The 57,671-nt window shown below is 31.4% G+C and carries 51 protein-coding genes (2 of these 51 running past the window's edge); 32 read left to right on the top strand and 19 right to left on the bottom strand.

Annotation, left to right across the window (positions count from 1 at the left end):
- On the bottom strand, positions 1–670 hold the 5' portion of the coding sequence (locus V9L04_RS11340) for a two-component regulator propeller domain-containing protein (RefSeq protein ID WP_338789914.1). It extends 2,852 nt beyond the left edge of the window; 670 of the gene's 3,522 nt are visible here — the first part of the coding sequence; the start codon lies at positions 668–670; its stop codon lies off the left edge, out of view.
- A 243-nt stretch (positions 671–913) separates the two neighbouring features.
- Between V9L04_RS11340 and V9L04_RS11345 the strand changes: the two genes are divergently transcribed.
- Positions 914–3,364 (top strand): TonB-dependent receptor, encoded by a 2,451-nt coding sequence (locus V9L04_RS11345; protein WP_338789915.1) that lies wholly within the window; start codon positions 914–916, stop codon positions 3,362–3,364.
- An 85-nt stretch (positions 3,365–3,449) separates the two neighbouring features.
- Here the strand turns inward: V9L04_RS11345 and coaBC are convergent, their stop codons facing one another.
- On the bottom strand, positions 3,450–4,835 hold the full coding sequence (coaBC, locus tag V9L04_RS11350) for a bifunctional phosphopantothenoylcysteine decarboxylase/phosphopantothenate--cysteine ligase CoaBC (RefSeq protein ID WP_338789916.1): 1,386 nt from the start codon (positions 4,833–4,835) through the stop codon (positions 3,450–3,452).
- Between the two features lie 139 nt (positions 4,836–4,974).
- Entirely contained in the window at positions 4,975–5,376 is a 402-nt protein-coding gene (locus V9L04_RS11355) for a hypothetical protein (protein ID WP_338789917.1), read from the bottom strand.
- Between the two features lie 152 nt (positions 5,377–5,528).
- Here V9L04_RS11355 and V9L04_RS11360 point away from each other — a divergent pair, with 152 nt between their 5' ends.
- The 11 genes from V9L04_RS11360 (at position 5,529) to V9L04_RS11410 (ending at position 12,703) form a co-directional block, all read left to right on the top strand.
- On the top strand, positions 5,529–5,855 hold the full coding sequence (locus tag V9L04_RS11360; protein ID WP_338789918.1) for a hypothetical protein: 327 nt from the start codon (positions 5,529–5,531) through the stop codon (positions 5,853–5,855).
- Positions 5,856–6,010: 155 nt separating this feature from the next.
- Positions 6,011–6,532, top strand: a complete 522-nt coding sequence (locus tag V9L04_RS11365) for an EF-hand domain-containing protein (RefSeq protein WP_338789919.1) — start codon at positions 6,011–6,013, stop codon at positions 6,530–6,532.
- An 84-nt stretch (positions 6,533–6,616) separates the two neighbouring features.
- Complete coding sequence (locus V9L04_RS11370; RefSeq protein ID WP_338789920.1) at positions 6,617–7,417, top strand: alpha/beta hydrolase; 801 nt, start codon at positions 6,617–6,619, stop codon at positions 7,415–7,417.
- Between the two features lie 62 nt (positions 7,418–7,479).
- Positions 7,480–8,802, top strand: coding sequence for a glycosyltransferase N-terminal domain-containing protein (locus tag V9L04_RS11375; RefSeq protein WP_338789921.1), 1,323 nt, complete (start codon positions 7,480–7,482; stop codon positions 8,800–8,802).
- Between the two features lie 127 nt (positions 8,803–8,929).
- Complete coding sequence (locus tag V9L04_RS11380; protein ID WP_338789922.1) at positions 8,930–9,214, top strand: DUF4834 family protein; 285 nt, start codon at positions 8,930–8,932, stop codon at positions 9,212–9,214.
- Between the two features lie 28 nt (positions 9,215–9,242).
- Positions 9,243–9,536 carry a hypothetical protein gene (locus V9L04_RS11385; RefSeq protein ID WP_338789923.1) on the top strand — a complete coding sequence of 98 codons (294 nt, stop codon included), beginning with the start codon at positions 9,243–9,245 and terminating at the stop codon, positions 9,534–9,536.
- On the top strand, positions 9,533–9,697 hold the full coding sequence (locus V9L04_RS11390; RefSeq protein ID WP_338789924.1) for a hypothetical protein: 165 nt from the start codon (positions 9,533–9,535) through the stop codon (positions 9,695–9,697). Before V9L04_RS11385 ends, V9L04_RS11390 begins: the two co-directional genes overlap by 4 nt.
- Before the next feature lie 12 nt (positions 9,698–9,709).
- A complete protein-coding gene (locus tag V9L04_RS11395; protein WP_338789925.1) occupies positions 9,710–9,994 on the top strand; it encodes a PIN domain-containing protein in 285 nt (94 codons plus the stop codon).
- 25 nt (positions 9,995–10,019) lie between these two features.
- Positions 10,020–11,402 (top strand): DUF4419 domain-containing protein, encoded by a 1,383-nt coding sequence (locus V9L04_RS11400; RefSeq protein WP_338789927.1) that lies wholly within the window; start codon positions 10,020–10,022, stop codon positions 11,400–11,402.
- A gap of 79 nt (positions 11,403–11,481) precedes the next feature.
- On the top strand, positions 11,482–12,144 hold the full coding sequence (locus V9L04_RS11405) for a fatty acid desaturase (protein ID WP_338789928.1): 663 nt from the start codon (positions 11,482–11,484) through the stop codon (positions 12,142–12,144).
- Positions 12,145–12,271: 127 nt separating this feature from the next.
- Positions 12,272–12,703, top strand: coding sequence for a hypothetical protein (locus V9L04_RS11410; protein ID WP_338789929.1), 432 nt, complete (start codon positions 12,272–12,274; stop codon positions 12,701–12,703).
- 20 nt (positions 12,704–12,723) lie between these two features.
- On the opposite strand, the gene V9L04_RS11415 is transcribed toward V9L04_RS11410, so the two are convergent.
- Positions 12,724–13,884 (bottom strand): DNA topoisomerase IB, encoded by a 1,161-nt coding sequence (locus tag V9L04_RS11415; protein ID WP_338789930.1) that lies wholly within the window; start codon positions 13,882–13,884, stop codon positions 12,724–12,726.
- A gap of 329 nt (positions 13,885–14,213) precedes the next feature.
- Here V9L04_RS11415 and V9L04_RS11420 point away from each other — a divergent pair, with 329 nt between their 5' ends.
- From V9L04_RS11420 to V9L04_RS11430, 3 genes are all read left to right on the top strand, one after another.
- Positions 14,214–15,800: a S8/S53 family peptidase gene (locus tag V9L04_RS11420; protein WP_338789931.1), complete on the top strand. Its 1,587-nt coding sequence runs from the start codon at positions 14,214–14,216 to the stop codon at positions 15,798–15,800.
- A gap of 256 nt (positions 15,801–16,056) precedes the next feature.
- The gene (locus tag V9L04_RS11425; protein WP_338789932.1) at positions 16,057–17,070 is read left to right on the top strand and encodes a type IV toxin-antitoxin system AbiEi family antitoxin; all 1,014 of its coding nucleotides are present in this window, start codon (positions 16,057–16,059) and stop codon (positions 17,068–17,070) included.
- The gene (locus V9L04_RS11430) at positions 17,051–17,917 is read left to right on the top strand and encodes a hypothetical protein (protein WP_338789934.1); all 867 of its coding nucleotides are present in this window, start codon (positions 17,051–17,053) and stop codon (positions 17,915–17,917) included. Before V9L04_RS11425 ends, V9L04_RS11430 begins: the two co-directional genes overlap by 20 nt.
- A gap of 35 nt (positions 17,918–17,952) precedes the next feature.
- Here V9L04_RS11430 and V9L04_RS11435 read toward each other — a convergent pair whose 3' ends face one another.
- The 4 genes from V9L04_RS11435 to V9L04_RS11450 form a co-directional block, all read right to left on the bottom strand.
- Positions 17,953–20,079 carry a penicillin-binding protein gene (locus V9L04_RS11435; protein WP_338789936.1) on the bottom strand — a complete coding sequence of 709 codons (2,127 nt, stop codon included), beginning with the start codon at positions 20,077–20,079 and terminating at the stop codon, positions 17,953–17,955.
- Between the two features lie 124 nt (positions 20,080–20,203).
- Positions 20,204–20,575: an FtsL-like putative cell division protein gene (locus tag V9L04_RS11440; protein ID WP_338789937.1), complete on the bottom strand. Its 372-nt coding sequence runs from the start codon at positions 20,573–20,575 to the stop codon at positions 20,204–20,206.
- A gap of 135 nt (positions 20,576–20,710) precedes the next feature.
- Positions 20,711–21,223 (bottom strand): hypothetical protein, encoded by a 513-nt coding sequence (locus V9L04_RS11445; protein ID WP_338789938.1) that lies wholly within the window; start codon positions 21,221–21,223, stop codon positions 20,711–20,713.
- 68 nt (positions 21,224–21,291) lie between these two features.
- Positions 21,292–23,994: a M1 family metallopeptidase gene (locus tag V9L04_RS11450; RefSeq protein ID WP_338789939.1), complete on the bottom strand. Its 2,703-nt coding sequence runs from the start codon at positions 23,992–23,994 to the stop codon at positions 21,292–21,294.
- 500 nt (positions 23,995–24,494) lie between these two features.
- On the opposite strand from V9L04_RS11450, the gene V9L04_RS11455 reads away from it, so the two are divergent.
- Positions 24,495–24,815 (top strand): hypothetical protein, encoded by a 321-nt coding sequence (locus V9L04_RS11455; protein ID WP_338789940.1) that lies wholly within the window; start codon positions 24,495–24,497, stop codon positions 24,813–24,815.
- 57 nt (positions 24,816–24,872) lie between these two features.
- Here V9L04_RS11455 and V9L04_RS11460 read toward each other — a convergent pair whose 3' ends face one another.
- Positions 24,873–25,556 carry a DNA alkylation repair protein gene (locus tag V9L04_RS11460; RefSeq protein ID WP_338789941.1) on the bottom strand — a complete coding sequence of 228 codons (684 nt, stop codon included), beginning with the start codon at positions 25,554–25,556 and terminating at the stop codon, positions 24,873–24,875.
- A 297-nt stretch (positions 25,557–25,853) separates the two neighbouring features.
- Here V9L04_RS11460 and V9L04_RS11465 point away from each other — a divergent pair, with 297 nt between their 5' ends.
- Positions 25,854–26,153 carry a hypothetical protein gene (locus tag V9L04_RS11465; protein ID WP_338789942.1) on the top strand — a complete coding sequence of 100 codons (300 nt, stop codon included), beginning with the start codon at positions 25,854–25,856 and terminating at the stop codon, positions 26,151–26,153.
- A 56-nt stretch (positions 26,154–26,209) separates the two neighbouring features.
- On the opposite strand, the gene nspC is transcribed toward V9L04_RS11465, so the two are convergent.
- From nspC to recN, 3 genes are all read right to left on the bottom strand, one after another.
- Complete coding sequence (gene nspC, locus V9L04_RS11470) at positions 26,210–27,379, bottom strand: carboxynorspermidine decarboxylase (RefSeq protein ID WP_338789943.1); 1,170 nt, start codon at positions 27,377–27,379, stop codon at positions 26,210–26,212.
- Between the two features lie 96 nt (positions 27,380–27,475).
- Entirely contained in the window at positions 27,476–27,991 is a 516-nt protein-coding gene (locus V9L04_RS11475; RefSeq protein WP_338789944.1) for a hypothetical protein, read from the bottom strand.
- A 43-nt stretch (positions 27,992–28,034) separates the two neighbouring features.
- The gene (recN, locus tag V9L04_RS11480) at positions 28,035–29,690 is read right to left on the bottom strand and encodes a DNA repair protein RecN (RefSeq protein WP_338789946.1); all 1,656 of its coding nucleotides are present in this window, start codon (positions 29,688–29,690) and stop codon (positions 28,035–28,037) included.
- Positions 29,691–29,910: 220 nt separating this feature from the next.
- On the opposite strand from recN, the gene V9L04_RS11485 reads away from it, so the two are divergent.
- The gene (locus tag V9L04_RS11485) at positions 29,911–31,623 is read left to right on the top strand and encodes an iron ABC transporter permease (protein ID WP_338789948.1); all 1,713 of its coding nucleotides are present in this window, start codon (positions 29,911–29,913) and stop codon (positions 31,621–31,623) included.
- Positions 31,624–31,952: 329 nt separating this feature from the next.
- On the top strand, positions 31,953–32,963 hold the full coding sequence (locus V9L04_RS11490; RefSeq protein ID WP_338789949.1) for an IS110 family transposase: 1,011 nt from the start codon (positions 31,953–31,955) through the stop codon (positions 32,961–32,963).
- Positions 32,964–33,099: 136 nt separating this feature from the next.
- Here the strand turns inward: V9L04_RS11490 and V9L04_RS11495 are convergent, their stop codons facing one another.
- A complete protein-coding gene (locus tag V9L04_RS11495) occupies positions 33,100–36,855 on the bottom strand; it encodes a proprotein convertase P-domain-containing protein (RefSeq protein ID WP_338789950.1) in 3,756 nt (1,251 codons plus the stop codon).
- Positions 36,856–37,285: 430 nt separating this feature from the next.
- Here V9L04_RS11495 and murQ point away from each other — a divergent pair, with 430 nt between their 5' ends.
- Positions 37,286–38,083, top strand: a complete 798-nt coding sequence (gene murQ / locus V9L04_RS11500) for an N-acetylmuramic acid 6-phosphate etherase (protein ID WP_338789951.1) — start codon at positions 37,286–37,288, stop codon at positions 38,081–38,083.
- On the opposite strand, the gene V9L04_RS11505 is transcribed toward murQ, so the two are convergent.
- Together V9L04_RS11505 and fsa are read right to left on the bottom strand one after the other, a co-directional pair.
- A complete protein-coding gene (locus V9L04_RS11505) occupies positions 38,080–38,853 on the bottom strand; it encodes a shikimate dehydrogenase (RefSeq protein ID WP_338789952.1) in 774 nt (257 codons plus the stop codon). The genes murQ and V9L04_RS11505 overlap by 4 nt on opposite strands.
- A 93-nt stretch (positions 38,854–38,946) precedes the next feature.
- Positions 38,947–39,603: a fructose-6-phosphate aldolase gene (gene fsa / locus V9L04_RS11510; RefSeq protein ID WP_338789953.1), complete on the bottom strand. Its 657-nt coding sequence runs from the start codon at positions 39,601–39,603 to the stop codon at positions 38,947–38,949.
- Between the two features lie 268 nt (positions 39,604–39,871).
- On the opposite strand from fsa, the gene V9L04_RS11515 reads away from it, so the two are divergent.
- The 4 genes from V9L04_RS11515 to V9L04_RS11530 all read left to right on the top strand — a co-directional run bounded on the left by V9L04_RS11515 (position 39,872) and on the right by V9L04_RS11530 (position 43,318).
- Positions 39,872–40,297 carry a transcriptional repressor gene (locus V9L04_RS11515; RefSeq protein WP_338789954.1) on the top strand — a complete coding sequence of 142 codons (426 nt, stop codon included), beginning with the start codon at positions 39,872–39,874 and terminating at the stop codon, positions 40,295–40,297.
- A gap of 275 nt (positions 40,298–40,572) precedes the next feature.
- Entirely contained in the window at positions 40,573–41,373 is an 801-nt protein-coding gene (locus tag V9L04_RS11520) for a hypothetical protein (protein WP_338789955.1), read from the top strand.
- Between the two features lie 228 nt (positions 41,374–41,601).
- Positions 41,602–41,907: a DUF4286 family protein gene (locus V9L04_RS11525; protein ID WP_338789956.1), complete on the top strand. Its 306-nt coding sequence runs from the start codon at positions 41,602–41,604 to the stop codon at positions 41,905–41,907.
- 136 nt (positions 41,908–42,043) lie between these two features.
- Positions 42,044–43,318: a DUF1015 domain-containing protein gene (locus V9L04_RS11530; protein ID WP_338789957.1), complete on the top strand. Its 1,275-nt coding sequence runs from the start codon at positions 42,044–42,046 to the stop codon at positions 43,316–43,318.
- Between the two features lie 86 nt (positions 43,319–43,404).
- Here the strand turns inward: V9L04_RS11530 and V9L04_RS11535 are convergent, their stop codons facing one another.
- Positions 43,405–44,124, bottom strand: a complete 720-nt coding sequence (locus V9L04_RS11535; RefSeq protein WP_338789958.1) for a hypothetical protein — start codon at positions 44,122–44,124, stop codon at positions 43,405–43,407.
- 397 nt (positions 44,125–44,521) lie between these two features.
- On the opposite strand from V9L04_RS11535, the gene V9L04_RS11540 reads away from it, so the two are divergent.
- A complete protein-coding gene (locus V9L04_RS11540) occupies positions 44,522–47,524 on the top strand; it encodes a glycoside hydrolase family 3 N-terminal domain-containing protein (RefSeq protein WP_338789959.1) in 3,003 nt (1,000 codons plus the stop codon).
- A gap of 1 nt (position 47,525) precedes the next feature.
- On the opposite strand, the gene V9L04_RS11545 is transcribed toward V9L04_RS11540, so the two are convergent.
- Entirely contained in the window at positions 47,526–48,539 is a 1,014-nt protein-coding gene (locus tag V9L04_RS11545) for a potassium channel family protein (RefSeq protein ID WP_338789960.1), read from the bottom strand.
- A 190-nt stretch (positions 48,540–48,729) separates the two neighbouring features.
- Here V9L04_RS11545 and V9L04_RS11550 point away from each other — a divergent pair, with 190 nt between their 5' ends.
- On the top strand, positions 48,730–49,068 hold the full coding sequence (locus V9L04_RS11550; protein ID WP_338789961.1) for a hypothetical protein: 339 nt from the start codon (positions 48,730–48,732) through the stop codon (positions 49,066–49,068).
- Positions 49,069–49,161: 93 nt separating this feature from the next.
- Here V9L04_RS11550 and accC read toward each other — a convergent pair whose 3' ends face one another.
- Together accC and V9L04_RS11560 are read right to left on the bottom strand one after the other, a co-directional pair.
- A complete protein-coding gene (gene accC / locus V9L04_RS11555; protein ID WP_338794196.1) occupies positions 49,162–50,682 on the bottom strand; it encodes an acetyl-CoA carboxylase biotin carboxylase subunit in 1,521 nt (506 codons plus the stop codon).
- A 119-nt stretch (positions 50,683–50,801) separates the two neighbouring features.
- Complete coding sequence (locus tag V9L04_RS11560; protein WP_338789962.1) at positions 50,802–52,082, bottom strand: HAMP domain-containing sensor histidine kinase; 1,281 nt, start codon at positions 52,080–52,082, stop codon at positions 50,802–50,804.
- A 257-nt stretch (positions 52,083–52,339) separates the two neighbouring features.
- On the opposite strand from V9L04_RS11560, the gene V9L04_RS11565 reads away from it, so the two are divergent.
- From V9L04_RS11565 to V9L04_RS11590, 6 genes are all read left to right on the top strand, one after another.
- A complete protein-coding gene (locus tag V9L04_RS11565; protein WP_338789963.1) occupies positions 52,340–53,125 on the top strand; it encodes an SAM-dependent chlorinase/fluorinase in 786 nt (261 codons plus the stop codon).
- A gap of 14 nt (positions 53,126–53,139) precedes the next feature.
- A complete protein-coding gene (locus V9L04_RS11570; protein ID WP_338789964.1) occupies positions 53,140–53,616 on the top strand; it encodes a hypothetical protein in 477 nt (158 codons plus the stop codon).
- Positions 53,617–53,986: 370 nt separating this feature from the next.
- Complete coding sequence (locus V9L04_RS11575) at positions 53,987–55,168, top strand: cysteine desulfurase family protein (protein ID WP_338789965.1); 1,182 nt, start codon at positions 53,987–53,989, stop codon at positions 55,166–55,168.
- Between the two features lie 105 nt (positions 55,169–55,273).
- A complete protein-coding gene (locus V9L04_RS11580) occupies positions 55,274–55,840 on the top strand; it encodes a DUF4180 domain-containing protein (protein ID WP_338789966.1) in 567 nt (188 codons plus the stop codon).
- A 204-nt stretch (positions 55,841–56,044) separates the two neighbouring features.
- Positions 56,045–57,331, top strand: coding sequence for a nucleoside transporter C-terminal domain-containing protein (locus V9L04_RS11585; protein ID WP_338789967.1), 1,287 nt, complete (start codon positions 56,045–56,047; stop codon positions 57,329–57,331).
- 225 nt (positions 57,332–57,556) lie between these two features.
- A protein-coding gene (locus V9L04_RS11590) for a porin family protein (protein ID WP_338789968.1) crosses the window boundary here: on the top strand, positions 57,557–57,671 show its start. Its footprint extends 617 nt past the window's final position; the window shows 115 of its 732 coding nt (coding positions 1–115); the start codon lies at positions 57,557–57,559; the stop codon falls past the right edge of the window.

Genomic DNA, 57,671 nt, shown 5'->3' on the forward strand with positions numbered 1-57,671 from the left:
GAAGATAATTAGGCGTTTTGATAATCTTCTCCCACTCTTTTTTCTGTTCATTCAATGAAAATAAATGATTGATATAGCTTATCTGTTTTGTTACAGCAACTAAAATAAATGTATTCTTTCCATTAATTAATTTCTCTTCAATAAAGATAAAATTTTGATTAGTATCCAAGTTGAAGGAACAGTTTTGCCAGTTTTGAGTAGTCGTTTCTTTCTTGAAAACACCTTTATCAGTTGCTACCCAAACATTTTTATTCTCATCAATAGAAACATAATTGACCAAATGTTTATCAAAGAAAGATACATTTTCAATCGTATCTTTTTGCGTATGTAGTTTGCTAAGTCCTGTAGTTGTTCCTATCCATAGTATATTTTTTTCGGCATCTTCTGCTAGGAAAGTAATATGATTGCTGTTAAGATGATATTTTGTTTCTGAATTTGATTTATAAATCTTGAAAGCATAACCATCATATTTATTTAGTCCTTCTTGTGTTCCAAGCCAAATAAATCCTTTTTGGTCTTGAATCATCATAGTTACAAAATTATTTGAAAGACCATTTTCTGTGGTGATATGTTGGTAAGCAAGGTCATAGTCTTGCGCCTGTATTTTTTGTGAAACACAAAAAAGACAAGAAATTAGTATCCAAAAAAGAAATGGGCTAGACTTCCACATACCTATAATTTTTCTTCAAAATCAACACAATATCAACTTTTATAATAACAAATTTACAAAATAGATTGCAGTATTTTTTTGATAAGACTTCAACTTCTCGTTTTCCTAATAAATATTAACAAACTACTTCCTTTTCACAAAAAAACCTAAAGCCTTGCAACCTGAGTAATATCTTACTGTCTTTTTAAACTATTAGCTCAAATATTTCAATCTAACTACTTTTTAATTATTCAGAATCAAATTATGGGAAACTTACTTACCTCTTCTTTCAAATTATCTTTATTAGTATTATTATTTTTATCTTCATCTTCATTTTCTGCTTTTGCTCAAACTAATTCTCATTCTATCACAGGAACAGCAGAATCTGATAATGGAGAAGCAGTTTCATTTGCAGCCGTCGGACTGATGAATGTTTCTGACTCTTCTCTTGCCAAAGCCTCTGTAGCTGATGCAGATGGGAATTTTAGATTTGTCGATGTCAGAAATGGAGATTATTTTGTCATCGTAACCAGCGTAGGTTATCAAAAATTTACTTCTAACACTATTTCAGTTACTGAAAATTCTGCTAAAGAAATTAATATAAATAAATTTGTTATTCAAAGTAATAATGTACTAGATGCTGTTGAAATTACTGCCAAAAAGCCAATGGTAGAAGTTTTGGCTGATAAAACTGTTTTTAATGTGGAGGGAACAATCGCTGCATCTGGAAGCTCAGGTTTAGAAGTTTTGAGAAAAGCTCCAGGTGTAATTTTGGATAATAATAATGGAATTATTGTAGAAGGAAAAAGTGGTATTCAGGTATATATTGATGGCAAACGCTCAGTTTTGCAAGGTGAGGATTTGACTAATTATCTCAACACTTTACAGGCTTCTGATATTGAAAGTATAGAAATTATTACTCAACCTTCTTCAAAATATGATGCAGCAGGAAGTGCAGGTATTTTGAATATTAAACTCAAAAAAAATAAAAACTTTGGAACAAATGGAACGGTAAGTTTGGGTTATTCAGTTTGGGACAATCAGCGTTATAATAGTTCGCTTTCATTGAATAATCGTACTAAAAAAACAAATACATTTCTTACTTATAGCAATCGTTTTGGAGAAACAGGACGTTTTCTTAATCTTTACAGAACACAAAACAACCTTATTTTTGATGCTCGTTCGGAAGGTATAATCGATGAAAGCAGCCATAATATAAAATTAGGTACAGATATTTTTGCAAGTAGCAAAAGTACATTTGGTGTTTTGCTCAATGGTAATTTTAGTAATATGGATTTTGATAACAAAACAAGAACTCCTATTAGCAGTCAAACAACAAAGGAAGTTTCACAGGTTTTGGTAGCCGAAAGTTTGAATCAAAGAGATTTTTATAATCTACTTGGAAACCTAAACTATCGCTATGAAGACACCACAGGACATACTTTTAATGTAGATGTAGATTATGGACAGTACAAAAATGATGGAAAAACCTATCAACCAAATCTTTATTATGATGGAAATGAACAAACGTTGCTTTCTAGTTTGGTTTATGAAATGGTAATGCCTGTTACGATTGATATTTTTACTTTTAAGACAGACTATGAACAAAACTTCTTGAAAGGAAAATTGGGAATTGGAATCAAAACTTCAATGGTAAACACAGACAATACATTTGATTTTTATGACGAAACAGATGGAGTTAGAGTTTTAAATGAAAATAAGAGTAATAATTTCATTTATGAAGAAATTGTCAATGCAGCTTATTTCAATTATAATAGAAGATGGAAAAAAATGAATGTTCAATTTGGCTTACGTGCCGAACATACAAAATCAGATGGAAAACTCAATAGTACACAAGATGAAAACAACGAAAGAGTCAAACGAGATTATCTAAATCTTTTCCCTAGTGGAGGATTTACCTATACTGCTAATAAAAATAACTCTTTTGGTTTGACATATAGCCGAAGAATAGAACGACCAAATTATCAAAACTTGAATCCGTTTGAACAGCAATTAGATGAACTGACTTTGAGAAAAGGAAATGCCTTTTTACAACCTCAATATACAGACAACATTAAATTTTCACATACTTACAAATACACATTAAATACATCTATAAGTTATAGTTATATTAATGATTTTTTTGGACAAGTAACAACCTCAAGAGACGAGCGCAGAAGTGTAATTCAAGAACAAAATATTGCAACACAAGAAACATGGAGTTTTAATTTGAGCTATCCTTTTGAAATAAATAAATGGTGGAATGCTTTTATAAGTGTAAATGCTTATAACAGTTCATATAAAGGAAAGACAGATGAATTTGTTTCTATTTCTCAAAGTACACTTAATTTCTATGGACAAAACTCATTTTCATTGCCAAAAGGCTATAAATTTGAAGTTTCGGGTTGGTACAATTCACCTTCTGTTTGGGGAGGAACGTATCAGACAAAAAGTTTGGGAGCAATGGATTTGGCTATTCAGAAGAGCTTTTTGGAAGACAAACTCTCTTTCAGAATGTCTATGAGTGATGTGTTTTTTACTTCGCCTTGGCGTGGAGATACGCAGTTTGGAGATGTCTTGATTCAAGGAGGAGGAGGCTGGGAAAGCCGTCAGATTAGAGTAAACTTGAGTTATAACTTTGGAAATAATCAAGTAAAATCGGCTCGCAAAAGAAAAACTGGTGCAGAAGATGAAAGTAATCGTGTTGGTGGATAATTAATTGCAAATAAACAATAATTGTAGAGACAAGGCTTGACTTGTCTCTACTTTTCTGTTTTTTAGATATGGTATTTTGGGCTTCTTAAAACTCCTCCTCTTTATTTATCTCAAATTTCTTGTGAGGAATTGGGTTTTGAGTTTCTTCTTTTACCTGTGGTTCTTCTAAAACAGGATTTTTCCTTAAATCTAGTTTTTCAATAATCGTTTTCAAAATATCTTGTGCGACTTCTGTTTTAGATTTTAATTCAAAATCTGTTTTTCCTTTTGAATCAATAATACTGATTTTGTTGGTGTCGTGTCCAAAACCTGCGCCTTTTTCTTGCAAAGAATTAAGAACAATCATATCCAAATTTTTCTTTTTGAGTTTGGATTGAGCATTTTCTAATTCATTATTTGTCTCAAGTGCAAATCCTACCAAAAACTGACTGCTTTGTTTTTTTGCTCCAATAGTAGCTGCAATATCTGGATTTTTGGTAAGTTCGATTACCATTTTATCAATTCCTTCTTCTTTTTTTATTTTTTGAGTAGCAACTTCTAAAGGACGATAATCGGCAACGGCAGCAGCAAAAATAAAAATATCGGTTTCTTGAAAAACCGTTTCGACTGCCAAAAGCATTTCATCAGCCGAACCAATTTTCACAACATTTACATCTTTTGGGTTGTCAAGCGTTGAGGTAGAAATAAGTGTAACTTCTGCACCTAATTTTTGAGCTCCCTCTGCAATAGCATACCCCATTTTGCCAGTAGAATGGTTGGTCAAGTAACGAACTGGGTCGATGGCTTCACGAGTTGCACCTGCTGTAAGGGTAATTTTTTTTCCTTGTAAAGGTAAATAAGGAGGTTCAAATTCTTTTATAACGGTTTCTTTTTCTTGATAATTTTCAAAGAACTCATTTAAGAAAGAAACAATATTCTCAGGTTCTTCTAGCCTTCCTTGTCCTATAAGTCCACTTGCAAGTTCGCCATGAGTGGCTTCAATCAAAATATTTCCATAGCTTTTTAGATATTCTAAATTTCTAAGTGTAGAAGGATGTTGATACATATCCAAATCCATGGCAGGGGCAACAAAAACAGGACAACGAGCCGATAAATACGTCGCAGAAAGCAAATTATCACAAAGTCCATTCGCTAGTTTTGCAATCGTATTTTCAGAAGCTGGAGCAATAATAAAAGCATCTGCCCAAAGTCCTAAATCAACATGATTATTCCAAACTCCTTCTTTGTTTTTTATAAAATCAATTAAAACAGGTTTTTTTGAAAGCGTAGCAAGGGTAAGAGGCGTAATAAAATCAGATGCCGATTTTGTCATAATGACCTGTACTTCACAGCCTTGTTTGACCAAAAGGCGCACCAAAAGAGCCGATTTATAAGCTGAAATACTTCCACAGACACCTAAGAGTATTTTTTTGTTTTGTAAATGATTGATAGAATTATCAACAGGATTTTTAGAGGTTGGAATAGTTGTCATATTGAAGTGTGTAGGTTAGTATAAAAAATGTCTGCCTTTAGAGTTACAACTGGTTCAAGCATCGATATTTGAGCCAGTTGTAGTATCACAAAAATAGGCAAAAAAGAAACCTTTCCACAAATGGAATGTTATTATTCAACTATGACAATAGCCATTTTTTTGCTTCCTCTTCGCTAGTAAAATACTCGGTTTTAAAATATTTACCTACATTTTCATCCATCAGCAATTCTATAGATAATTGAGAAATCAATTCTTTGCTTACCATATAAGCATATTTTACAACTCCTGCTTTTACAAATTCAGCAAATATATTAGTATCAATCCAATCTTGCATGTCAGGTGCAATAGTAAAATCGAAATTTTGAGTATCAAAAAAGAAATACTTTGGTTGATACTTGTGGGCAAATTTGACTTGTAGGAGCAGTTCTTTTTGAAAGTCTTTCCATGACATATTTGTAGTGTCAATAAAATGAAACTCAAACATTGTGTCTGAGGCAATCCAATCAATTGTGTAGAAAGGTGAAGTGTATATTCTTTCCATAAGTATTTTTTATTTTAATTAAGGATAGTTCAAAAATAAGTCAAAAAAGAACCTCAAACAAAAAATAAACGTTTAGCATTTATGTAGTGTACCTTTTAAGGTGCGAAAAAAATGTACCGAATGCTTTAGCTTTCGCAAAACTATAAAATATTATGGAAGATTACGAAATAGATTATTCAAAATATCCAAATTTAGAACAAAACGAAGAAGTAGAAAAATGTGCTTTGTGCGAGCGTGAGAAAAGACTTGGTTTTCATCATCTAATTCCTAGAAAAATGCACCGTAGAAAGAATTTTTTGAGAAAATTTGGAAAAGAAGAGATGAAAAAACGAGGAATCAGAGTATGCAGACAATGTCATTCTACTATTCATAAATTTTGGGATGAAAAAACACTAGGTGAAACCTATAATACTAAAGAAAAGCTAATGGAAACCGAAGAAATGCAGAAATTCGTAGCTTGGGTAAAAAAGGTGAAATAATTGATAGATTTAGAATTGAAAATGGATAATTGAAGATATATTATTTTATCTTAGCTTTTGCTTAGTTTAAAGAATATCTGTAATTTTCATTATTCATTGTTAGTTATCCATTTTCAATTCAAATAATTATGCTTACTAATTTCCAAAAAAAGAAAATGACTCATTTATTTCATTTCTTTGATAGAAATGAAGATGGTTTTATCGAACCCAAAGAATTGGATCAAATTGTTGATAATTTGGCTATTTCGGAAGATGAAAATGAACAAGCACATCAAAAGCGTCTGCAACAAATGTTTCATCGTTTTTGGAAACAACTCATTGATGCAGCTGATGAAAATGGTGATGGCAAAATTAGCTTAGAGGAGTTTGTAGAAGTTCATGAAGTTCTGATTGCAGATTCGTCTTCCTATCAGCGTTATGTCTATCCTTTTATCGAAAGTTTGTTTCATTTGATAGATTTAGATAAAGATAAACGTTGGGATAAGAAAGAATTTACACACTTTTACAGCCTTTGCAAACAAAACCAAGAGTATGCTGAAGAAGCATTTTCAAAAATGGATGCAAATAATGATGGTTATCTTTCTCATTTAGAAGTTATTTTTTGTTTTAGAGAATTTTATCTTTCGAATGATAAAAATGCAACAGGAAATTATTTTTTTGGTAAAATGGAAGGATAAAGTAGTTCAGACATCTTGTCTGAACAAAAATAAAATGCTCATTTATACACACAGACTAGGAAGTCTGTGATACAAACAAAAACAATGAAATTAAAACTCCCAGACGGTCTTTCTATTTATTATGAACATCATTTTATAGATGATAGTAAATACACACTTGTTTTTCTAAATGGTCTTTCTCAATCTACACTTTCTTGGTTTCCGATTGTGCAAGTTTTGAAAAATCAGTTTAATATCGTTTTGATAGACCAAATTTTTCAAGGACAGTCTGACCAAAAAGGTGAATACAGAAGTTTTGAACAGCATGCTGCTGATGTAAATCAAGTTTTAGAGAAAATAAATGCCAAACGAATTGTTCCTGTTGGAATTTCGTATGGTGGTGCTGTGGCGATGCGACTTTTGGTTAATTATCCTACAACTATTGAAAAAGCCGTTTTACTTTCTACCTTTGCAAACCGAACTCCTTATTTTGATTTTATAGGAACAAGTTGGAGACGTGCGCTTTTGTCGGGTGGTTATGAACTGATGCTTGATGTGATGTTGCCTGCTGTTTTGGGACAAGACTATTTCTTTAGTCCACTTATTCCAATTCAAGATATTCAGAATGCACGATTACTCAATAAAATTAGTTCAGATTCGTTGATGAAATTAATGGATGCTACTGAAAATAGTGGCGATTATAGAGAAGATTTAAAATCTGTAACCGTTCAAGTAAAAGTAATTCATGGTTCGCAAGATATTCTGACAACCCCTCAAATGGGACAAAATATTGTAGATGCGCTTCCAAATGCAATTTTTAAATTGTTATCTAAAAAAGGACATACACTTAATTTAGAAGCAATTCCAGAATTAATAACAGAAATTGAAAGTTTTTTGAAAGTATAAAGAATAAATTTAAACCTATAAGGTTTTTAAAAACCTTATAGGTTTGGAATAAAGAATTTCGAATGAAAAGTTGGCTTTATGATGCGTCTTTGTGGGGATATTGGCAGGGAATTAAAATAGCTGCTCCTTTCCACCAAAAAGCAAATTTGTTTAAAGAAGGACGGAAAAATTGGAAAACAGAACTGCAAGCAAAATTTAAAAAAATTAAGCAGCCTGTGGCGTGGTTTCATTGTGCTTCTTTGGGCGAGTTCGAACAAGGAAGACCTGTTATAGAAGCCTTCAAAGAAGAATATCCTCATTATAAAATTCTTCTTACTTTCTTTTCTCCAAGTGGTTACGAAATTCGTAAAAACTACGATAAAGCTGATGTAATTATGTATCTGCCATTAGATACACAAAAAAATGCTGAGTTTTTTATTGAAACAGTAAAACCAAGAGTTGTCTTTTTTATAAAGTATGAATTTTGGCATCATTTCATTGAAGAAACTTGGAAACGTAAAATTCCTCTTTTTTCAGTTTCAACAATTTTTAGAGAAGACCAACATTTTTTTAAAGGAAATAACAAAGCAAAACAAGGAAAAGAAAGTGATTTTTCTGTGAAAATGTTAGAGCGTTTCACCCATTTTTTTGTACAAAATGAGCATTCAAAAAAATTATTGAACAGTATAAATATTTCAACTGTAAGCATTACAGGCGATACTCGTTTTGATAGAGTATCTCATATTGTGGCTCAAAGAAAAGAATTACCAATTTTAGAAAATTTTATTGGACAAAGTAAATTGCTCGTTGTGGGAAGTTCGTGGCAAGAAGATATTGAAGTTCTTGCTCCTGCATTTCAAAAATTTAGAGAAAGTAATAAAGATATAACAGAAGACAACACTAAAGTAAAACTAGCTATTGCATCCCATCAGATTGGAGAATCAGACCTTCGACAATTAGAAAAAGCATTTGATTATCTTAAAATAGAACGTTACTCAAAAGTAAATTTGAACGACAAAAAAAGTCTCCAAAATTTACAACAAGCTGACTTACTGCTCATCGATAATATTGGTCTTTTATCTTCCATTTATAGTTATGGCGATGTGGCATATATTGGTGGCGCATTCGGAAAAGGTTTGCATAATATTTTAGAAGCTGCAACTTTTGGAATGCCTATTATTTTTGGAAATAAAAACTATCAGAAGTTTCAAGAAGCGATTGATTTATTAGCTAAAAAAGGAGCTTTTTCGGTTTCAAATGAAAAAGAATTGGAAAGTTTATTAAAAAAACTTTTTAAAGACTATTATTTTAGAGAACAGATTAACGAAATCACACGAGAATACGTAATTCAGAATACAGGTGCAACTTCACAAATTATAGATTTTTGTAGAAAAATATTGAATTAGAAAAAAGAGTAATTCTCAAAACAAAACACTTATTTACAGACTTTTAATAGGATAGTTTTATAAACTTAATTACTTCATTGATATTTTTGTAATTCCATTTATCATTAATAATTAAACATTAATCATTATGTTACTGAAATTCCTTATCATTTCGGCTGTTATTCTTTATGTATTGTATGCCTTTTCTGGTAAAATAATGCAGTTTTTGGCTAAAATCTTATTACGAAAAGTTCAGAAACAAGCCCAAAAGCAGTACGACACACAAAACGATATTCGTCCAGAAGGAGAAATTAGAATCGAAACTCCTCCAACAAAAAACATTCACTCCAATCAAGAAGGTAAAAAATATGACTTTGATAATATAGGAGAGTATGTGCAATTTGAAGAAGTGAAATCAGTAAACAGTAATTAATACAATCTTTCAATAAATATTTTTTATTATGATGAACTTAGATACAGTAAAATTGAGACTGATTCAGCAAATAATGAATTTAGAAAGTCAGTCATTTTTAGAAAAAATAGAAAGTCAAGTAAGAACTTTTGTTAGCATAAAAAACGAGGAAAAAGAGTCTTTTTGGAATGCCGTTCGTCCTATTAAAAAAACACCTTCTATTGAAGAAATGATTATTTTACAAAATCATAAATCAATAAATAAAGAAAGATTTTACAATAAAGTTTCTCAATTACAGCTAGAAGAGCCTTTAGAAGAACTTTTAGAAATGCTGAAAAAATGAATTATTTTTTAGATACAAATGTAGTTTTGATTTATCTTAGAGATAATATCATAGCTAGACAAATTGAGGCAGATTTACAAATCTTGCAACCCAAAAATAATTTACTTATCTCAGTAGTAACTTTAGGAGAGTTAAAATCTATTGCAAAGCAAAATAACTAGGGAGAAACAAGATTGAAAAACCTAGTGAAAGTATTGGAGGATTTCTTAATTACAGACATTAACACACAAGAAATTATAGACAAATATGCAGAGATAGATGCATATAGTCAAGGAAGGTTAGCCAACACTCCTACATCTTTTTCATCTAAAAACATGGGCAAAAATGATTTATGGATAGCAGCAACAGCTTCGGTTTATGATATTGAATTGCTTACAACTGATAAAGATTTCGATCATTTACGAAATAGCTATTTGCCAAAATTACACTATATAGATTTAGCAAAATATAAACCTTAGTTTTTTCAATTAAGTAACACAGAAAATGACAAAAAAAGCCTCCATAACCTTCGAAGTGCAAAAACTAAAACGAGCTACAAAGCCATTAAAAGAAATTTCTTTTGAGCAGATTAGTAAGCAGTTTTCAGAAGAAACGATTATTGGTTCTGCTGATGGGAAAGAGTTTGTTAGTTTTGGAACGCACTCTTTTTTGAAGGGAATGCAGGTTGCCTATGCCGAGCATCGTCCTTTTGTTTTATCGCCTGATATGATTTGGTTATTGATTTGTCAAGGTTTTTCGAAGCACGTAGAAGTAAATGCTGAAAAACTACGTCATTTATTTGTAGATTTTGAAGGAAAAAAGGAATTAGTGATTCAGAATGATAATTTATTAATTACAGATAAGACAGAATTAAAAGCAGAATGGGAAAAGTCTATTGATGAAATGAATGGCGAAGTAGCCAAATACGTAGGAGAGGATTTGATAAATGACTTGACAGCAGATTTTAGCACGACTTCACTAACTGAAAAAATTGTAAGTCAGATAACCGTTTTGAATGCTTTTCAGCCTTATTTTAAATATGAGTTTTTAACTTTTGTATGTGGGATTCCTCAAATTACCTTAGAGGGAACAGTAGAAGACTGGCAAAAAGTAATAGATAAATCTAAAAAACTAGCTACCTATGAATTGGATTGGTGGATAAGTGAATTAATACCTATTCTTGAAGAAATAAGGGAAACTGTAAAAGGAGGAATCATAAATACAGAGTTTTGGATGAATATGTTCAAACAACATACACTTGAAGAATATGGTAATCCTAGAATATTAGATGGTTGGATTATACGATTTTTTCCTTATTATCAAGATGGATATAAAAAAGATTTATTCGAAATGGGCTTGAATAATATTGATTATTTACCTCCTCAAATTGTCAATGTTCCTTTTATTCATAGAATAATTTCCCCACGTCATACAGAAGATAGAAAACGAGAATTTCTGGCAGGTTTCTTTGGATTAGAACAGAATGCAACTGATTTTTCTTTACGTCCTGTAATAGAATGGAGTATTATTCCTCAAAGAGAAAAATTAAGAAAATCATCAGAAAAAGGTGGTCAATGGGCAACTTATGAATATAGAAACATTGATGAATTTCCTTTGGAGATATTAGAACTTTCAGAAATTCATCATTTAAAACTTTATTTTAATGGATATATAAAACTTCCTAAAGAATTACGAAATATAAATATTCATGAAATTTTATTAGACGGTCATGTAGAAGATGAAAGTGAAAAAGACATTTTATATTGTATAGAAAATATTGAACGAGGAGAAATAAATGGCGTTCGTTTTCAGCCTAATTATTCTGTAGAACCAAACAAAAAAACAAAAAAATCATTCTTATCTAAACTTAAAAACCTCTTTAATTAAGAAAAATATTTCGTATTCATTCTGCCTTTCATCATAAGAATCATATAAATCACTCGCTAATCAGTTACAGTATTTCAAAATGAATCAAAAAGGAACATATATCGGAATTACAGTTATTACGCTTTGGCTTCTTAGTCTTGGCTTTTTGCTGAGTGGCTATGAAATAAACTGGTATAATCCTCTTACTTATCTGTTTTTTCTTGTTCAAACTCATCTTTATACAGGGATTTTCATTACAGCACACGATGCAATGCACCACACTGTTTCGAAAAACACAAAAGTAAATAATATCATCGGAACGATTGCAACAGGACTTTTTGCCTTCAATTATTACCCAAGGTTACTCAAAAAACACCACGAGCATCATCGTTTTGTAGCAACAGACAAAGACCCTGATTTTCATCACGGAAACTTTTGGATTTGGTATTTTAATTTTGCCAAAAACTACATTACCATTATTCAGATTGTTTTGATGGCGATTACGTATAATGTTTTGAAACTCATTTTTCCGATAGAAAATGTTATTTTTTATTGGATGATTCCTTCTGTTGTGGCTACGTTTCAGCTTTTTTATTTTGGGACATATTTACCTCACAGACACGCACCTGACAACAAACACCATTCAAGAAGTCAGAAAAAAAATCATATTTGGGCATTTATTTCGTGTTACTTTTTTGGTTATCACTACGAACATCATGACAGTCCGAATACGCCTTGGTGGAGATTGTATCAAAAGAAATAAATTTAGTTGAGAAAAAAATCCATTAAAATCTTTTAAAAAATAATTTTCTCATATCTTATCCCAAAAAATAACCGTATCTTAACTATCACATTTTACTTCTTTACGTTTTCTAAAAAATACTATAGTTATGGGTTTAAAAAAACAATTTTTCAAAGTTGCTTCTGCAATTACTGGAGGCATTTCTTCTTTTCTTAGTGTTGCGTTAGTATCTGAACTTATCGCTACAGGCGATATTGAGTTAATTATAGGTGTATTGAGTGCTGGAGGTGTTGCTACGGCTGCTAGTTTCAATACTGTTCGTCTTCATAAACAACAGAAAAAAGAACTTTTTCAGAAGAAACAATTAGATATTTTATACTTGGCTGTTCAGCATAACGGACAACTCACACCAACACAAGTTGCACTACAAACCAACACACCGATTGATGAAACAAAAGAAATTTTGGATTCTCTTTCTGATGCTGGAGTAATGGAATTACAAGTTTCGCATAGAGGAAATTTAGTTTATACACTAATTGATGAAGTGTATTTGCAAGATTATATGGAGAAAATTGGATAAACATAAGAGGAGATTCAATTTTATAATAATTCCTCATATGTCTTCTGTGCTGCTTTTTCCAAAATAGCTAAAAGCTGTAATTCATATTTAGAATATTCATCTAAAAAACTAGAAAAAGACTTTGCAAACTCTGTTTTTTCTTTTCCTTTTTCCTCCAAGAATACTTCTGTTTGTTGTTCTATTTCTTCAGTAGATTTTGTCAAAACTTCACTCAATACTTCTGGATGAATATAATAATTTCTACAAATCGAAACCGTATTTCCTAGTTTCTGAGCCACTTTTCTAACCAAAACAGTTTCTAGTTTTTTACGTGGATTGAGTTCTAATTCCTTTTTTGCTTCTTCAAAAAGCTCTAAAGTCAGAACACTTCCTCCCCAAGTACGGAAAGTTTTGGCAGTAAAATGATGTTCCATGGTTTTTTCTAAATATTCGTTTACATCATGAGAATTGATTCTATACCATTTTTTATCTGTGTCTTTATATCTAAAAAGTTCTTGTCCTGAGAGTGCAGCACATTCTTTTAGTTTTTTGATGAGCGATTTGTTTGAAAGACTTACTGTTCTTGTTTTGTTACTTTTAGCTTTGTAGCAAAGTGAAATTTTATTTCTTGCTTCTTCATCAATCTTTATATGTTTTCTGCGAAGAGTTGTCAGTCCGTATGTTTTATTTGAATTGAGGTAACGGTCGCTACCAATTCTGAGCAAACCTTCCTGCATAAGTTCGATAGCCAAAGCCACCACTTTTTCTTTTGTCCAACTTCTTTTACGAAGATCTTTTTTAATAGCTTTTCGCAGCGATGGAAGTGCGTACCCAAATTCTTGTAGCTTCAAAAACTTTGTTTTGTTTCTATATTCATTCCAATCTGGATGGTAAATAGACTGTTTTCTGTTGCGTTCGTCTCTCCCAACAGCTTGAAGATGTCCATTCTTGTTTCTACAAATCCAAACCTGTTTCCATGCTGGAGGAATTCCTAATTTTTCTATTCTTTCTAATTTTTGTTTATTTTTTATAGGTTTTCCTCTTGTACTTAGATAAACAAATTTTTCTCCTTTCTTTTTGCGTGAATAGCCTTGTTCTGTATCAGAAGAAGAGTATAAATGAGGAGGGTTTTTAGGATAAACATGATTTCCCACCACCATGATAGGAACATGATTTTGTTGAGAGCTAGAAGAAATAGGCATAATAAAAAGTTTAAAAAGTGGATTTATTAAAAAATCTTGTGATTGAATAACTTACTTTTTAGGTAAAATGTTAGCCATAAGTAAAACATAAATTTATATTGAAATAACATAGAACAGAACCATTGAGATTAATTTATTAATCTCTTTTTTTGCATAAAAATAAGAATGAATACGTAGTTACAAGTATATTAAATTTGGGTAAATTAAAAAAACTTAAAAAAATATTCGGCTTGCATCACTTTTTTTAAAATATATTTTTATATTTGCTCTTAGAATCAGTCAATTAACTTTTTTTGACTTAACACACAAATATAAATACCTTTTACAAAATGAAAACTTACCTTTTTAATTCGAAGTCGATTGTCCGACGTTATTCTCCTTTAGCTGTAGCAGCGTTTATGATGTTCTCTTGTCAGAATGAATCTGAAATTATTGTAGAACAAACCATTGAACATGCTACTATTGACCGTTCTGATTTAGATAATCACATTTGGCAAACTGTTAAAAAAGAAGGCTCTTTTGATTGGCACACACAGTCAGAACAAATTATTTGGAATGCTCTTTCTAAATCTGATGGAGTTTTGTCAGTAGGTTTTAAGCCTAAAAGTCAAAATAAAGATATTCGTACTATTATTGATAAAATAGATATTGCTACTGGCGAATGGAATGATGCTAAAAATTATGTTTTGGATATGATTTTTGAATCAGAAAGAAAATTAAATCCAGATTTGAAGCGTGAAGAATTAATTGCTTTTCAAGAAAATACACTTCCTGTATTGGATGTTGTTATCAAAAATCCGACTACATTAGCTCTTCTTCGTAATTCTGAATTTGTTCGTTATGCTGAACCAATGGGCTACGAACCAAACATAAGTAAAGGTCAGCAGCTCAATAAAGAACTTTCTAGTAGTGGTTGTGGAGGAAGCAACCCAGAAAATGGATTAGTAAATGGAGTCGATTATACTACTTTCTCTCCAAATTCAAAGGCTTCTTGGAATCATCCTTTTCATAATGTTTCACAGGCTTGGAATACAGCTTCTGGAAGTGGAATTACAGCTATGATTATTGATACAGGTTCTAGTTTTGCACAAAATAATTATGGAAGTGGACTCAATCAAGGACTTTCACAAGGCAGAACAATAGAAAAATTAGTAACACTTCCTCGTGATACATTTTGGGGAATTCCGATTGGAAGTGCGGAAACTCCAGATGATGGATGTGGACACGGAACTGCAATGACAGGCGTTTTGGGTGGTTCTCGTGGTACAGATGGAAGTGCAGCAGGAATTGCTTACAATGCAAATTTGGTTACAGTTCGTGCAGCAGAAGATGTATTGATTGAAGGTTCTAGAGAATCAAAAGGTGTTTCTGATGCCTACGTAATTGCTGGTAATCGTTCAGATATTCGTGTTACGAGTATGTCTTTGGGCAGAATTACAAATAGTTCTCAAATTGCTGATGCTGTTCGTTATGCGTATAATAGAAATGTATTAATTTTCTGTGCTGCTGGAACTTCATTTGGTTGGTCTTCAGGTTGGTTTGGTGTTATTTTTCCTGCGACAATGAGCGAAACGGTAGCTGTAACAGGTGTAAAAGACAATATGCAACGTTGTGATGCATGTCATGACGGCTCGGCAGTTGATTTTGTAGTGGTAATGGAAAAGGCTTCAAATGGTCGTCATCCTCTTACGCTGGCTATGTCGGGTGATGTTCCTGCAACAGTTGGAGGTTCGTCTGTTGCAACGGCTCAAACGGCTGGAATGGCAGCTTTAGTTTGGTCGGCAAACAAAAGTCTTACAAGAAATCAAGTACTTAACAAACTCAAAGTTTCGGCAAGTTATTATCCAAATCGTAACTCAAACTTCGGTTGGGGAAAAATTAATTTGCAAAATGCTTTGACTGCATCAGCAAACTAAGAAATAATTACGAATTAAAAATTACGAATTACGATTTTAATTTATTGTCAATTAATTAACAAGTTGAAAGTAGTCGTTTATTCAATTTTTATTCCTAAATATAGAATTTGTTAGTAGTTGAAACCTCCTCAAAAGAATGCTTTATGGTTCTTTTGAAGAGGTTTTTTATTTTGAGCTAAATGTCAGTTAAATCATAAACTCTTTGTATGTTTAATTTGTTTGTATGTTATTTGAATATTTATTATATTTACATACTATGAATGAAGACCTTTTACATTTGGCTATCGAAAATCTTGGTAAAAATTTATCTATTGATATCAAGTATGAAATTGAATATGAGTTTTTGCAAAAAGATAATTATCAGATTGATGGAAAATTATTATTCTTAAATGAAATGCCGTTTAAAGAGTTTTCTATTGAAATGAAAAATAATTTGAGCCTTTCTGTTTTATCTAATTTGATAAAATTAAATGTGAAAATAAACAATTTATTAGTTGTTTCCGACTACATTTCAAAACCACTAAAGGAAAAGTTAAGAGACAAAAATATTTCTTATCTTGATGCAGCAGGGAATTTTTATCTAAAAAAAGGAAACATATTTATTTATATAGAAACTAATAAAACAAGTAAAAATAATTTTAAGAAAACAAATCGTGCCTTTTCTCCAGCAGGGTTAAAGGTAATTTATAGCTTTCTTACTATTCCAAATTTGCTCACAAAATCATACAGAGATATAGCAGAACAATCTACCGTTTCGATACATACAGTAGGAAAAGTAATTAAAGAATTGTTGAGAGATGGTTATATTGTGAAAGCAGATGAAAATAATTATGTAATTAGAGATAAAGAACGGTTATTTCAAGATTGGGTAACACTTTTTAATAAAGTTCTTAGACCAAAGTTAAAACAAAGAAAATATCAAAGTCTTAAGAAGAATCAAGAATTATTTACTTCTCTAAAAGAAAATAGCGAAAATGATAGTATAGCAGGCGAGTTAGCAGCACAAATTCTGACAAATTATTTAATTGCTGAAAACGTTTGTTTATATACAGAAAAATCTTTTTTAGAAATATCCAAACAAAATAAACTTATTCCTTCTGAAAATGGTACTGTTACACTTATTGAAAAATTTTGGAAAACTCAAGAATCAAATAATCAAATTAGAGTAAATCCCATCTTAGTTTATACTGATTTATTAGATAATCCTACTCCTAGAAATATAGAAACTGCTCAATTAATATTTAAAAATTATGTCAAAACTACTTTATAATGCGCTGCAAGTTCCTTCTTTGAAAGAAGTAGTAAATGACTTAAGAGAAGTCTGTGAAAAATTAGAGATTGATTTTTTTGGAATAGGTGCATTGGCAAGAAATATTTGGTATTTAGATAATGAAAAAGAAGCTAGAGGAACAGGAGATGTAGATTTTGCAGTTTATGTAAAAGATGAAAAAACCTACCAAAATTTGAAACAAGAATTAATAAAAAATTATAATTATATAGAATCAAACTCAAATTCATACTGTCTTATTTCACCTCGTAAAACCCAATTAGACTTACTTCCTTTTGGAGAAATTGAGAATGATGATAGGGTACAAATAGAAGGTCAAGGACTCACAATTCTTAATTTATATGGTTTTTTAGAAACTTATCAACTTGGAATAAGTGAATTTGAGATAGAAAATGAGAAATTAAAAGTTTGTTTACCACCTGCTATCATTTTATTAAAGTTAATTGCTTTTGATGATAGACCTGAAAAAAGAATTAAGGATGCTGAAGATATAAACTCTATTTTGCTTCATTATCCATGGATGGAAGAGAGTTTGATTTGGGATGAATATTATTATTTATACTCAAAAGAAGGAGAAGAACTAGATAAAGAACATGACCAAGTGGCAACAGAAGTATTAGGATATGAAATAGCAAAAATTAGTATAAAAAATGATAAACTCACTAAAAGAATAATAAGCATTTTAGATAAAGCTATTTCTAAGCAGTCAAGACTTGCAATTAATATGATAGAAAATTCAATGAAAGAAACAGAACAAGAAAAAATTACTTTATTAACTTACTTAAAAGAAGGAGTAGAAGCAGGAATCAAGAAATATAAAGTCAAATAATATAATTTTTCATTCCATTCTCCATTTCCCCAAAATCACTCCTTCAACTTCAAATAAATAGTTTTGCCTTTTGGTATGGCTATATTAGGGTTAAAAGATTGCGTAATTATTCTTCCTTTTCCTTCAAAGGCGACTTTCATTCCTAGATTTTCCAATAAATAAAGTGCATCACGAAGGCGCATTCCACGCACATCAGGAACAAGACTTGTAGCAGCTTGATTGTCTATCCACATAACCGTATCAGTTGCTACTTTAGTTTTTACCCATTGCTGAACCGTTTGGTTTTCTGTTTTGATTCCTAATTGAGAACATACCAAATCCAAATCTGGACGATAACCAGCACGAATATAAGGCAAACGCATGTGCAAACTATCCATTGCTGTTGGCTCAACTTCTGAAAGTGGTTTGTGTAAATAACGCTGATAAACAACATCTGAAACCTTACGAAAAACAGGGGCTGCAATTTCGGCAGCATAACGTTTGTCTGTTTTTGGGTCGTCAATAACTACAATACACGAATATTTTGGATTATCAGCAGGAAAATAACCAGCAAAAGAAGTATAATGATCTTCTGTATATTCTCCATTTCTGACTTTTTCGGCAGTTCCTGTTTTTCCTGCAATTTGATAGATTTTTGTATCAATTTTTTTAGCTGTTCCTCTTTCTACTGCTCCACGAAGCATGGTTTGTAAAATCTTGACAGTTTTTTCTGAAATAGTTTGTTGATTTAAAACTTTAGCTTCAAAACTGGTTAGTGTTTTTCCTGCTTGGCGTGTCTGGCTAACAATAATTGGCTCAACCATTACTCCATTATTTGCAATCATGTTGTAAAAAGCAAGTGTTTGAAGAGGAGATAATTTGAGTTCGTAACCAATAGACATCCAAGGAAGCGTACTTCCACTCCACGAAGAATCGGAAGGAGATTTGATATAAGGTTGCGCTTCGCCAGCCATTTGAAAACCTAACGGACGATTAAGACCAAATTTTTTGAGATACTCAACATATTTTTCAGGATTTTTACGAAAATATTTCCATACTAAAAGCGACATTCCAACATTAGAAGATTTTTCAAAAACTTCTTGAACACTCAGTTTTCCAAGTGCAGAAACATCACGCATAATGGCATCATCAAAATATTTATGAACACCATCGCCTGTCTGTACACTATCTGATAATGAAATAGGAATTTCTTCATCTTCAAAAAGAGCAGCCATAGACATCAACTTAAATGTCGATCCAGGTTCGGCAAGTCCCATATCTCCGACAGCATAATTATTGTTTTCTACATACGAACCATTTGAATTTATTCCTAAATTGACAAGGGCTTTTATTTGTCCAGTTGTTACTTCCATCAAAATAATAGAACCGTAGTCAGCTTTATACTGACGAAGGGCGTTTTGTAGAATTTGATGAACTGTATCTTGTAAATTTATATCAATCGTAGTCTGAATATCAATCCCAGGTTTGGGTCTGACTTGTGACATGTCATCGACAGGTTTCCAAAAACCACCTGCAATAAGTTCGTACAATGCTTCACCAGCAATTCCTTGTAATTCACTATTAAAACTATACTCTAAACCTCTACCATTCAAAGACTGTGTTGTGTCTTCTTCGGTTACAAAGCCAATAGTACGTCTAGCAAGCTCTCCAAAAGGTAAAAAACGTCTATCAGTTTGTTCATAAATAACGCCTCCTTTGTTTCTTCCTTCTCTGAAAATAGGAAATTGAGATAGTTTTTTATAGTTTTCGTGATCAATTAATTCTTTACTAATTACATAATATTTCTTTTTGTTTTTACGATATTCTCTTAAAATATTTACGTAATAGCTAGGTTTTTCTTCTTTATAAAATTTGGATAACAGAATTCCTAAAGAATCAATTCCACCTTCAAAAATGCTGCTATCTGCTACTGTTGGGTCGATAGCAACACGATAAAAAGGCAAAGAAGTAGCCAAAAGACTGCCATCATCTGCCAAAATACTTCCTCTAGTCGGTTGTACATCACGCATCTCTACTCCTCTTGCTTTGCTGCTCCATTTTTCTCCCTCTACTATCTGAATGTTCATCATTTTATAAACAATCACAAGGGCAATCAATGCAACCACTAAAAAAGCGATTCGGACACGAGCGAGTATATATTTTCTTATTCCTGTTTTTGCCATAAATCAATTACGAATTACGAATTACGGATTACGAATTATGAACTATGAATTAAAAATTACGACTACTGGATTTAGTATAGAAATAGTAGTTTATCGTAATTCGTAATTGACAATTCGTAATTGGTTATTCCGATATTCTTACTAATGGTTTTTCTCTTTCTTTTAAGCCTAGTCGTTCGGCTTTTTTAGCTACTACTTGTCTTCTGCTATCATACACATAACGAGTTTGTAAAGCATGATAATCAATTTGATATTCTTCTACTTCTTGGCGAAGCTGTGTAACTTCTCTAACTACTCGTTCTGTATAATGACGATTTGCAATATAAATAATTCCGAAAAAAGAAACATATAAAACATAAGGCATAATTCGAAACAAAAAATCTTGGTCAACGGTAAAATCCCACTCAGCTAGATTTCTCCAAAAACCTCTTTTTGTAGGAATTTTGATTTCTTTTTCTTCCTCAATATGTTTGAATGTATTTTGAATTTTTGCCATAGTCTTTTCAGTTACCAGTAAACAGTTATCAGTTACCAGTTACCAGTGTAATACGTTATTTATTTAATGAAAATATTTTTGTAAGCACTATTTAAAATTATAATTGATGAACAAATGAAATTAACTGGTAACTAATTACTCCTTACTGGTAACTGATTTTTCCCCACATCCTTCAAACATTTGATTATCATACAAGAAAAAAGCATGATAACTATAATCTTTGTCTGACATTCCATCTGAACACGGACATTCTTCGCCTTTTTTGACAACTAATTGAGCTGATTTTCCATCTTGATCTTCTAAAAAATAAGTCATAAAATACTCTACTGGACGAGCAGTTGCTGCAATAGGTTCTTTATAAGCGAATAAAGTAGAGTCTATACCTGAATTAGAAAATAAAATACCACTTTTTCGAACTTCTAAACTCCAAAAAGGTTCAGTTCCAAAACTTTTGAATAAGACTTTATCTGTTCCTATTTTGATAGGTTCATTTTTAAGTTTTGTTCTTTCTGTTTTAATTTCTTGTTCATTCTCTTCTACATTTACTTCAGAATTTGTAAAAGAAACATCTGTACTTGTTTGGCTGTTTGAAGGCGAATTGCAAGCAAAACAGATAAAGATTATAAATATAGGAATAATAAATTTCATAGTGTTTTAGATTAAATAAGTAAACTAGAAACCGTCAACGAGGTCAAGACCGTCGTTGAGGATAGAAATTAAAAACCAAGAGCTTGTTGGAATTCGGTTACTCTACGGTCTTTTTCTTGATTTCTGATGTCATCCATTTTTTGTTCGATTTCTAATTCTAATTTTAGCTCTTCTTCAAACGCATTTTTCAGAACAGTAAGCGATTGATACGCATCCTTACGAGTCTGAACATTGGAGTTTGTTTTGGCTTGATAGACCAAATACTCAATACCTTTTTTCTGAATATCTTTAGGCTGATTGATAAGATATTGGGTAAAATGATTTAAAAAATAACTCATTTCTGTTCCCGAAATTCTATCTGCATTTTTTACAAACCAATCATATTTTCCTTTAATTCCATACACAGAATAATATTCAGCAATCGCATAAACAATATGACGCTCTTCGATATTTTCGAATGGTTCGATTTTGTCTAAAGCCTCTACATTATAAACATTTATTAAAGAATAAATCGTATTACTAATTACAAAATAAGAAGAATCTTTTAGAGTTTGTTCCCAAAGTTTTGGAAAAGCTCCATATTGTGAAACAATATCAATAGCAGATGCACGAGTTAGGTTGTCTTTATCACTAAGAGCCATTTCTTTGAGTAAAGTTACGATTTCTGTAATCTTTTTCTCAACATCTTGAGCTTCTGGGTTTTCCAAGTTTTCAAGATTGTATTCTCCTAGTGAACGAATAGCTTGTGTTCTGTATGGTGCAAAATCGTTATTTTTAGCTACTTCCATTAATAAATTGAAAGTTGTATCATTTTCTACTGAACCAGCCAAATTATACAAAGCAGATATTTTTGGAATATAATTTTCATAATTTTTTGCTATCAAACGCCATTCTTGCGCTGTTCTTTCCTCTTGATTTTTTTGAGCTAAAAGATAACCAGAAGGGTCAAAGACAACTAACTCAGGTTTTATAGTTTTACTTTCTGTCTTGAATTCAAAAATCTGCTCTGCTTTATCTAGCGTAAATTTATGTCTTGTAGATTTTCCATTTTCCCAAATATCAATTTCTAAAGGCAGACGATAAATAGGAGAATAACGCAAATCTTGTGTTTGAGTAATAGTCATTTTGAGGGTTCCATCCTGATAGTTTTGGTCAATATTTAGTTCTGGATGACCAGCTTCCATAAGCCATTGATTAAAAAACCAAGTCAAATCTTGTCCTGTAACTTCTTCTACAATTAATCTCAAATTATCCAATTCAACAGCTTTAAAAGCATTTGCTTTTACATACTTTTGAAGTGAAATTTTGAAAGCTTCCTCTCCAATATGATAACGTAACATATTCAAAACTACTGCCCCTTTTGCATAGGAATGAGAGTCAAACATATCATTTTCACTCGTATAGAAATAACGAATAATGGGTTCTCTTTTGGCTTGTGCTTCTCTAAGGTAACTTGATTTTTCATTGGCAATATTTTGGTCAGCTTCTTTTTTTCCTTTGCTGTGTTCTAACCAAAGATATTCACCATAGTCTGCAAAAGATTCATTCATCGCTAAGTTTGCCCAAGATTCGGCAGTCATCAAATCTCCAAACCACTGATGAAAAAGTTCGTGAGAAATAATTCCTTCCCAGTCGTGGTCTTGAACCGAACGTTTATCTACCATAAGTCCTTCCATAAAAACGGAAGCACTTGTGTTTTCCATTGCTCCAGAAGTGTAATCCCGAACAATAATTTGAGCGTATTTTTCCCAAGGATAAGGATAGTCTAAGTAATTAGAATAAAATTCTATCATTTCAGGCGTTTTACCAAAAACATCTTTTGCATACGGTGCGTGCCATTTTTCGGTATAATAATACAGAGGCACATCTTTCCATTTGTCTTCAATAATGGCAAATTCTCCTACTGCAACCATTGTTAAATAAGGCGCATGTGATTTTTCCATTTTCCAATAATCTGTACGTGTTCCATCTTCATTTTTTTGAGAAGAAACCAATCTTCCATTTGAAAGTGTTTGTAAAGAATCGGCTACTGTAATGAAAACTTCTTGTGTTCCTCTAAAATTTGGTGCTTCAAAAGTAGGAAACCACATGGAGTTATTTGAAGTTTCACCTTGTGTCCAAATTTGTCTTGGTTTTCCTTTTGTTTTGCCTTCTGGATTAATAAAGAAAAAACCTTCTTCTTCAATATTTGAAAGCACACTATTTGTCCAAATCGCTTCATTTGGTTTGGCGATATAATTTATTTCTACTGTTATTTTTTCTTCTTTTGTATATTCTCTATCCAAACGAACAGTCAGCCATTTTCCATCATAATCCCAACGTAAAGGCTTTGTAGTTTCGTTTTTTGAGCTTCCAGCCAGTAGTTTTATAGATTCGATGGCTAATCCTTTTGCATCTAAATCAATTTTGTTTTGGTCATAAAAATGAGGCTGAACTGTCAGAGTAGCTGTTGAGTAAACCCATTGTCTTTCCCAATCTGGAGTGATGTTAAGTTTTGTATGAATTAAATCAAATTCTTTTGTTTTGGTAGCGTGATAACTTCCCTTTTTAGGCTTCCAAATTGGTTCTGGAATATCTTTTTTAAATTGATTTTCAGATTCTTCTATAGGAACAAGAAAATCATTTGCTGTATTTGTGGAGTCTTTTTTAGTAGAAGTATCTGTGGTAGATTGTGTAGGCTTACACGAAGACACAAAAAACGAAGTAGAAACGAAAAAAAGAGCTGCGAAAAGTGTAGGCAGAATGGAAGAGAAACGTAGCGATTTATTCATACTGAAAAAAGATTTTTGTAAAATTTTATACAACTTACAAAAAAACTCAATTTTAATGAATAAAAAAAGGAAAAAGTTTTGTTTTTACTTATTACGAACTATTAATAATGAAAGCATGATGCTGTGTTTTTTCTTGTTGTTCAATGATTTTTTAGTTCTTGAAAATCAACATTGGATATTCATTTTCAGAAAATAGTAAAGATGAATTAAATATTTCACTTGGATAATAAAATTGCATTTTAAGAGTATTGAATTATAAATAAACACTATTATATTTGCAGTAAAATTCATTTCTATTTTACTTTTTATAACCTAAATCATTTATGTCATATCTTAAAGAATATAGCTCAATTAACAAAAAATATTTAATTGTATGTGTTTTAATCATTTTAAGCAGCTTACAAAGTTGTAAATCTGATGACGAAATTTGCACGAAAGATATTACAGATTCAACAAAAACTATTGAGGAGTTATATAACTGTAATACTACTTTTGAAACTTTGTCTCTAATTTCTAAAGAAGAGTCTTATACTATTATTACTACTAAAAGTGAGTATGATTCTAAAGTAGAAGGAGATTGTCATCCAGAAATAGATTTTACTACCTATAATTTATTAATAGGTTATTTAGGAAATGCTAAGAAAGTATCTTCTCTAAAAAACACTCTATACAGAGCTTGTGAGCCTAATACATATACTTTAGAAGTAGATATAGAATCTAAAGATGAGGAAACTGAAAATCCTCTTTTTACGTATCATTTGTTAGTTCCTAAGAATGAGCAAATCGATGATCTATCAGTAGTTTTGTTGAATAATAAATAAAAAGGAACAATTTATATAGATAAGAAAAATGATTGCTTGATGAAACTCTGAAGGCAATCATTTTTTTATTAATCGCAAAGCCTCTCTTCTACTCAAATTCCTCAAGTCATTTGTTTGGACAAAATTAACTACCCAATCAGGATTTGTTTTGCTGTATTCTCTCAAAATCCAACCAATGGCTTTATTGATAAAAAACTCCTTTGAACCTATCTTTGAATTTATTAAAGAATGAATAACGAAAGTAAGTAAATTGGTATCTATTTTTTCTTTGTCTTTGAGTTGAAATAATAACGCAGAACGTTGTAACCAAATATTTTCAGAAGCAATCCATTTTTTTATATAGGCATCTCTTTCTTTTGGATATGTTTTGAAATAGGCACTGATGAGTTTTGGTGCAATAAAATCTACTGTATCCCACCATGAATTATGTGTAACCATAAACTCAAAAAGCTCTATATCTTTTTTATCAAGTTCTTTTGTGTATTTGAAGGCTAGTTCTTGTGCAAAATAATGATAATCTCGTTGTGGTTTTTGCCATAAAATTTTTACATAACTTTCTAAATCACTTTTTTTAGGTAAGAATTTTTTATTTAGAAAAGGCTTTGTGATTTCTCTTCTTTTGGGAGTTTTGATACCATAATACTCAAACTGATTTCGCATGTATGCTTTTTGCTCTAAGGCAATTTTAGAATTTGCATTTTCTTCAAATTCAGTTTGTAAGGTTTGTATAAATATATTCATGTTGAAAAACACTTTAAATGCTTGATTATTAGTTAGTTTTTGCTTAATTGTGATTATTGCTATTCGTAAGAGTATTCAATTTTTATGAGTCTACTACAAAAAAATAAAAAGTATTTGTAAGAAAATTTGAAAATAAAGTTTAAATAATCAAAAAATAATAGTACTTTTGTGAACTCAAAGAGAAAAATATTTTCTCTACTGTATAAAAACTCATATATTTATTGAGTTTTTATACACAAAAACTTTTAGAGCTATTATCAGATAATAGCATATTTATTTACTTCTTATATAAAAACGATGAAATTAATTAAAGATTTTTCTAGAATTGCTTTAGTAGCTGCATTAGCTTGTTCATTTGCTCTTACTTCTTGTAAAAAAGATGATGAAGATGAAAAGCCTAGTTGTGAGGAAATAAAAGCACAACTAACAAGTGCAGAAACTGCTTATGATAATGATACTTCAGACTCTAAGGAGATATGTAATACTTACTTAACAGCTTTGAAAGCAAGTGCTAATTCTGATTGTTACACAGCTGAAGAAAAACAACTACTTCAACTTGAAATAGCCCTTTTTGATGGATTTGGTGGGTGTCAATAATCACTTTAATACAAAAAAGATACTCTAAATTTGGAGTATCTTTTTTGTTTAATATATTAAGACAACTTATTCTTAAACATTTCATAACCAATTTCTCTGACTAACTGAAATTGATTGCTTTCCTTCCAAATTCCAATACTCGGATGTGGAACGCCATTAAAAGTAGAAGTTTTGACCATTGTGTAATGAATCATATCATCAAACACAATTTTATCATTGATTTTCAATTCATTTTCAAAAGCATAGTCTCCCATTCCGATAAAATCTCCAGCTAAACAAGTAGAGCCTCCAAAACGATAAACGTGTTTTCCTTCACTCTTCGAACTTGTCGTAGCATCTTCCGAATCCCAAATTTTAGGTTTGTAAGGCATTTCCAAACAGTCAGGCATGTGAGCTGTAAAAGAAACATCTAAAATTGCTACATTAATTCCTCTGCTATCAATAATATCTTGAACAGAAGCTACCAAATAACCTGTTTGCCAGCCGACAGCTTCTCCTGGTTCTAGGATAACTTGAACATTATATTTTTCTTTTATTCTATTCAAAAGTTTTACTAAAAGCTCTACATCATAATCTTTTCTTGTGATATGATGTCCACCTCCCATATTTAGCCATTTTGCTTGGTGCAAAAGATGCCCAAATTTTTCTTCTACATGGATAAGTGTGCGTTCAAGTGTGTCAGAACCTTGCTCACAAAGTGTATGAAAGTGCAGTCCTTCAATTCCTTCTGGAAGACTTTCTCCTATTTTATCAAAGGTAAGTCCGAAGCGAGACCCTGGCACACAAGGGTTATACAAATCGGTTTCTACTTCGGAGTATTCTGGATTGATGCGCAAACCTGCTGATATTTTTTTACCTGTTTTAGCTTCATTTTGATTTAATTTACCCTTAAAACGTTCATACTGCGAAAGTGAATTGAAACTAATATGATTTACATACGTCATAATTTCATCAAATTCTTTTTCTGTATAAGCAGGTGCGTAGGCGTGAACTTCTTGTCCAAATTCTTCAAAAGCCAAACGAGCCTCATAAAGCGAACTAGACGTACAACCATGCAAATATTGGCGCACCAAAGGAAAAGTACTAAACATCGAAAAGCCTTTCAAAGCACAAATAATATGCGCTCCTGTGCGTTTTTGGACACTATCCAAAATTTCTAAATTTCTGCGAAGAAGACGTTCTTCCAAAACAAAACAAGGCGAAGGAATTTGAGAAATATCTATCATTATAGTTATACATTTTAAAATTGTCTGACACTTATGAAAGCGTCTGACAATGCTAGATTTTATTTTTTCTGTAAAGTTAGTTTTATTTGAAATAGTTTAAAAAGAAATCCCTATTTCTTTCAATTCAACTTTTAAATTCTCATAATAAAGTGGTTTTTCATTTAGACCATAAAAGATATTATCAGATTCTATTATCCATATGTGCAAATAATGTCCATTTTTAAACTCTAACTTACAACCACTTTGAATTAATCCATTGTCATATTCTGTTGAAAGTAATTCAATAAAACATTTTCTAATCTCTCCTAATTCTAACAATTTTTTACTACTCAGATATTCTTTTATCTTCCACCTATATCTGTTGTCTTCAAAATCAGTTTCAAAATTACTTTTGTTTATAAATCCACCTAATTGAATATGTAAAGATTTTGCATCTTGGTTACAGTCAAAAGTTAATTCTTTTCCATTACTAAACTCAAGTTTTAATGTACCTAATGACTCTTTATCTAATTTACCTTCAGAAAAATATTGTTCTTGAAAAGCAGATTCAATTTTTAAACCAATTAAGGATTGTAAATAACTTAAGTTTCTTGTATATATTTCTTGGTTCATTTGAGGTTATGTTTTAAAACAGACTAGGAAGTCTGTTATACAGTTACTTCACCTGCAAAAGCTCCTTTGCACTATTATATGTACTCGTACTTGGCGTAGAACCTCCAATCATTTGAGCAATTTCTTTCACTCGCTCATCGTTTGATAGTTTTTTGATTCTTGAAACAGTACGGTCTGCCGAGTTATCTTTATAAATAAAGTAATGTGTACTTCCTTGAGAAGCAACTTGTGGCAAATGACTAATAATTAAAACTTGGTGTATTTTGGACATCTCTTGAATGATTTTACCCATTTTAAGGGCAATTTCGCCAGAAATACCTGTATCAATTTCATCAAAAACGAGTGTAGGAAGTGAAATGTGTTTTGCCAAACGATACTTTATACACAACATCAAACGAGAAAATTCTCCACCAGAAGCTACATCTTTCAAGGGTTGTGGTGAAATTCCCTTATTTGCAGAAAACCAAAATTCTACCAAATCAGCACCTGAAGGACTAAGAGCAATCGGTGTAATTTCGATTTGAAAACGAGCATTTGGCATTCCTAATTCACCCAAAAGATAATTTATTTGGTTTTGTGTATCTTCTACCACAGATTTTCTTTGTTCTGTAAGTTGGTTTGCTAAGTCTGTCAAGTAGGATTTACTTCTTAAAATATCCTCTTTTAAGTCTTTCAAGTCATCATCAAAATTCTCTACTTTTCTTACTTTATCAGCAATTTCATCACGAATAATTATCAATTCTTCACTACTCTGAACATTGTGCTTGTTTTCCAAATGATACAATGCACTCAAAATCTGTTTCACAATTCCTGCCGTTTCTTCATCCGTTACTAACTCTCCAGATTCGCTTTCAATCTCTTTCGAAATATCTTGAATTTCTATCATTGCACTATTCAAACGTTCGTACAGTGCATTGAAAGAAGACGAAAATGAACTTGTTTTTGAAAGCGCATGAACAGCTTCTCTCAAAATATTTTCAGCCGAATATTCTTCATCAGACAGAGAATTGAAGGCAATAGACATTTGAGTTCTGATAAAATCTACATTTTCAAGACGTTCTAATTCTTGCTCTAGTTCTTCTTTATCGATTTTCTCTAAATCTGCTTTTTCTAATTCTTCCAAAAGGTGCATATTATAATCGTACTCTTTTCGAAGACGAATTTCTTCATTTTTTAGCTCTTCATATTTCTTTATAATTTTTCTATACTGTTTAAACTCTTGTCCATACATCTCTAAAAGAGTTTTTGTATTGGCATATAAATCCAAAACATCTCTTTGATAATCATTCGAAAAAAGCTGCATGGTATCGTGCTGGGCGTGAATGTCCATCAAACGAACAGCAATTCTTTTGAGAGAATCCAAGGGAACAGGCATATCATTAATAAAAGCTCTTGAACGACCGTTTGGTGCAATTTGCCTACGGATAATACACGTAGTATCATATTCAATATCTTCTTTCTCAAAAACTTTTTTAAGATTATAGTTTGCAATATCAAAAGTTCCCTCAATGACACATTTGCCATCAGGATTGAGAAGAACTTTTGTATCAGCTCGGTTTCCTGCCAAAAGCCCTAATGCACCACGCAAAATAGACTTTCCTGCACCTGTCTCGCCCGTAATGACGTTGAGGTGAGAATCTGGCTGGATTTCTAAATGCTCTATGAGCGCATAATTATCGATAAGCAAATGTTTAAGCATACTATTTTTTATCGTTTATGAGAACGGTTTTGGAAAGTTTCTTTATTGATTTATTCAAGCATTTTGCTTGAAGTCTATTTTCTATGACGAAAATACAAAATTTTGAATTCAATTTATTAAAGAAAGTAAAGAAGTTTAGAATGCTTCATAATAGTTCTTTATCTTTGCAAGATAAATTATTCTGCTCACAAAATTAGCAAAAAGTATTGAATTTTATCGAATGCAAAAAATAAAATCGATTTTTTCCTCTTCTTTGTCTTATTTTTTAGTAATTGCTCTACTTTTAGTGTGGAGTATGCCAATTTTATATCTTTTTACGGCATTTGATGGAGAAAGTAGTACAGCGTGGAAACATATTTCTGAAAATCTTTTATTGGATTATACATTAGGCTCTTTCAAAATGCTTTTTGGTGTGAGTTTGGGAGTGCTTTTTTTCGGTGTTCCTACAGCTTGGCTTGTTTCTACAACTCATTTTTTTGGACGTAAATTTTTTGAATGGGCATTAGTTTTGCCACTTGCTATTCCTGCTTACATTTTAGCTTATACGTATGCTGCAACACTTTCTTATACAGGTGGAGTTGGTATTTTTCTGAGAGAAATGGGTTTGCCTTCTGTTTCGATTATGTCTGATTTTGGGGGGATTTTTATTTTAGCTTTGGCTTTATACCCTTATGTTTATGCAGTAACCAAAACAGCTTTTTCAAATCAATTAGGTAGTGTTTGGGAGGCTTCAAAAATGCTTGGCAAATCTTCTTTCTATACTTTTTTTAAAATTGTTTTGCCACTTGCTCGTCCGTTTATTTTTGGAGGACTTTTTCTTGTTACGATGGAGGTTTTGAATGAATACGGAACATTTAAATATTACGGAATTCAGACTTTTACAACAGGGATTTTTAGTGCTTGGGCAAAATTTGGAGATGTAAAAGCTGCTCTGCGATTAGCTTTGTGTCTTTTGGGTGTTATTGTCTTTTTAGTGATTTTAGAGAAAAATCAGCGTGGCAGAATGGCTTTTTCAGATGATAAAAATACAGCACAAATGCCACGAAAAAAATTGAATCTGTATCAACAAATTTTAGCATTTAGTTTTTGTAGTCTTATTTTTTGTTTTGCCTTTGGATTTCCTGTTGTACAACTTCTTTTCTGGACAGTCAAAGAATTTCAAGCCAAAGGAATCAGTGAAGTTTTGAATCAAGAAATTTATGACCTTGCTTCTCATACAGTGACTTTAGCTTTTTTGAGTGCATTTGTTGTAGTTGTTGTGGCTATTTTATTAGGTCTTTTTCAAAAACGAATTAGTAGTTTGAGTGTCGTTGGTGGGGACACCGACAACGGCAAAAAGAAAATAAATTTAGCCTTCATAAAAAACTATCCATTTTCATTACTCTTTCAAAAATCTATCAGTCGGATTGCTACAATGGGTTATGCTGTTCCAGGGGCTGTGATTGCTGTGGGTGTGTTGGGTGTTTTCCTTTGGATTGATAAAAAACTGTATTCGTTTGTACTTTCAACTTTTGATATAAAAATTGGTTTATTTATTTCTGGAACTGTAGTTTCTTTGATTTATGCGTATTCTGTGCGTTTTTTGTCAGTGGGTTTTCAGCCTATTGAAAGCCAGCTTTTAAAAATTGGAAATTCATTAGAATCAGCATCAAGAATGTTAGGCAAAAATTCTACACAAACATTTTTTAAGATAACTTTACCACTTCTTCGCCCTGCCATGCTAACAGCTTTACTCTTGGTTTTTGTTGATGTGAGTAAAGAATTACCTTTAACACTTATTTTACGACCTTTCAATTATGATACCTTAGCCACAAAAGCATACGAACTTGCAGACCAAGAATTTGTAGCTCAATCGGCTTTACCTGCCTTGTTGATTATCTTGATAAGTCTTTTACCTGCTATTTTGCTTTCTCAAATAAGTAAAAAGAAATAGTTGATTTATTGTTATTGTCGCTACACTAAAACACCAACCTTTAGGTTTGCACTAGATAAATAGAATGAAATACTTATCTTGTATTTAAGTATTCATCAAGTAGGTAGAGAACCTGTAACACCAACAGAGAACCTGTAACACCAACAAGAACATAGATTCTATCCGTTGAATTAGCCTCTACCTACATTTATTCAATCGCATACTTATATAGAATTCGGAGAACTTTTATTACTCTAAATAATAAAAATTACCTCATTAGATAAGGTTTTAAGTTTGATTGACTAATTGATGAACTACTCTATTAAATAATCACTTAAAATTAACTTTTTATGCAAACTTATCAAACTTTTTTAGGAATCGATGTAAGTCGCAATCATTTAGATTGTACTTTATTGAAAGATGGTGTTATAGTAAGCCAAAAGCAAATTAAAAATAACTTAGCTTCAATAGAGAGTTACTTAGCAAAATTAGAAACTCAAATAGATATTTCTTTTTTATTAGTTTGTTTAGAGCCTACAGGCGTATATATAAATTTTTTATTGACTGCACTACTAGACAAAAAAATGAATGTTTGGGTAGAGAATGCCCTTCAAATAAAACAATCTATGGGCTTTACTAGAGAAAAAAATGACAAAGAAGATGCCTATAGAATAGCTTTGTATGCTTTTCGTTTTCAAGACCGTTGCAAACTGTATACCCCTGTAAGTCAGTCTATTAAAACCTTAAAAACATTGCAATTAGTTCGTAAAAATTTAATCAAATGCAAAAAACAACTGGAAACATTTTGGAAAGAATCTCAAAAATTTGAAACAGAACAACAAAATGAATACTTAACAGAACATCTACAAAAGCCAGTAGAGCAGATAAAAGAACAAATTATAGCAGTAGAAAAAAGCATGAAAAATGTAATTAGAAATGATGAGAAATTAAAAGAACTCTATCGACTCACTACTTCTGTTGTTGGAGTAGGAGATGTAACAGCTATAAAATTACTTGTTGTTACACAAGGTTTTACAAAGTTTAAATCTGCTAAACAACTAGCTTGTTATGCTGGTGTTGTTCCCTTTGAAAAATCATCAGGTAACCACAAAGGAAAGCCAAGGGTATCAAAAATAGCTGATAAATCACTTAAAACATTGTTACATATGTGTGCTTTAGCTGCTATAAAAGTAAAAGGGGGAGAATTAAGTGAATTTTATGAACGTAAAATAAAAGAAGGCAAAAATAAAATGAGTGTTTTGAATGCTTTACGAAATAAAATACTTCAACGTGTAGTAGCTTGTGTACAAAATAACAAAATCTATGAAAGACAAGGAGTAGGATTTCAAAATGCAGCATAAATTTATCCTAAATTTCTAAAGATTAGGCTTGACTTTGTCATAGAATTCAACGGCAAGAGAAAAAAATAACTGGTTCAAGCAAAGATGCTTAAACCAGTTACAGTAATCTCTGCTCACACTAAAGCGTAAGCTACATTTACATTTTGACAACTTTAAAAGTTTTCTGTAAAGTAGAAGTTCTTAATTGTATCAAATAACTGCCTCTAGCTAAATTTTGCAGGTTATTAAATTCTATTTTCTGACTTCCTTTTTGGAAAGACTGAGAAATAGTTTTGATACTTCTTCCTGCCATATCTGTTAAAATAATATCTACAGTTTCTTGTCTCTCTAAGCTAAAATCAAGCGTTAGAATATCTGTAAACGGATTTGGATAAGCTATAAAATCAGCTTGATTTTCAGAGTCATTTATACTCCAATTTACTTTCTTTATATCTGAATAAGAGAAAGTACCATCAGTATCAATTTGTTTCAAACGATAATAGGCTTCTCTGTTTTCTATTCCTACATTTTTATCAACAAATGAATAAGTATTTTTAGTATTATCTCTTCCAATAGGATTTTTTATGTTACCAATTCTTTCAAAATTGTCTCCTGTAAATGAGCGTTCAACTTCAAAATAATCGTGGTTTAGCTCTCCTATTGTTGTCCAGTCCAAAATAGCATCATTTTCCATTGGTTTAGCATCAAAAGACAAGAGTGTAAGTGGCAAAATGGTAAATTCATCATCTGCGCCAAGTGTAAATGGACTGAAATTAGTTATTGTTCCTAGACTTAAAACACCTTGATAAGGCGTAGCGATAAGTCCACCATTGAAATGATCTCTCCAAATAGAACCATCCCATCGCAATACTTTCAAATCATTCTCTTCTCCGACAGTACAACTACGAATTTCATCATAACTTAGCGTAACAACGACATTTGAATTTCCATTTGTTCTATCCAAAATCCAGTATTCACATTGTCCAACATGATGAATTGTTGCTTCCTTAGAAAAAGGATCAAAAGGAGTAACTTGTTTGGTGTATTGTGCTGTAAAATGATGGTTTATGTTTGAAGGAGCAGAAATTCCAATAGGTGCGCCCCAACCTGCATTACCTACAGGAAAATTGAAAGCATCATTTCCTATTTTGCGTACTTTCATATCTGCATGACTTGCATTAATAGCAATTGTTGAAGTAGCATTATCTACAAATATAAGTTTATGGTCATTGTCTGCTCTGAAAACTCCATTTGTCCAAGTGGCAGCATTTAATATATTGATGTCAGTATTTTGAGTACGAACTCCTGCACCTGTATTGAGCATCAATAAATTATGATAGTAGAGAGTTGAACTAAGAGGAAAACTAACAAGTTGCGAAGTTGTAATATGTAAAGTAGCTGACATTATACGTCCTACATTTCCTCCAATTAAATCATATACCCTTATTGTCCAATTTCCTGACGGATTTTCATTAATAAATGAAGCTAAAGATTGATTAGGTATATATGTTCCATTTATACTCGGTACACCTGCACCACATTGATTTTGAACAAAGTCTGCTGCTTGATCATCCAATGTAACTCTGATACTATTTCCAGTACAACTACCTGTACCATTTAAAGGATTAGCAAGTAAGTCTCTGAATGTACCAGTAGGACTTATGAGACGTACATATAAATCACCTATACGAGTATGATTGATTTCAATATCTAGATTGACATCAGAAATTAAATTTGCAGTAGCAGGAATATTTATAGTATGAGGAACACCTGTTGTATTATTATTATCAGGAATTGCAAGACCAGCATAAGCAGTGGTTGTAATATTTAGATTGACATTTCTGAATGCTCCTACATCAGCTCCTACACGGTCAGAAATATTGAGAATCCAATCTCCAGAAGGATTTTGTCCATCAAAAGCACTTAACGCTTGTGAGGGACGACGAGTACCTGTAATAGCAGTAGGATTGGTACATTGTGATTGTACAGTACTTCCTGCTGCATCAGAAAGTCTTACATCAATATTATCTCTACCACAAGTTCCAGTTCCAAGTGTTACTCTATTTATTAGAGTTATAGTTGTTCCTTGTGGACTTGTTAGAGTAACAATCAAATCACCTACATAAGTATGGTCAATATCCAAATCAACTGTCATATTTGTAATAGTACCAAAAGTAGTAGGAACAGTAATAGTTCTATTTATGCCAGCAGCATTATTATCTGGGATACTGACATCTGTAGTATTGTTATAGGTATTTGTAGCAGCAGGTGTAGCTAGAGCAGCATCATTATTATAAGAATTAGATACTGTTGTAATTCCTTGTCCAGTACTTGTTCCTGTGTGATTTATAAGCTGTTGTGCATTTCCATCGAAACGCATAGTAGATAAATTTGCATTATACACTCCTTGATTAGTAAAATTTCCTCCCAGTCTAAATAATCCTGTATTTCCACTTAATGTAGCTGTGTTAGCATTTTGGAAATTTCCCTGTACGATAAGTGTTCCATTTCCAATATTAACAGTTGCACCTACTGTATTGATTAGATTTCCTTCAATTATTAATGTTCCTCCATTGGTATTAATTGTACCTTTATTAGTAACATCTCCTTGTACTCTAAGTGTTTGCCCTGCATTAAAATTAAGAATGCTTCCTGTTTCTACTAATAATGTTCTACATATATTGCTAACACTAGGCGTATTTACATCTACTGTATGAGGTACAATACAACCAATGATTACATCACTTGAAGCAACAGGTACAGCATTGGTAGTCCAAGTAGAAGCTGTATTCCAAACTCCATTTGTTCTAGAATAAACAGCATTAGCTGAAGCAGGTAATGTAGTAATAACAACAGTTCCTGTTGTAGATAAAGCACTTAGTTTTCCTTCTGTAACAGCATATACTTGATAATAGTAAGTAGTAGAAGGGGTAAGACCTGTAATAATAGTGCTTGTAGTATTAGCAGGTAATTGTCTATCAAAAGTATAATTTACACCATCTAAAGAGCGATAAAGAACTATTCCTACTTCATTTGTGGCATTATCTGTCCAATTTAAAATAAAAGAACTACTAGAAAGACAACTTGCTTGCAAATCTATTTCTTGTCCTATTACAGCAGCAGGATTAAAAATATATCTTCTACGACTTGTATTATTATTACTATTGAGTTGTGTAATTGTACCATTTGGATAAGTATTATTTGTTGCTGTGGTACTGGCTGTATGATTAGCAATATCTACAGACAAAAAATCATTTCCAACTCCATCTATATATCCTATTCCTATATTTCCAGCTGTAATACTACCAGTAGTACCCTTAGTCATTGTTCCGTATAAAAAAGTAATTTGTCCACTATCTGTACTTACCGTTGGTCTTGAGGTTTCTTTAATTTGCATATCAAAACTTGAATTAGAAGCTCCACTATTATAGCTTATTCGCATATTATTACATTGAACAACCATTATTCTATTAGGAGCTGTTCCTATAACTTTATATCTAACTTCTCCTGTTTGCCAATCTCCATCATCTAAAACTCCACCTATTGTACTACTAGCTCCAAAAGGAGATAAACGAGCATTATCAGGTATATTATATGTATTTCCTTCTGAAAGTATAGGAATATTACCAAAACGAAGAATGCCATTTGTATTAATACTAAAGGATGTAAAGCGTTCACCCATAAACCAAACCTCAAAAGGAATAGTAACTATAGAACCCACAGGTACGTTTCCAAAACCGTCATTAAAAGTAGTATGGTTTTGTCCTGTTCCAATAATAGTAGCCCATCCTGTTCCTGTGGTCAGGCTTCCTGTTGTATTGGTACTGAAAGTGTAATTAGCTGCATTTTGTGCTTTTATTCCCCACGAAAAGAAAAAAAACATCAAAAAGAATATGGTAATAATTTTTTTCATAATTTTGTTCTGATTAATATTCAAGTCCATTATTTTCAAGAAATCATTTATATTGCAAAGTTAGGTTTATTAATTAACAGTTAAATTCAATTCATAAAAATCTTTATATTATTATATTTTTTTAAGTGTAAGAGACAAGCAATAAAAAATTTCACAAAAATACACATATTATTTTGTTTTTTTAGCTAAAAATTTTATTAATTATGATTTTTAATAATTTAACAAAATTTTGTTTTGATTTCTTTTATTTATCTAGTTTTATGTTTTGCAAAATGTTAATTATATTTTATTGTTAGTTAAATAATTGATAATCAGTCAGAATATCTATTTTAATGTTTTATAAAAATATTGCTTTACAGAATAACTTTAAAGTATAATTTATAAAATAAAAATCAAAATCAAATAATCCTATTTTTAATCAAAAATAATAATGCTTACTACCGAATCTAATTCTAATTATTCCGACTTAGAAAAAATGTCTGTCAAAGAACTTCTTTTTAACATTAATAACGAAGATCAAAAAGTCGCTTTAGCTATAAAAGAAGTAATTGAAAATATTGAGAATTTAGTAGCTCAAATTATAAGCCGAATGCAAAAAGGAGGACGACTTTTTTACATTGGTGCAGGAACAAGTGGGCGTTTGGGAATTGTTGATGCTTCTGAATGCCCTCCTACTTTTGGGGTTTCACATGATTTAGTAGTCGGACTTATTGCTGGTGGAGATTCTGCTATCAGAAAAGCTGTAGAGTTTGCCGAAGATGACGCAGAGCAAGCATGGAAAGATTTAGCAAAATACAATCCTTGTGAAAATGATACACTTATCGGAATTGCAGCTTCTGGAAGAACACCTTATGTAATTGGTGGATTAGAACAAGCAAATAAAAATGGACTTCTGACAGGTTGTATTGTTTGTAATACAGACTCTCAAGTAGCAAAAGTAAGTCAGTTTCCTATTGAAGTAATTGTGGGAGCTGAATTTGTAACAGGAAGCACACGCATGAAAGCAGGAACTGCCCAAAAACTAGTTTTGAATATGATTTCTACTTCTGTAATGATACAGTTAGGAAGAGTAAAAGGCAATAAAATGGTAGATATGCAGCTTTCTAACCAAAAACTCATCGAAAGAGGGACTCGCTTTTTGGTAGAAGAACTTGATATTTCAGAAGAAGAAGCCAAGAAACTATTATTAGAACATGGAAGTGTAAGAGAGGTTTTAAATCAGTTTTAAATGCCCCAAATATCAGCAGCAGCTTCTGCCTGTCCGTGTAGCATTTCCAAACCATTGATGATTTTTGCACCTTTATTTTTACCTTTTGTCAAAAAAGCTGTTTCTTCTGGGTTATAAACTAAATCGTATAAGAAATAATTTGCATCAATTTTTGAATAATTTTCTTCAGACAAAGGAGGAAAATCATCAATATTGGGATACATTCCTAAAGGTGTTGTATTGATAATTAATTTATAATTTGTAATATCAATTTCTGAATAAGGTAGAGTTTGATAAGTAAAGTTATCTTGAATTTGATTGATAGACGAAGAAACAAAGTCAAATTTTATATTCAAATCTTCTAAAGCTACTTTTACGGCTTGTGCTGCCCCACCAGTTCCCAAAATCAAAGCTGTTTCTTTAAAACCAGTTTTAGATTTTTGATATAAAAACTTTTCTAAACTACTTTTAAAACCAATATAATCTGTATTGTAGCCTGTTTTTATTCCATCTTTTTCTATTTTGATGGTATTTACAGCTTCAATTCGTTGAGCAACAAGGTCAAGTTTATCTAAAAAAGGAATAATTGATTTTTTGTAAGGAATGGTTACATTCAATCCTTTTAAAATAGGATTTTCTCTAATTAAATTTTCAAATTCTTCTATTTTATCCAATTCAAAAAGCTCATATATATAGCCTTCTTTTGGAGAAAGGTTAAGTTTTTGAAATTTTTCTGTAAAGTATTTCTTAGAAAAAGAATGAGAAAGCTTTTTGCCAATGAGTCCAAACATAGTTTTTAGTGATTAATTTTAGTGATAAGTGATTAGTTAGAAATGCTGTCTTTCAACTAATCACTAACCATTAATCACTTATCACTAATTATTTTACATATTTAATTTCTTAGCATCTTCTAAAAATGTAGCTAATCCTTTATCTGTCAGAGGATGATTGAGAAGACTCATAATTACGTTGGAAGGACATGTAACTACATCTGCTCCTACTTCTGCACACTGAATAAGGTGTACAGTATGACGAACTGAAGCAGCCAAAATTTCTGTATGGAAGCCATAATTTCCAAAAATATCTACTAATTGCTCTATTAAAGCCATTCCATCAGACCCAACATCATCCAAACGACCAATAAAAGGAGAAACATACGTTGCACCTGCTTTAGCTGCCAAAATTGCTTGACCTGCTGAAAAAATAAGTGTGCAATTTGTACGAATACCCTTATCTGAAAAATATTTAATCGCACGAATGCCTTCTTTTATCATCGGAACTTTAACGACAATTTTAGAATCAATTTCAGCAAGTTCTTCACCTTCTCTGATAATGTCTTTATACTCTGTACCAATAACTTCTGCACTTACATTGTCATCTACAATATCACAAATCGCTTTGTAATGACTAAAAATAGCATCTTTTCCAGTAATTCCGACCTTTGCCATGAGAGAAGGATTGGTTGTTACTCCGTCCAAAATTCCTAATTCTTGGCATTCTTTGATGTCTTGAAGATTGGCTGTATCTACGAAAAATTTCATGTTGTTTTCTTAAAAATGGTAAAGTGTTTTAATTATCTTGTTCAATTTATATCAAAAACTAAATTTAATTCATTTCGTTTCATACTATATAAAATTGATTCACAAGATTATTCTGCAAAGATGCGTTTTTTCTCTCAAAAAGCCTTTTTTTTATCACAAGAAAAATAAATTTGCTTTACGTATTTTTGTGGTGTAACTATTTCTTATACTACTATTTTATATGTTGATATTCCCTAATATCTAAATTCCAATATCTAATTACTATATTATGCACAATTTCCCCTTACCCACTGAATTTCTAAAAAAACATGACCTTCGCAAAACACCTTGTCGAATGGCTATTTTAGAATCATTTTTAAATGCTCAAACAGCTCTTTCACATCAAAATATTGAAGAACTTGTAGGAGAAGAATTTGACAGAGTTACTATTTATAGAACACTAACTGCTTTTGAGGAAAAAGGCATTTTACATAAAGTACCTGATATGTCTGGACAAGCAAAATATGCTCTCTGTGAGAGTAATTGTCAGGAGCATCAACACAAAGAAAATCACGTCCATTTTAAGTGTCAGAAGTGTGAACACGTATATTGTCTCTCTCAAATTCAACTTCCTAATTTACACCTTCCAAAAGGATATAAAGTAGAAGAAGCCGAATTTCTATTGAGTGGAACGTGTGAGAAGTGTAATTTTTAGATAAGAAATCAACAAAAATAACTATAAGTAATTTTCTTGTAAACACATTGTTAAAAGGTGTGGATTCTTTTTTATTTCGGTAAAGTTTTAATTTATTTCGACAAACGTATTCTTTTTTACGGTAAAATGTAAATTTTTTATTATCTTTAAGTAGTTTGATATACTACTGGGTGAGTAATCTCGTTAGTAAGATAAATGGTTTGAACAAAGTAAATCATAAAAAATATTCAGACTAAAGAAAATTCAGAAAAAGAATCTTTTAAAGAAACCTAACCATGAAACAATTTTTTACTTATACATTTTACGCTAAGAAAATATTTCGCTTTCTGTTATTTCTTCTTATTTTGTTAGTGGCAATGCCTATCATTGAAACACCAAAAGTTGAAGCACAGACAACTAAGACAGGAAATTTTTTTACTAGACGTTTCAAGAGAAAAAATAAATTTCGAAGAAAATCTAAAAATAGCACTGCTTTTCAGCGCAAACCTTTTAGCTGTGATGACATAGGCAAAACCAAAGTAGAACAAATAAAAGTATCCAAAAAACAGCTTCGTAGATGGGAAGAAGAGCGTTTGGTAAAAGCCGAACAACAAAAATTGAAAGAACAAAGACAAGCAAAAAATAATACAAAAACCCAAGAAGAAAATATGGTGCTGTCTGCTTCTTCAAAAAATAATATAGAAGAAATAGCTACTCAGAAAAGCAATACTATAAAAAAAGAAACAGAAACTAAAAAAGAAAAAACAAAGACAGAAGAAGAACAAAAAGAGAAAGAGAGTATAGAAATAGAAACAGCAGGTTGGTATTCTTCTGAAAAACCTGATGTACCGAAAATCTCACCTATTAGAATCAATCAAAAAAATGAAGTTATAGGTCAAAAAAATAAAGAAGAATTAGAAATTGCTGCCAAATATTCAAGATTAGGTTATACTATCACTTTGGAAAGTAATAATCAAAAACAACTAGAAATAGTCAAACAATATTTACTTTCTATTAGCGCAGAAGAAGAAACTATCAAAATAAAACCTTCTGAAACAGCAAATCAGAATGAAGTAAATATAAAAATTGAAAAATAAATTTACTCTTTAGTTTATCAGTTTATTACATAAATATCCTTTTATTTCTCTCCATAGAAATAAGAGGATATTTTTTTAAGGTATTTTTGAGTATGTAAATCATTTTGTTTTACACAAAAAAGCATTGCTTTTTTATGGAACAAATAAGTTGAGAAATAAGTATCTTTGTTTTTTATTGAATTTATTCTGATTTTTCAGAAATACTAACAGATAACGAATTTTTTTGAGATGATTTTATATAATGTTACCGTAAATGTTGAAGATTCCATTCATGATAATTGGATTAAATGGATGAAAGAAACACACATTCCAGATGTTATGAATACAGGCATGTTTGACGAACATAAAGTATTGAAATTATTATCCCAACTCCCAGAAGAGGAAGGGACAACTTATGCTATTCAATATTTTTGTAAGTCTTTAGAAGATTTGGAACACTATCAGCAAAATTTTGCACCCAAATTGCAAGAAGACCATTTAAAAAGATACGGAAATAAAGTTATTGCTTTTCGTACTATTTTAGAAATTGTTTGAGAAAAACTAGAAAACTAGAATTGTAGAATGAAAATAATTCTCATATTATTTTCTAATTCGCTTGCTAAATTTCCAGTTTTTATCTCCCTCATTCCTGTTTTCTAAATCTTATTTCTTAATTCCCAATCCCTATAACATGGCAGAAATCCGTCCTTTTCGTGCTTGGAGATATAACTCTTCACTTACTAATCAAATTCAAGAATTTACTTCTCCCCTATTTGATGTTGTTTCGCAAAAACAAAGAGATAAATTATATCAAAATCCATTAAATAGTATTCATTTGTCTGTCCCTTTGGGAGAAAATCCAGCAGATGATGCTAGAAAAACACTTACAAAATGGATCGAAGACGGAACAATTCAGCAAGATGAAAAGCCTACAATTTATGTTTACTATCAATATTTTGCTCTTCCTTCACGTATTTCAAAGAAAAAAGAGTATTGTAGAAAGGGTTTTGTTACCATGATAAAAGCGTATGATTGGAATGAAAATATTATTTTAAGACATGAGAATACGATTCCTGCTGCTGTAAATGATAGAATAGAATTATTAGAAAAAACGGGACTAAATGTTAGTCCAACTCACGGATTATATGGCGATAGTAAGTTTGAGTTAGAAAAATATATGGATGAAGCTATCAAGAATCCAATTTATGAAACAGAAGATTATCAAGGTGTAAGAGAAGTTTTTGCTAAGATAGATGAGCCTGAAATTGTAGAAAAATTTGTTCAAAAGGTGAAAGATAAAAAAATAATTTTAGCAGACGGACACCATCGTTACGAAAGTTCAATGGTTTATCGTCAGACGTGTAAAGAAAATAATCCCAATCATACAGGTGACGAATTGTATAATTTTCATTTGATGTATTTGACCAATTCAAACTCAAATGACCTTCGTATTTTGCCTACACACCGTTTATTAACAGATTTAGAAATAAGTGAAGAGCAGATTTTAGAAAAACTAAAAGAAGATTTTATTATCAAACCAGTAGAAAATGCCTCTGATTTGAATGAAATGATTTGGGGTAAAAAGTGGGCATTCGGACTTATCTTCTTAGAAAATGCCTATAAAATTCGTCTAAAACCAGAAAAATGGGAAACTTTAGCTTGGAAATTTCCAGATTCTGTCAAAAATCTTGATCTTACTGTACTTCATTATTTTTTTATAGAAAAAATAATTGGAATAAAAGGAAAAGATCAACGCAAGAGTACAAACATTGAATTTGAAAGAAATTTCACAGACTGTGTAACCAAAGTCATAAAAGGAGAAGCTGATTTAGCTCTCATTACAAATGCTGTTACGATGCCAGAAGTAAAAGAAGTTTGTAAGACAGGTTTTACAATGCCACAAAAATCAACTTATTTCTATCCAAAAGCAATTTGTGGATTTTGCTTTGCTAGTGTAGAAGACTAGAAAAAGCTAGATACAAAAAACGTCATTCTATTTTCAAATAAAATGACGTTTTGTATTTTCTTTAACTAAAAAGCTACTGATTAAGATTATTCATTGGCATCTACTTTATAAGTAGTTTCAATATTTCCATCTGCCATAATTTCATACATTCTACCTTCAGTTTTCGATTCTACCATCTTTCCATCTTTATCTTCATATTCCAAACAAGTAAATTTATTTTCTTCATTTAATTGACATACTTGTTTACGTGCTTGTTGCTTTCCATTGTTTCCAGCTGTGATATTGTAATGAACATTTTGGTGGTCAATAGGATTACCATATTCATCAAAAGTGACTATTTTGGCATATTCATAAATGTTTCCATCTTTTGCATAAAACACTAAAGCATGGATTCCTTTTGGTGTTCCGTCCAATTTACCAATCAAATATAATTCTGCATTGGGTTCTTCTGGAGTTACAAAAATATGCTCTCCATTCTGATTTACAATATCAAAATATTTAGTAAACATTTCAGGAGTTACTTCCATTGGAGTCATTTTATCAGCACTCTCAATTCGCATAGGTGCATCTATTTTTGCTACTTTATTATTTACAAAATAATCAAAGTCGTACGAAACACGACCATACGTATAAAGTCGGTCTGCTCGTGTATCTAATGAAGGATCATAAACATTATCAGCATCTACTGTGACAACAGCATCCACATTTTTATAAGGATTTTCATTGCGTTGTGCATCTGCATCAAAAGAAATTCCACAGAATAAAACAGAGGCAACGGCTAACGAAGAAAAAATTGAAGTTTTCATAATAAAAAATTAAGGTTAAAAAATAATTTATTTATTGTATTTTGAATGAATAAAGAATACCTAATTTGTATTTGATACAATAATAAATTTGTAATAATTCTATCTTATTAACCTTTCAAATAACTCAATGTTTTAAAAAATATAGATTTGTGAGTTTTATTAAAAAAAGCGAAGTCTCGCTAATAGTTGGTTTTCCTTACAAGATAATTTAATTCAGATTTACTGTTTCAATTTTTAATAGATTTGCCTACTTTTATTTCGGAATAATTATTGAATTATTCTTATTCCTTAGTTTTCTCTGTTTTTTCGTATTTCCTCTCTATTTTCAACCAGTAATTACTTATTTCCCTTACTTTTTTGGGAAATGATAAGTGATACCATAAATAAAATAATAATAATGATTAAAAATAATTTTAAAGCCAAAATTTCTATCCTCACAGGAATTATATTTTCGTTTTTGATAACGCCTATTTTGGCTCAAAATATTACAAGCGCACAAATTATAGCAAAAGCTGTAGCAGAAGAAAAACAAAGGATTGATAATTTAAAATGGGAAAAACGAGAAAAATGGGTCAATCAAAAACTTTCTAATTTAGATTTAGAACAAAAAATAGCTCAACTTTTCATGATTGCAGCCTATTCGAATAGAGATGAAAGTCATTATAAAGAAATTGATAATTTTATTACAAAATATAAAATCGGTGGATTGATATTTTTTCAAGGAACACCCCAAAAACAAGCCGAACTAACCAATCGTTATCAAGCAAAAGCAAATATTCCTCTTCTTATCGCAATGGATGCAGAATGGGGACTAGGAATGCGACTAAAAAATACAATTAGTTATCCTCGTCAGATGGTTTTGGGAGCAATGAATGATTCTCTTGCCGTTTATGATTTAGGAAAAGAAGTAGCTCGCCAATGTTTGCGTTTGGGGGTTCATGTCAATTTTGCGCCAGTTATTGATGTCAATAGTAATCCAAAAAATCCTGTTATTGGTACTCGTTCGTTTGGAGAAAATAAATATAGAGTGGCAGAATATGGAATTGCTTACACCAACGGCATGCAAGATGGTGGACTTATCGCAACAGCCAAACATTTTCCTGGACATGGCGACACAGATTCGGATTCACATTACACACTTCCACAGCTCAAACACGACAAAAAACGATTATCCGAACTTGAGTTATATCCCTTCAAACGTCTTTTTGCTGATTCAGTATTGTCTGTTATGGTGGCTCATTTGAATGTTCCTGCGTATGATAGCACAGAAAATATTCCTACCACGCTTTCAAAAAATGTAGTTACAGATTTATTGAAAGATGAACTCGGTTTTGATGGACTTATTTTTACAGATGCCATGAATATGAAAGGGTTGTCTTCTAACTTTACGCCAGACGAAGGAAATGTACAAGCTATTTTGGCAGGAAATGATGTTTTATTGTATCCAGCCAGTATTCCAAAAGGAATTGCACTTATCAAAAAAGCAGTAGAAGAAGGAAAAATTTCTGAAACTGAAATTGAAGAGCGAGTAAAAAAAGTATTGAGAGCGAAATATTTTGTTGGCTTAAATGACTTCAAACCAATAGAATTGAAGGGTTTAGATGCTGATTTGAATAATGCAAAAGCAAATATACTGAATGAAAAATTACATCAAAAGGCTGTTACGATTGTCAGAAATGAAAACAATCTGATTCCTTTTCAAAAGTTAGATACACTTTCTTTTGGTTCGGTTGTAATTAATGAAAAAGAAGGAAATGCGTTTCAAAAAATGCTTTCTAATTATGCGCCTTTTGAGCATGTTGTTATTTCATCTGTTTCTACTTCAGCTTTTTCTGCTGCTAAATCTAAATTATCAAACAAAAAAGTAATTATTGTAGGTGTTTTTGGTGTCAATCAATATTCTGTAAGTAATACTTTTGGAATTTCGGCAGCGACACAAAATTTTGTAAAAGAATTACAAGATTTAGGAAAAAATGTTGTGGTTGTAGATTTTGGACATGCTTATAGTTTAGAAAAGTTTGAAGACCAGAAACATTTGGTAGCTGCATACATAGAAAATGATATTATGAAAAAAACTGTCCCACAGGTTCTTTTTGGTGCAGTCCAAACACAAGGACGTGTACCTGTTTCGGCAGGAGAAAAAATCAAAGAAGGTGATGGATTTACTACAAAATCATTAGGACGATTGAGATATTCAGATTATCCAGAAGGAACAGGAATGAACTCTAAATATCTCAATGAACGTATTGATTGGTTGGCAGGTGAAGCCATAAAACATAGAGCAACTCCAGGGTGTCAAGTAATTATTATAAAAGATACAACTGTTATTTTTCAAAAATCGTATGGTCATTTTAAGTATGATAAAAAACAAAAAGTAGAAAATGAATCTATTTATGATTTGGCTTCACTGACTAAAATTGTAGCTACTGTTCCTGCCATGATGCAACTCGTAAATGATAAAAAAATTGATTTAGATGTTCCTATTTCTACGTATTTGACAGAGTTAAAAGATTCTGAAAAAGGAGATGTTACAGCTCGTCAGCTTTTGATGCACAGAGGAGGTTATCATGGAAATATGCCTGGTTGGTTCGAAACTTTTTCAAATGAAACTAATTACAATAAATTTTATAGTAATCATTGTGATCAAGAATATTGTGAAGAAATTGCGCCTAATCTCTATGCAAAAGCAGGAATAAAAGACAGTATTTGGAACTGGGTAGTAGAATCACCTATGCGAAACAAACGTGCTGATGGTTCGTATAGTTATCGTTATAGTGATAGAGGTTTTTATATGCTCAATCAGCTTGTGGCTCGTGTTTCAGGCACTTCTTTAGATTATTTTGTTGAAAATAGTTTTTACAATTCGCTAGGACTTTCAACAGCTAGTTATCATCCTCTTCGCAAACACGACAAAAATAATATTGTACCTAGTTCGATAGATAATATTTTCAGAAAAGATGAAGTTCGTGGAATTGTTCATGATTACTCTACAGCTATTTTGGGTGGGGTAAGTGGACACGCAGGGACGTTTGCCAATGCAAATGATATTGGTATTTTGATGCAAACTTTTCTTCAAGGTGGAAATTATGGAGGAGTGCAGTATTTTAATAAAGAAGTAGTAGATGAGTTTACAGCAAGACAAATTACAGGAGGAAGAAGAGCATTAGGGTTTGATATGTCTGTAAAAGGAAGTAAAATTCCTGCAACACTTTACGCTTCTGAAAATACTTTTGGGCATACAGGCTTTACAGGAACAGCAGCTTGGGCAGATGCAGACAAAGGAATTGTTTTTATATTTTTAGCAAACCGAACATATCCAGATGAAACCAATAGAAAATTAGTTACTAAAGGAATTCGTACACGTATGTTGGAAGTTGTTTTTCAATCGGTTATGGAGTGATTTAATCATACAATCTACTTTTTTCATCATCTAAATCATAAATATCTGTCCAAATCCAGCCTGAACTAGCTAAAAGAGAATCCATATTTTCTAATTTGATATTTTCTAACTGAATTGTAGTAACATTTACTTGTTCTTTTTCAAAAATTGGTAACCAATATTTTAGTCTCAATTCATTTACTTCCTCTTCTTTAAATCTAGTGTTTTTCTTTTTATTCTTCATATGAATTTCCATAAAATAAGCTAGTGAGCGAATAAGAGGAAGAAATTTTATTTTTTGAGTTTTGTCTGCTTGGCAAAATATAATACGCAAAACTTCATACAAATTCACGATTTGAAGTGATTCTGAATTTGTTTTTTTGTTGGTAAGATAGTTTTCTATCATCGGAAATGATAAATAATTGTGAGTAAAGGAACTCAATAATTCTCTCATATCAGGAAGAACATCAAATAAAAGTTGAAAATTTTCTTCTTGTGTAAAATAAGCATACAACTCTTTAGGATTTTTGCCCATTGAAGAAATAGTAACAGCCAAATTTCGCTTATTACTAACAGCACCAGTAACTGAAATCACATAAGCTAGGGCAGTAGTAAGCAAGATAAATCCAGTAAAAGAAAGCAATCCAGTGACTACTCGTCCAAAATTAGTATTGGGCTTGTAGTCTCCAATTCCGACGGTAGAAAGAATATAACAGGTATAATAAAATCTATCTAAAAAAGTAGCAGGCTGATTGGTAGTCGAATTTACAACCATCGGTTCATTACTACTAAAAATAAATAAACACCCTACCAATAAAATAATAAGCCATAAATTAAGCGTAGCAGTAACATGTATAAAACCTGATATTTTACGTAACCATTTCCAATTCAGTCCTAATATAATTTTGGAGAGAAGATTATTAAAATATTTTGTTAGAAAGCCAGAGCCATTTCCTGAAAGTGTAGTGTAAAAAAAATCTATAAAAATGGCTATTATGAGAAGTAATCCGATAGGAAAAAATGAAAAATGGAGCATAAAATTTTTATAGAAGAATTATAAAACCAAAAATAAATTCAAAAATTCTAACCTTATAATTACTTTTTTGTTTAATTATAAAATGTTTTTGAGTGGTAATAACACACAAACATTTAACATAGAAACTAGCTCTCATCATTTGTAGCTATTATTTTTTAAACTTTTATTTTTCTCTAAATTTTATTTGATTATGTTTATTTTAGAAGTCAAAAACAATATTGAGGTCGAAACACCTCGTGGAAAAGGTAGAATCTTATATATTACAGAATATGGAATGGAAATCGAAAAACTTTTTACTATTGCTATCGACGAGAGTGGAGAGATTTGGGAGTTTACCAACCGAGATATTCGTGTAGTTTCAAATCTTACTTTTGGAAGAAAACTTCCTAAACGTTCACCTGATTTTTTTCAAAAGCAAGGAACAGTTTTTCCATCTCCAACCACTCATAAAAATCAGTCATTAAGTACAGATAGAGAAATTCCTATTCAAGCTAATGGCTTAAATGGACAAGCCAAAAAACAGGTTTAAAAGTCTAATATAGTGCATAAAAAAACCGTTTTTAAGCTATTTTTTTTTAGTTTAAAAACGGTTTTTTCTTAATATTACTTAGAAACTTTATAATTAAAAAACTCTACGTTTCTTTCTCCAATCACTCATTCCACTAGAATTATTATTGCCGTTGTTGGTATCTCCACCAACGACATTATTCTTACCTTTTCCATTTTCTAAAAGCTGACTTACAATAGCCACAGCAATTTCTTCTTCTTCTTTTGAAGTTTCAGCCTCTAAATATTCGGGTTTGAAATGATTTTCTACGAATTTTGTGCTAAAATTTCCACTTCTAAAGGCTTCATGTTGCATGACAAACTTACAGAAAGGTAGTGTTGTCTGAATTCCAGAGATTTTGTATTCGTCTATTGCTCGTATCATTCTGTCCATTGCTTCTTCTCTGTCTGCTCCAAAAGTGATAAGTTTGGCAATCATCGAATCATAAAAAATAGGCACTTCCATACCTTGCTCAAAACCATCATCTACACGAACTCCCAACCCTTTTGGCGTTTGATATTCTACTACTTTTCCAATATTTGGTAAGAAATTATTGGTTGGGTCTTCTGCATAAACACGCACTTCAATCGAATGACCATTTATTTTCAAGTCTTCTTGTTTGAAAGAAATTTCTCTTCCTTCTGCAATTTTGATTTGCTCTTTTACCAAATCAATTCCTGTAATCTGTTCTGTAATTGGATGTTCTACTTGCAGACGAGTATTCATTTCTAAGAAATAAAAATTTAAATTTTCATCTACAATAAATTCTACCGTTCCTGCACCATAATAATTACACGCTTTAGCTACATTTACAGCAGCTTCTCCCATTGCCTTACGCATTTTTTCATCAACAACAGCCGAAGGAGCTTCTTCTACTACTTTTTGATGGCGACGTTGGACAGAGCATTCTCTTTCGAAAAGATATAAAATATTTCCGTGTGTATCTCCTAAAATCTGAATTTCGATATGACGAGGCGAACCAATATATTTTTCAATAAAAACAGCACCATCTCCAAAAGCAGATTGTGCTTCACTAACAGCACGTTTCATTTGCTCTTCAAACTCTGACTCATTTTCTACTACACGCATTCCTTTTCCCCCACCTCCTGCGCTTGCTTTTACCAAAATTGGATAACCAATCTGTGCAGCTTCTTTTTTTGCTTCTGCAATATCCTCAACAGCATGATTAATTCCTGGAACCATTGGAATATCATATTTCGAAACAGCATTTTTGGCAGCCAATTTACTTCCCATTACCTCTATAGCCTCAGGAGAAGGAGCAATGAAAATAAGTCCTGCTGCTTTTACTTTTCGTGCAAAATCAGCATTTTCAGACAAAAATCCATAACCAGGGTGAATGGCTTGTGCGCCTGTGGTTTTGGCTGCTTCGATGATTCTATCTCCTCTTAAATAAGACTCGGACGAGGGAGGCGCACCTACACAAATGGCTTCATCGGCAGCACGAACATGAGGAGCTTGTCGGTCTGCTTCACTAAAAACAGCTACCGTTTTGATACCCATTTCTTTGCAAGAACGAATAATACGAAGAGTGATTTCGCCACGATTGGCAATAAGAACTTTGGTAATGTTAGTAATATTCATGAGGTAGGCTAAAGGTCTTTTATATGTTGTAAATTTCTAGTTTTACAAAAGTCGACAAATTATTTAATAATTTAAAAAAAACTACGTTAGTTTTTCTTATTCTAAATGCTAAGCTATATCAGATTCGGTATTTCTAAATAAAATGTAGTCCCTTTTCCTAGTTCTGAATCTAGTTTTATTGTAGAATTTATTTTTTCTAAAGTTTCTTTGAGAATATAAAGTCCTAAGCCTGAGCCTTTACTGTTTTCACTAGCTCTATAAAACATTTCAAATATTTTTTGTTGGTGTTCTGTAGCTATTCCGATACCATTATCTTGAATTATAATATGAGCTTTATCTTTGTTTATATCACCTTTTATTTTGACAAAAGAATATTCTTTTTGTTTATCTGAATATCTAAAAGCATTTGATAATAGGTTATTAAAAATAATTCCTATTCTATACAAATCGGCATAAAACTCTTCTTCTTCTTGAGCAATAGCAATTTCTACTTCAACATACTTTGCTTTTGGTAAATACTCAAATTCTTTAGTAAGCTCAGTAATATATTCTTGCCAATTTATTTTTTGAGGAGTTACTTTAATACGAGAGTTACGGGAATAATCTAAAATATCTTTGATAAAAGAATCTAATTTTAAAAGACTTTTTTCTTTTAATATTTCATAATATTTAAGTTGATTAATATCACTCTCTGCTTTAGAAATATTAATCAAACCCAAAACAGAAGAAATAGGCGCACGCAAATCATGACTTACACTATAAACAAAGTTATCTAATTCTTGATTGGTTTTGGATAGCTCTATATTTTTAGATAAAAGAATTTTTTCAGATTCCATAAGTTGATTGAATATATCTTGATAAGACTTAATCAGTACCCAAGTTACGACAGGTAGAATAATAAATAAGAGCAACATATTTACTTTTCCAAACATATTCTCATAATAATCATCTATTTGTGGGAGGTGAGGAAAGATATCATAATCATATAACACTAAAATTAATGCAAATAATAAAGGAAAAATAGTATGAAAAATAACATATCGTTTGGAGCGAATATTAAGGATAGAAGGAATTAAAAGAATAGATACAAAAAACAAAAAATGAATATTACTATTTCTTCCTACACTACTTGAAAAGTAAAATACCATTATATTAAATCCTAATAAAAACCAATGAGCAGCCCAATCTGTTCCTAAATAGACTTTTATTATAATGATGCTTATGAGATAACAAAAGGGAATTAACCAATACCATAAATTTTCCCATAACCCAAAATAAATATCAGGTACAAAGCTCAAACTCATTGAAACAAATAAAAAATACACTAAATAATTAATATTTTTACTGCGCTGTTTTTTTTCATTTTTTAAAAAATCCTGAATTGCATTTTCCATTCTCTTATAAAATATATTTATTAAAATAAGTCAATTTAATATTTTCATGGCATTTATAGTTTTCAATAGGAAATTAGGAATAAAACATTGATAATCAAATTTCTGTGAAAGCAAAGTGGAAAAATTAAGGCGATAATAAATAACAAATTGTTTCATGTTTGAACTAAAAAAAGTCAAAATTAAATATCTCTATACCCTACAAATGATAATCTTTATGTATATTGCTTTTCAATTTTAAGAAATAAAAAATAGACAAAATGCACGCAAAAGGACTGAATATGAATATTGTTTTACTTACTGATTTTGGCTATCAAGATGGTTTTGTGGGAGTAATGAAAGGGGTTATCAAATCACTTTCTCCTCATGTAAACTTGATAGATTTGGCACATTCTGTTCCAGATTATGATATTTTGCGTGGAGCTTTACTTTTAGAAGCACATTATAGTTATTTTCCGAAAGGAACAGTTTTTTTATGTGTCATTGACCCAGGGGTTGGGAGTGATAGACAACCCATTATTGTAAAAAGTGGTGGATATTATTTTGTTGCTCCTCACAATGGAATTTTAGATTTGATAACAGCACTAGAAGATGTAGAACAATGTATCGAAATCACAAACAAAACCTATATGCTTGAAAGTGATGCAAATAGCTTTCATGGTAGAGATATTTTTGCGCCAGTAGCTGCACACCTTGCCAACGGAATTGCGATGGAAAATATGGGCGAAGAAATTCAATATGATTGGTATCTCAATTATCCATTTAGCACTTACAATGAAGAAGAAAAAACAGTAACAGGAGAAATTTTGTCTTTTGATAAATATGGAAATGCACTAACCAATCTCAGAGCAAGAAAAGGAATAAAATATGGAAGAATATTAGAACAAGATGCCAAATTTTGTGATTATTTTTTACAAGGAAATGAAAGAATGCCCAACCTTATCAATGGCTCTTTTGGTAGAGTAGAAATATTTGTTCCTGAAAAAAATGCAGAAAAACAGCTTCGTTTGAGAAAAGGGGATGAAGTAACTTTATATTTGAAATAGAATAAAACTGAAAAATGAATTTTCTTCAAAAAATAAAAGAACTAAAAGGGTTACAAATCTTCATCATTTATACTCGTTATCTGATAGGAGGCACTTTTGTTTTTGCTAGTTTAATAAAAATAAAAGGACATCGCTTTACTAGAGATAGTGGCGCAGATATGCCTATTGATTCGGCTTGGCATTTTTTTGAAAGGATGTATCAATCAGGTCTTTATTGGCAATTTTTGGGTTTTGGACAGCTTGTAGCAGGTTTCTTCTTGATGACTCAACGCTATTCAAAACTTGGTGCAGCAGCTTTTTATCCAATAATACTCAATATTTTTGTGATTAATGTTTCATATAATTTTGGAGGAACAATTTACATTACAGGAATGATGCTTTTAGCTAATACTCTACTTATTCTTTGGGATTGGAATAGTTTTAGAATATTCTTTAATCAACCTCTTATTCAAGACAATAAAGACCGATTAGAATATGACTTGATTTGGTAAATAACAGGACTGATTTTGTTTTTACAGCTTCTTACAGAATTTACACAGATAATTATGATATTTTATTTTGGCTAGGAACTTGTATTTTTATTGGACTAAGTGCTTTCCTAGTTTGGATTTGGGAAAATAGAAAAAGAACGCATATTATAAAAAATCAGTTACAAAATTGAGTTTTTTATAAAATCTCTGTACCTTTGTGAACTTAGTTTGTTGATTAACCAATTCATAATCAACAACTTACCAATTACAAAAAACACATTATACTATACAGAACAGTAGGGAAAGATATTCTTAGATTAAATACTAAGAGTTTTTAAGACTCTTAAATTTCGGAAAACAATACTGTTCGTACTAAATTCATATACCATTTATGTCAATTTCCTCTTCTTCCTCTCGCATTTATTTAGACAATGCAGCTACTACTCAATTAGATAAAGCTGTTTTAGATGAAATGATGCCCTTTTTGACAGAACATTTCGGAAACCCTTCTTCTACTCACTCTACGGGAAGGATTGTAAAATCTGCCGTTGAGAAAGCTCGCAAAACAGTTGCAAGTCTTTTGAATACCTCACCTGCCGAAATATTTTTTACGTCTGGAGGAACAGAAGCCGATAACACGACTTTACGCTGTGCTGTTCGTTCACACAATTTAAAGCATATTATTACTTCGCCTTTGGAGCATCATGCTGTTTTGCATACTGTTGAAGAGCTAGAAAAGCGAGGAGAAGTAAAAGTAAGTATGGTAGATATTGATAAAAGAGGAAATATTGATTTGAATCATTTAGACGAACTATTAAATAATCTTTCTAGCAAAAACGAACGCTCTTTAGTTTCACTCATGCACGGAAACAATGAAATAGGAACAATCCTAGATTTGAAACAAACAGGAGAAATTTGCGAAAAATATAATGCTATGTTTCATTCTGATACTGTCCAGACGATGGGATATTATCCAATGGATTTGCAAGAATTACCTATTCATTATTTGGTAGGTTCGGCACACAAATTTCATGGTGCAAAAGGAATAGGATTTTTATACATTCGCCACGATGCAGGTTTTTGTCCGTTCCAAACAGGAGGAGCGCAAGAGCGCAACATGAGAGGAGGAACAGAAAATGTAGCTGGAATTGTCGGACTTGCAAAAGCCTTAGAAATTTCAATTTCAGAAAGAGATGCTCACAAAAAACATATTCTTTCTCTAAAAAGCAGAATGATAGACAAACTAAGAGCTATTTTTGGCGAAGATGTCAATTTTAATGGAGAATCTGGAAATCTTGAAACAGGACTTCCAAAAGTATTGAGTGTTCAGTTTCCAAAATCAGATATGGGCGATATGCTTTTATTTAATTTGGATATTCAAGGAATTTCGGCATCTGGTGGAAGTGCTTGTTCTAGTGGTTCAGAAATTGGCTCACACGTTTTGACAGCTCTCAAAAATGACCCTTCTCGTCCTTCTGTTCGTTTTTCATTTAGCAAATACAACACAATTGAAGAAATTGATTATGTTGTAGAAAAAGTAAATGAGATTTATGCGTCTGTATTAGCAAAATAGGGCGAAGTAGATTTTTGATTTTAGTTTAATTTTGAAACTCGTAAAGTATTGTGCTTTGCGAGTTTTTTTGTCTAAAAGATATATAAGTTCTTAAAGAAGAAAACAATGAACCAAGAAAAAAATATTTGTGTTGAATGTGAATCAGAATACTATAAAGATAGTTCTAAAATGGCATGTTTATGCCCAGACTGTGCCTATCAACTATATCAATATCCGAATTGTCTTCACAAATTTGAGAATGGCAATTGCATTAAATGTGGTTGGAATGGACAAACATCTGAATATCTAAAAAATAGAACAAAAGAAATGGAAATTAAAACACACAAAATAAACACTACACAAATAGCCGAGCTTATTTCAGATGCTATTCTTATCAAAAATGAAGAAGATAGCTTGGATTTGTTAGGCAATTTATATTATCAAGGATTTGACAAAATAATTTTATATCAAAAAAATATTACTCCTGCTTTCTTCGATTTAAAAAATAAAATGGCTGGAGAAATTCTTCAAAAATTTGCTAATTACAGAATGTCTTTGCTGATTATTGGCGATTTTTCTGAATTGATACAGCAAAGCAAAAGTCTGAAAGATTTTATTTATGAAAGTAACAAAGGAAAACAAGTTAATTTCGTAAGTTCGATAGAAGAAGCAATTGAAAAACTAGCAAAATAATATTCTCTTCGGTAAAAGCAAATACATATTTAGGACATAAAAAATCAATCAAATTCAATATCAAATTTCTAAATCTGAATAATTTACTCTACTTTCGCTGTTTAATTGTTTTCTCAGTATATTTGAGAAAATGGATTTAAGAATTTGCTTTGCCGTTGTTGGTGTTTTCATCAACAACTCCTATTATAAAACTTTAATTGAATTATGGATTATTTGAGAGGATTGTTAGGAATGTTGGTTTTGCTAAGCGTGGCTTATGCGTTTTCTAGTAATCGAAAAGCTATAAATTGGAAATTAGTTGGAATTGGTATTCTTTTACAAGTAATTTTTGGAATATTGATTACTCAAGTTCCTCAAGTAGCACAAGTATTCCGAAGTGTAAGTGAAGGATTTGTGAAATTTTTGAGTTTTGCCAACGACGGAGCTAAATTTTTATTTAGTGATTTGGCTGATGTTCCCAAAAGTGGTTTTATATTCGCCTTCCAAGTTTTGCCTACTGTTATTTTCTTCTCTGCTGTAACCACAGGATTGTATTATTTAGGAATTCTTCAAAAAGTATCTTATGGAATTGCTTGGCTGATGGCAAAAACAATGGGGCTTTCAGGTGCAGAAAGTCTTTCAGCAGCAGGAAATATTTTTTTAGGGCAAACAGAAGCTCCTTTACTAGTTCGTCCTTTCATTGCCAAAATGACAACCTCTGAGCTTATGTGTTTGATGACTGGAGGAATGGCAACCATTGCAGGAAGTGTTTTGGGAAGTTATGTTGCTTTTCTTGGTGGTGCAGATTTAGCCAAACAAGCCGAAGTAGCAGCGCAATTACTTAGTGCATCGATTATGAATGCACCAGCAGGAATTGTATTTGCCAAAATGCTAATTCCAGAAACAAAGCCAGAACTCATTGATTCAGAATTAAAAGTAAATAAAGAAACTCTAGGTGCAAATGTTATTGACGCTTTGGCGATTGGTGCAGGTGATGGACTAAAACTAGCTCTCAATATTGGTGCAATGCTTTTGGCTTTTATTGCTGTTATTGCTCTCTTGAATTATATGCTTGAAGTAGTTGGAGATTATACTACATTAAATGCTATCATTGCAGAAAGCACAGATGGAGTTTTTAATAAGCTTTCTATGGAATATATTTTAGGACAAGTATTTCGTTTGGCAGCCTTTGTTATTGGTGTAGAATGGGCTGATACACTTCAAGTAGGAAGTCTTTTAGGACAAAAAACGGTTATTAACGAATTTGTCGCCTATGTAAGTCTCGCAGACCTTCAAGAAAAAGGACTTATTTCAGCTAAATCAATTACAATTGCTACATTTGCGCTCTGTGGTTTTTCTAATTTTAGTTCAATCGCTATTCAGATTGGAGGAATTGGAGCAATGGCACCTAATCAACAAGCAAATTTATCTCGTTTGGGATTGAAAGCCTTGTTAGCTGCAACACTTGCCTGTATGATGACAGCAACAATTGCAGGAGCTTTATTAGCATAAAGTTTTAATTTTAAGATTACATAACCATAAATATACTAGAGTACTGGACATGAATTCTGTCAGGACACTTTTAAAGTGTCAGACAATTCGTATATTTAACTGTCTTGATACCTTTGAGGTGTCCGACAGAGCAGAAAAAAAAGCATTTTATCCAATGTCCAGTACTTTATAAATATACACCCCTTAACTAATACTGTTTACAATTTACACAACAATTCAACTATTATGAATTTAATTAAAATTTCTGTATTTGCTATTCTTTCTTTTTTAGTAACTTTTCAAGCAACTGCCCAAATTCAATTTGGAGTTAAGGCAGGCTTAAATATTAACAATATTGGTT

The sequence above is a fragment of the Bernardetia sp. MNP-M8 genome (genome assembly GCF_037126285.1).
Lineage (GTDB): Bacteria > Bacteroidota > Bacteroidia > Cytophagales > Bernardetiaceae > Bernardetia.

Coding starts and splice junctions, on each gene's coding strand:
- V9L04_RS11465 (WP_338789942.1), top strand. CDS start 25,854: ATGAAATTAATTAAAGATTTTTCTAGAATTGCTTTAGTAGCTGCATTA.
- V9L04_RS11440 (WP_338789937.1), bottom strand. CDS start 20,575: ATGGCAAAAATTCAAAATACATTCAAACATATTGAGGAAGAAAAAGAA.
- V9L04_RS11550 (WP_338789961.1), top strand. CDS start 48,730: ATGTTTATTTTAGAAGTCAAAAACAATATTGAGGTCGAAACACCTCGT.
- V9L04_RS11490 (WP_338789949.1), top strand. CDS start 31,953: ATGCAAACTTATCAAACTTTTTTAGGAATCGATGTAAGTCGCAATCAT.
- V9L04_RS11450 (WP_338789939.1), bottom strand. CDS start 23,994: ATGAATAAATCGCTACGTTTCTCTTCCATTCTGCCTACACTTTTCGCA.
- V9L04_RS11575 (WP_338789965.1), top strand. CDS start 53,987: ATGTCAATTTCCTCTTCTTCCTCTCGCATTTATTTAGACAATGCAGCT.
- V9L04_RS11475 (WP_338789944.1), bottom strand. CDS start 27,991: ATGAACCAAGAAATATATACAAGAAACTTAAGTTATTTACAATCCTTA.
- V9L04_RS11415 (WP_338789930.1), bottom strand. CDS start 13,884: ATGCCTATTTCTTCTAGCTCTCAACAAAATCATGTTCCTATCATGGTG.
- V9L04_RS11485 (WP_338789948.1), top strand. CDS start 29,911: ATGCAAAAAATAAAATCGATTTTTTCCTCTTCTTTGTCTTATTTTTTA.
- murQ (WP_338789951.1), top strand. CDS start 37,286: ATGCTTACTACCGAATCTAATTCTAATTATTCCGACTTAGAAAAAATG.
- V9L04_RS11570 (WP_338789964.1), top strand. CDS start 53,140: ATGAATTTTCTTCAAAAAATAAAAGAACTAAAAGGGTTACAAATCTTC.
- V9L04_RS11345 (WP_338789915.1), top strand. CDS start 914: ATGGGAAACTTACTTACCTCTTCTTTCAAATTATCTTTATTAGTATTA.
- coaBC (WP_338789916.1), bottom strand. CDS start 4,835: ATGACAACTATTCCAACCTCTAAAAATCCTGTTGATAATTCTATCAAT.
- V9L04_RS11360 (WP_338789918.1), top strand. CDS start 5,529: ATGGAAGATTACGAAATAGATTATTCAAAATATCCAAATTTAGAACAA.
- V9L04_RS11390 (WP_338789924.1), top strand. CDS start 9,533: ATGAATTATTTTTTAGATACAAATGTAGTTTTGATTTATCTTAGAGAT.
- V9L04_RS11580 (WP_338789966.1), top strand. CDS start 55,274: ATGAACCAAGAAAAAAATATTTGTGTTGAATGTGAATCAGAATACTAT.
- V9L04_RS11420 (WP_338789931.1), top strand. CDS start 14,214: ATGAAAACTTACCTTTTTAATTCGAAGTCGATTGTCCGACGTTATTCT.
- V9L04_RS11535 (WP_338789958.1), bottom strand. CDS start 44,124: ATGAAAACTTCAATTTTTTCTTCGTTAGCCGTTGCCTCTGTTTTATTC.
- V9L04_RS11505 (WP_338789952.1), bottom strand. CDS start 38,853: ATGTTTGGACTCATTGGCAAAAAGCTTTCTCATTCTTTTTCTAAGAAA.
- V9L04_RS11495 (WP_338789950.1), bottom strand. CDS start 36,855: ATGAAAAAAATTATTACCATATTCTTTTTGATGTTTTTTTTCTTTTCG.
- V9L04_RS11365 (WP_338789919.1), top strand. CDS start 6,011: ATGACTCATTTATTTCATTTCTTTGATAGAAATGAAGATGGTTTTATC.
- V9L04_RS11410 (WP_338789929.1), top strand. CDS start 12,272: ATGGGTTTAAAAAAACAATTTTTCAAAGTTGCTTCTGCAATTACTGGA.
- V9L04_RS11435 (WP_338789936.1), bottom strand. CDS start 20,079: ATGGCAAAAACAGGAATAAGAAAATATATACTCGCTCGTGTCCGAATC.
- V9L04_RS11515 (WP_338789954.1), top strand. CDS start 39,872: ATGCACAATTTCCCCTTACCCACTGAATTTCTAAAAAAACATGACCTT.
- V9L04_RS11425 (WP_338789932.1), top strand. CDS start 16,057: ATGAATGAAGACCTTTTACATTTGGCTATCGAAAATCTTGGTAAAAAT.
- V9L04_RS11385 (WP_338789923.1), top strand. CDS start 9,243: ATGATGAACTTAGATACAGTAAAATTGAGACTGATTCAGCAAATAATG.
- V9L04_RS11380 (WP_338789922.1), top strand. CDS start 8,930: ATGTTACTGAAATTCCTTATCATTTCGGCTGTTATTCTTTATGTATTG.
- nspC (WP_338789943.1), bottom strand. CDS start 27,379: ATGATAGATATTTCTCAAATTCCTTCGCCTTGTTTTGTTTTGGAAGAA.
- V9L04_RS11545 (WP_338789960.1), bottom strand. CDS start 48,539: ATGCTCCATTTTTCATTTTTTCCTATCGGATTACTTCTCATAATAGCC.
- V9L04_RS11405 (WP_338789928.1), top strand. CDS start 11,482: ATGAATCAAAAAGGAACATATATCGGAATTACAGTTATTACGCTTTGG.
- V9L04_RS11370 (WP_338789920.1), top strand. CDS start 6,617: ATGAAATTAAAACTCCCAGACGGTCTTTCTATTTATTATGAACATCAT.
- V9L04_RS11400 (WP_338789927.1), top strand. CDS start 10,020: ATGACAAAAAAAGCCTCCATAACCTTCGAAGTGCAAAAACTAAAACGA.
- V9L04_RS11560 (WP_338789962.1), bottom strand. CDS start 52,082: ATGGAAAATGCAATTCAGGATTTTTTAAAAAATGAAAAAAAACAGCGC.
- V9L04_RS11375 (WP_338789921.1), top strand. CDS start 7,480: ATGAAAAGTTGGCTTTATGATGCGTCTTTGTGGGGATATTGGCAGGGA.
- V9L04_RS11540 (WP_338789959.1), top strand. CDS start 44,522: ATGATTAAAAATAATTTTAAAGCCAAAATTTCTATCCTCACAGGAATT.
- V9L04_RS11530 (WP_338789957.1), top strand. CDS start 42,044: ATGGCAGAAATCCGTCCTTTTCGTGCTTGGAGATATAACTCTTCACTT.
- V9L04_RS11525 (WP_338789956.1), top strand. CDS start 41,602: ATGATTTTATATAATGTTACCGTAAATGTTGAAGATTCCATTCATGAT.
- V9L04_RS11520 (WP_338789955.1), top strand. CDS start 40,573: ATGAAACAATTTTTTACTTATACATTTTACGCTAAGAAAATATTTCGC.
- recN (WP_338789946.1), bottom strand. CDS start 29,690: ATGCTTAAACATTTGCTTATCGATAATTATGCGCTCATAGAGCATTTA.
- V9L04_RS11355 (WP_338789917.1), bottom strand. CDS start 5,376: ATGGAAAGAATATACACTTCACCTTTCTACACAATTGATTGGATTGCC.
- V9L04_RS11585 (WP_338789967.1), top strand. CDS start 56,045: ATGGATTATTTGAGAGGATTGTTAGGAATGTTGGTTTTGCTAAGCGTG.
- fsa (WP_338789953.1), bottom strand. CDS start 39,603: ATGAAATTTTTCGTAGATACAGCCAATCTTCAAGACATCAAAGAATGC.
- V9L04_RS11565 (WP_338789963.1), top strand. CDS start 52,340: ATGCACGCAAAAGGACTGAATATGAATATTGTTTTACTTACTGATTTT.
- V9L04_RS11460 (WP_338789941.1), bottom strand. CDS start 25,556: ATGAATATATTTATACAAACCTTACAAACTGAATTTGAAGAAAATGCA.
- V9L04_RS11430 (WP_338789934.1), top strand. CDS start 17,051: ATGTCAAAACTACTTTATAATGCGCTGCAAGTTCCTTCTTTGAAAGAA.
- V9L04_RS11445 (WP_338789938.1), bottom strand. CDS start 21,223: ATGAAATTTATTATTCCTATATTTATAATCTTTATCTGTTTTGCTTGC.